General features: G+C 69.3%; 48 protein-coding genes and 1 pseudogene (1 of these 49 running past the window's edge). 16 read left to right on the top strand and 33 right to left on the bottom strand.

The genetic code is table 11. From position 1 onward, the window contains the following. Nucleotides 1–1094 (top strand): AMP-binding protein (locus IT779_RS28110; protein ID WP_196152428.1); only part of this gene is annotated, 1094 nt, incomplete at its 5' end. Nucleotides 1095–1220: 126 nt separating this feature from the next. Then, nucleotides 1221–2819: a serine hydrolase gene (locus tag IT779_RS28105; RefSeq protein WP_196152427.1), complete on the top strand. Its 1599-nt coding sequence runs from the start codon at nucleotides 1221–1223 to the stop codon at nucleotides 2817–2819. A 20-nt stretch (nucleotides 2820–2839) separates the two neighbouring features. Here the strand turns inward: IT779_RS28105 and IT779_RS28100 are convergent, their stop codons facing one another. Continuing rightward, on the bottom strand, nucleotides 2840–4381 hold the full coding sequence (locus tag IT779_RS28100) for an AAA family ATPase (protein WP_198428992.1): 1542 nt from the start codon (nucleotides 4379–4381) through the stop codon (nucleotides 2840–2842). A gap of 363 nt (nucleotides 4382–4744) precedes the next feature. Here IT779_RS28100 and IT779_RS38130 point away from each other — a divergent pair, with 363 nt between their 5' ends. Together IT779_RS38130 and IT779_RS28085 are read left to right on the top strand one after the other, a co-directional pair. Next, nucleotides 4745–7105 carry a CocE/NonD family hydrolase gene (locus IT779_RS38130; protein WP_332839005.1) on the top strand — a complete coding sequence of 787 codons (2361 nt, stop codon included), beginning with the start codon at nucleotides 4745–4747 and terminating at the stop codon, nucleotides 7103–7105. Next, entirely contained in the window at nucleotides 7105–7281 is a 177-nt protein-coding gene (locus IT779_RS28085; protein WP_196152426.1) for a hypothetical protein, read from the top strand. The genes IT779_RS38130 and IT779_RS28085 overlap by 1 nt, the downstream gene beginning before the upstream one ends. Nucleotides 7282–7323: 42 nt before the next feature. Here IT779_RS28085 and IT779_RS28080 read toward each other — a convergent pair whose 3' ends face one another. Further along, nucleotides 7324–8091 (bottom strand): maleylpyruvate isomerase family mycothiol-dependent enzyme, encoded by a 768-nt coding sequence (locus IT779_RS28080; protein WP_196152425.1) that lies wholly within the window; start codon nucleotides 8089–8091, stop codon nucleotides 7324–7326. Between the two features lie 271 nt (nucleotides 8092–8362). Between IT779_RS28080 and IT779_RS28075 the strand changes: the two genes are divergently transcribed. From IT779_RS28075 to IT779_RS28065, 3 genes are read left to right on the top strand one after another with little or no spacing between them, the layout of a single operon-like run. Further along, a complete protein-coding gene (locus tag IT779_RS28075; protein WP_196152424.1) occupies nucleotides 8363–9034 on the top strand; it encodes a hypothetical protein in 672 nt (223 codons plus the stop codon). Next, nucleotides 9024–9587, top strand: a complete 564-nt coding sequence (locus IT779_RS28070) for a DUF6529 family protein (RefSeq protein ID WP_196152423.1) — start codon at nucleotides 9024–9026, stop codon at nucleotides 9585–9587. The genes IT779_RS28075 and IT779_RS28070 overlap by 11 nt, the downstream gene beginning before the upstream one ends. Nucleotides 9588–9600: 13 nt before the next feature. Beyond that, a complete protein-coding gene (locus IT779_RS28065) occupies nucleotides 9601–10041 on the top strand; it encodes a QcrA and Rieske domain-containing protein (protein ID WP_196152422.1) in 441 nt (146 codons plus the stop codon). 57 nt (nucleotides 10042–10098) lie between these two features. Here IT779_RS28065 and IT779_RS28060 read toward each other — a convergent pair whose 3' ends face one another. The 3 genes from IT779_RS28060 to IT779_RS28050 form a co-directional block, all read right to left on the bottom strand. Then, nucleotides 10099–10566, bottom strand: coding sequence for a VOC family protein (locus tag IT779_RS28060; RefSeq protein ID WP_196152421.1), 468 nt, complete (start codon nucleotides 10564–10566; stop codon nucleotides 10099–10101). 116 nt (nucleotides 10567–10682) lie between these two features. Then, nucleotides 10683–11384, bottom strand: coding sequence for a hypothetical protein (locus tag IT779_RS28055; RefSeq protein ID WP_198428991.1), 702 nt, complete (start codon nucleotides 11382–11384; stop codon nucleotides 10683–10685). Continuing rightward, nucleotides 11381–12268 carry a hypothetical protein gene (locus IT779_RS28050; RefSeq protein ID WP_196152463.1) on the bottom strand — a complete coding sequence of 296 codons (888 nt, stop codon included), beginning with the start codon at nucleotides 12266–12268 and terminating at the stop codon, nucleotides 11381–11383. Before IT779_RS28050 ends, IT779_RS28055 begins: the two co-directional genes overlap by 4 nt. 190 nt (nucleotides 12269–12458) lie before the next feature. Between IT779_RS28050 and lspA the strand changes: the two are divergent. The 5 genes and pseudogenes from lspA to IT779_RS28025 all read left to right on the top strand — a co-directional run. Then, a pseudogene (gene lspA, locus IT779_RS28045) lies at nucleotides 12459–13070 on the top strand (signal peptidase II); the annotation flags it as partial. 443 nt (nucleotides 13071–13513) lie between these two features. Then, the gene (locus IT779_RS28040) at nucleotides 13514–14440 is read left to right on the top strand and encodes an RluA family pseudouridine synthase (protein WP_196152419.1); all 927 of its coding nucleotides are present in this window, start codon (nucleotides 13514–13516) and stop codon (nucleotides 14438–14440) included. After that, complete coding sequence (locus IT779_RS28035) at nucleotides 14433–15212, top strand: hypothetical protein (RefSeq protein WP_232542159.1); 780 nt, start codon at nucleotides 14433–14435, stop codon at nucleotides 15210–15212. Before IT779_RS28040 ends, IT779_RS28035 begins: the two co-directional genes overlap by 8 nt. A 45-nt stretch (nucleotides 15213–15257) precedes the next feature. Next, the gene (locus IT779_RS28030; RefSeq protein ID WP_196152418.1) at nucleotides 15258–15683 is read left to right on the top strand and encodes a hypothetical protein; all 426 of its coding nucleotides are present in this window, start codon (nucleotides 15258–15260) and stop codon (nucleotides 15681–15683) included. A gap of 199 nt (nucleotides 15684–15882) precedes the next feature. After that, complete coding sequence (locus IT779_RS28025; RefSeq protein ID WP_332839004.1) at nucleotides 15883–16656, top strand: PaaI family thioesterase; 774 nt, start codon at nucleotides 15883–15885, stop codon at nucleotides 16654–16656. A gap of 8 nt (nucleotides 16657–16664) precedes the next feature. Here the strand turns inward: IT779_RS28025 and IT779_RS28020 are convergent, their stop codons facing one another. Beyond that, nucleotides 16665–16808, bottom strand: a complete 144-nt coding sequence (locus tag IT779_RS28020; RefSeq protein WP_196152417.1) for a hypothetical protein — start codon at nucleotides 16806–16808, stop codon at nucleotides 16665–16667. Nucleotides 16809–17112: 304 nt separating this feature from the next. Between IT779_RS28020 and IT779_RS28015 the strand changes: the two genes are divergently transcribed. Next, nucleotides 17113–17826, top strand: coding sequence for a CPBP family intramembrane glutamic endopeptidase (locus tag IT779_RS28015; RefSeq protein ID WP_196152416.1), 714 nt, complete (start codon nucleotides 17113–17115; stop codon nucleotides 17824–17826). Nucleotides 17827–17892: 66 nt separating this feature from the next. Here IT779_RS28015 and IT779_RS28010 read toward each other — a convergent pair whose 3' ends face one another. After that, complete coding sequence (locus tag IT779_RS28010; RefSeq protein ID WP_196152415.1) at nucleotides 17893–20316, bottom strand: HAD-IC family P-type ATPase; 2424 nt, start codon at nucleotides 20314–20316, stop codon at nucleotides 17893–17895. Nucleotides 20317–20416: 100 nt separating this feature from the next. Here IT779_RS28010 and rarD point away from each other — a divergent pair, with 100 nt between their 5' ends. Then, the gene (rarD, locus tag IT779_RS28005; protein WP_196152414.1) at nucleotides 20417–21337 is read left to right on the top strand and encodes an EamA family transporter RarD; all 921 of its coding nucleotides are present in this window, start codon (nucleotides 20417–20419) and stop codon (nucleotides 21335–21337) included. Between the two features lie 173 nt (nucleotides 21338–21510). Here the strand turns inward: rarD and IT779_RS28000 are convergent, their stop codons facing one another. The 3 genes from IT779_RS28000 to IT779_RS27990 form a co-directional block, all read right to left on the bottom strand. Further along, nucleotides 21511–24717 carry an arabinosyltransferase domain-containing protein gene (locus IT779_RS28000; RefSeq protein ID WP_196152460.1) on the bottom strand — a complete coding sequence of 1069 codons (3207 nt, stop codon included), beginning with the start codon at nucleotides 24715–24717 and terminating at the stop codon, nucleotides 21511–21513. 174 nt (nucleotides 24718–24891) lie between these two features. Then, the gene (locus IT779_RS27995) at nucleotides 24892–25386 is read right to left on the bottom strand and encodes a hypothetical protein (protein ID WP_196152413.1); all 495 of its coding nucleotides are present in this window, start codon (nucleotides 25384–25386) and stop codon (nucleotides 24892–24894) included. Nucleotides 25387–25489: 103 nt separating this feature from the next. Then, nucleotides 25490–26803: a DNA polymerase IV gene (locus IT779_RS27990; RefSeq protein WP_196152459.1), complete on the bottom strand. Its 1314-nt coding sequence runs from the start codon at nucleotides 26801–26803 to the stop codon at nucleotides 25490–25492. A 532-nt stretch (nucleotides 26804–27335) separates the two neighbouring features. Between IT779_RS27990 and IT779_RS27985 the strand changes: the two genes are divergently transcribed. Continuing rightward, nucleotides 27336–28217, top strand: a complete 882-nt coding sequence (locus IT779_RS27985; protein ID WP_196152412.1) for a UTP--glucose-1-phosphate uridylyltransferase — start codon at nucleotides 27336–27338, stop codon at nucleotides 28215–28217. A 186-nt stretch (nucleotides 28218–28403) separates the two neighbouring features. On the opposite strand, the gene IT779_RS27980 is transcribed toward IT779_RS27985, so the two are convergent. The 23 genes from IT779_RS27980 to IT779_RS27870 all read right to left on the bottom strand — a co-directional run bounded on the left by IT779_RS27980 (nucleotide 28404) and on the right by IT779_RS27870 (nucleotide 55898). Beyond that, nucleotides 28404–28910, bottom strand: coding sequence for an NlpC/P60 family protein (locus tag IT779_RS27980; RefSeq protein ID WP_232542188.1), 507 nt, complete (start codon nucleotides 28908–28910; stop codon nucleotides 28404–28406). Between the two features lie 482 nt (nucleotides 28911–29392). After that, the gene (ileS, locus tag IT779_RS27975; protein ID WP_196152410.1) at nucleotides 29393–32599 is read right to left on the bottom strand and encodes an isoleucine--tRNA ligase; all 3207 of its coding nucleotides are present in this window, start codon (nucleotides 32597–32599) and stop codon (nucleotides 29393–29395) included. Nucleotides 32600–32912: 313 nt separating this feature from the next. Continuing rightward, complete coding sequence (locus IT779_RS27970; RefSeq protein ID WP_196152409.1) at nucleotides 32913–33113, bottom strand: hypothetical protein; 201 nt, start codon at nucleotides 33111–33113, stop codon at nucleotides 32913–32915. A gap of 69 nt (nucleotides 33114–33182) precedes the next feature. Beyond that, on the bottom strand, nucleotides 33183–34040 hold the full coding sequence (gene wag31, locus IT779_RS27965; RefSeq protein WP_196152408.1) for a DivIVA-like cell division protein Wag31: 858 nt from the start codon (nucleotides 34038–34040) through the stop codon (nucleotides 33183–33185). 66 nt (nucleotides 34041–34106) lie between these two features. Next, nucleotides 34107–34409 (bottom strand): YggT family protein, encoded by a 303-nt coding sequence (locus IT779_RS27960; RefSeq protein WP_040705884.1) that lies wholly within the window; start codon nucleotides 34407–34409, stop codon nucleotides 34107–34109. 90 nt (nucleotides 34410–34499) lie between these two features. Then, nucleotides 34500–35306: a cell division protein SepF gene (locus IT779_RS27955; RefSeq protein WP_196152407.1), complete on the bottom strand. Its 807-nt coding sequence runs from the start codon at nucleotides 35304–35306 to the stop codon at nucleotides 34500–34502. A 107-nt stretch (nucleotides 35307–35413) separates the two neighbouring features. After that, complete coding sequence (locus tag IT779_RS27950) at nucleotides 35414–36163, bottom strand: YggS family pyridoxal phosphate-dependent enzyme (protein ID WP_408637801.1); 750 nt, start codon at nucleotides 36161–36163, stop codon at nucleotides 35414–35416. Nucleotides 36164–36244: 81 nt separating this feature from the next. Then, nucleotides 36245–36973, bottom strand: a complete 729-nt coding sequence (gene pgeF, locus IT779_RS27945) for a peptidoglycan editing factor PgeF (RefSeq protein WP_196152406.1) — start codon at nucleotides 36971–36973, stop codon at nucleotides 36245–36247. Nucleotides 36974–37161: 188 nt separating this feature from the next. After that, entirely contained in the window at nucleotides 37162–38400 is a 1239-nt protein-coding gene (ftsZ, locus tag IT779_RS27940; RefSeq protein WP_196152405.1) for a cell division protein FtsZ, read from the bottom strand. A 344-nt stretch (nucleotides 38401–38744) separates the two neighbouring features. Continuing rightward, nucleotides 38745–39473: a cell division protein FtsQ/DivIB gene (locus IT779_RS27935; protein WP_332839001.1), complete on the bottom strand. Its 729-nt coding sequence runs from the start codon at nucleotides 39471–39473 to the stop codon at nucleotides 38745–38747. Nucleotides 39474–39754: 281 nt separating this feature from the next. Beyond that, nucleotides 39755–41194 carry a UDP-N-acetylmuramate--L-alanine ligase gene (gene murC, locus IT779_RS27930; protein ID WP_232542186.1) on the bottom strand — a complete coding sequence of 480 codons (1440 nt, stop codon included), beginning with the start codon at nucleotides 41192–41194 and terminating at the stop codon, nucleotides 39755–39757. A 37-nt stretch (nucleotides 41195–41231) separates the two neighbouring features. Next, nucleotides 41232–42356 carry an undecaprenyldiphospho-muramoylpentapeptide beta-N-acetylglucosaminyltransferase gene (murG, locus tag IT779_RS27925; RefSeq protein WP_196152402.1) on the bottom strand — a complete coding sequence of 375 codons (1125 nt, stop codon included), beginning with the start codon at nucleotides 42354–42356 and terminating at the stop codon, nucleotides 41232–41234. Beyond that, nucleotides 42353–43852, bottom strand: coding sequence for a putative lipid II flippase FtsW (gene ftsW / locus IT779_RS27920; RefSeq protein ID WP_196152401.1), 1500 nt, complete (start codon nucleotides 43850–43852; stop codon nucleotides 42353–42355). Before ftsW ends, murG begins: the two co-directional genes overlap by 4 nt. Further along, entirely contained in the window at nucleotides 43849–45309 is a 1461-nt protein-coding gene (gene murD / locus IT779_RS27915; RefSeq protein WP_196152400.1) for a UDP-N-acetylmuramoyl-L-alanine--D-glutamate ligase, read from the bottom strand. Before murD ends, ftsW begins: the two co-directional genes overlap by 4 nt. Before the next feature lie 53 nt (nucleotides 45310–45362). Then, a complete protein-coding gene (gene mraY / locus IT779_RS27910; RefSeq protein ID WP_196152399.1) occupies nucleotides 45363–46439 on the bottom strand; it encodes a phospho-N-acetylmuramoyl-pentapeptide-transferase in 1077 nt (358 codons plus the stop codon). Next, nucleotides 46436–47965, bottom strand: coding sequence for a UDP-N-acetylmuramoyl-tripeptide--D-alanyl-D-alanine ligase (locus IT779_RS27905; RefSeq protein ID WP_196152398.1), 1530 nt, complete (start codon nucleotides 47963–47965; stop codon nucleotides 46436–46438). The genes mraY and IT779_RS27905 overlap by 4 nt, the downstream gene beginning before the upstream one ends. A 187-nt stretch (nucleotides 47966–48152) precedes the next feature. Continuing rightward, nucleotides 48153–49766: a UDP-N-acetylmuramoyl-L-alanyl-D-glutamate--2,6-diaminopimelate ligase gene (locus IT779_RS27900; protein ID WP_196152397.1), complete on the bottom strand. Its 1614-nt coding sequence runs from the start codon at nucleotides 49764–49766 to the stop codon at nucleotides 48153–48155. Between the two features lie 135 nt (nucleotides 49767–49901). Beyond that, entirely contained in the window at nucleotides 49902–51863 is a 1962-nt protein-coding gene (locus tag IT779_RS27895) for a peptidoglycan D,D-transpeptidase FtsI family protein (protein ID WP_196152396.1), read from the bottom strand. Next, nucleotides 51847–52635, bottom strand: a complete 789-nt coding sequence (locus IT779_RS27890; protein ID WP_198428989.1) for a hypothetical protein — start codon at nucleotides 52633–52635, stop codon at nucleotides 51847–51849. The genes IT779_RS27895 and IT779_RS27890 overlap by 17 nt, the downstream gene beginning before the upstream one ends. 91 nt (nucleotides 52636–52726) lie before the next feature. Then, nucleotides 52727–53701, bottom strand: a complete 975-nt coding sequence (gene rsmH, locus IT779_RS27885; protein ID WP_196152395.1) for a 16S rRNA (cytosine(1402)-N(4))-methyltransferase RsmH — start codon at nucleotides 53699–53701, stop codon at nucleotides 52727–52729. Between the two features lie 244 nt (nucleotides 53702–53945). Further along, nucleotides 53946–54377, bottom strand: a complete 432-nt coding sequence (gene mraZ, locus IT779_RS27880; RefSeq protein WP_054813217.1) for a division/cell wall cluster transcriptional repressor MraZ — start codon at nucleotides 54375–54377, stop codon at nucleotides 53946–53948. Nucleotides 54378–54907: 530 nt separating this feature from the next. Beyond that, on the bottom strand, nucleotides 54908–55333 hold the full coding sequence (locus IT779_RS27875; protein ID WP_196152394.1) for a DUF3040 domain-containing protein: 426 nt from the start codon (nucleotides 55331–55333) through the stop codon (nucleotides 54908–54910). Nucleotides 55334–55457: 124 nt separating this feature from the next. Next, nucleotides 55458–55898: an SAV_6107 family HEPN domain-containing protein gene (locus IT779_RS27870; RefSeq protein WP_232542158.1), complete on the bottom strand. Its 441-nt coding sequence runs from the start codon at nucleotides 55896–55898 to the stop codon at nucleotides 55458–55460. 146 nt (nucleotides 55899–56044) lie between these two features. Here IT779_RS27870 and IT779_RS27865 point away from each other — a divergent pair, with 146 nt between their 5' ends. Next, on the top strand, nucleotides 56045–56131 hold the 5' end (the start) of the coding sequence (locus IT779_RS27865; RefSeq protein WP_196152393.1) for a GNAT family N-acetyltransferase. The gene runs 531 nt beyond the window's last position; only the first 87 of its 618 coding nucleotides appear in the window; the start codon lies at nucleotides 56045–56047; its stop codon lies beyond the right edge, outside the window.

Raw genomic sequence — 56131 nt, 5'->3', positions numbered from 1 at the left:
CCTACACCCACCACACCGTCTTCGACCACAAACCCGGAAAAGACATCTACTGGTGCACCGCCGACATCGGCTGGGTCACCGGACACTCCTACATCGTCTACGGACCACTGGCCAACCGCGCCACCCAGATCGTCTACGAAGGCACCCCCAACTTCCCCGACGAGCACCGCCACTGGCAGATCATCGAAAAATACGGCGTCACCCTCTACTACACCGCCCCCACCCTCATCCGCACCTTCATGAAATGGGGACGCCAGATCCCCGACGCCCACGACCTGACCAGCCTGCGCCTACTCGGCAGCGTCGGCGAACCCATCAACCCCGAAGCCTGGCGCTGGTACCGCCACGTCATCGGCGCCGACACCGCACCCATCGTCGACACCTGGTGGCAAACCGAAACCGGGGCGATCATGATCTCCCCGCTGCCGGGCGTCACCACCACCAAACCCGGCGCCGCCATGACACCACTGCCCGGCATCAGCGCCCGCGTGGTGGACGAAGACGGCAAAGACGTCGGCCTCGGCGAAACCGAAGCCAACGGCTACCTGGTCCTGGACAAGCCGTGGCCGTCGATGCTGCGCGGCATCTGGGGCGACATGGACCGCTTCCGCGAAACCTACTGGGCACGCTTCGCCGCCGACGGCTGGTACTTCGCAGGCGACGGCGCCAAACTCGACACCGACGGCGACCTCTGGGTCCTCGGACGCGTCGACGACGTCATGAACGTCTCAGGACACCGCATCTCCACCGCCGAAGTCGAATCCGCCCTCGTCGGACACTCCGGAGTCGCCGAAGCCGCCGTCGTGGCCGCCGCCGACGAGACGACCGGTCAAGCGATCGTGGCCTTCGTCATCCTCACCGCCGAAACCACCGACACCGGCGACACCCTGGTGGCCGCGTTGAAGACGGCGGTGTCGCGCGAGATCAGCCCCATCGCCCGACCACGCGAAATCCACATCGTCCCCGAACTCCCCAAGACCCGCAGCGGCAAGATCATGCGCCGACTCCTGCGCGACGTCGCCGAGGGACGCGAACTCGGCGACACCTCCACCCTGGTCGACCCCTCGGTCTTCGAGGCCATCGCCCGAAGCTGAGCGGGGTCGCCCGCGGATCCGACCCGCAACGGCGCGGTTCGGGTCCGCGGGCCGCATTCGTAACGGAAAGATTGCCAACTACCCGGGCGTGGGCCGAATACCACCCGGCAGTACTACCGTTGCCCCATGACGCGACGTCGGTTCTACGCGGCCGCGATACCGGTCGCCGCACTCGTACTCGTCACCACCCCGAGCTGCTCCTCATCCCATCCCGACACGCCGGCGACAGGCACGGCGACGTCCTCGACCCAGCCGCCCGCGCCGCCCAACGAGGTATCCGGGCTGGCACTTCCCGACCGCGCCGTCGAAGTAGCTGTCGGTGAACTGGATGGGCTCGTCGACTCGCTGATGCGGGAATCCGGTATACCGGGAATGGCGGTGGCGGTGGTGCACGGCGGAAAGACCGTCTACAGCAAGGGTTTCGGTGTTCGCGAAGCCGGACGTGCGGAACGCGTGGACGCCGACACGGTGTTCCAGCTGGCCTCGGTATCGAAATCGCTGGCCGCGACGGTGGTCGCGCATCAGGTGGGCGCAGGCGCCGTGACCTGGGAGACACCGGTCGTGTCGAAGCTGCCCTGGTTCGCGCTGAAGGACCCGAATGTGAGCGCGACCGTCACCGTCGGCGACCTGTTCTCGCATCGCAGCGGTCTGCCCGACCACGCGGGCGACCGGCTCGAGGATCTCGGCTACGACCGCCGCCAGGTGCTCGAGCGGTTGCGCATGGAACCGCTCGACCCGTTCCGAATCACCTACCACTACACCAATTTCGGACTGACCGCCGCCGCCGAGGCGGTCGCGACCGGCGCGGGCGTCGAGTGGGCGCAGCTGTCGCGGGACACCGTCTACGCGCCGCTCGGTATGAACTCGACCAGCTCCCGTTACGAGGACTACCGGAACCGGCCGAACCGCGCGGTAGGACACACATCGGTCGACGGGCGGTGGGTGTCAGGCGCGGTCCGCGACGCCGACGCGCAAGCGCCCGCCGGTGGCGCGAGTTCTTCGGTGAACGACATGGCGCGCTGGCTGCGGATGCTGCTCGCCGACGGCACGGTCGACGGCGCGACCATCGCGCCACCGCAAGCGCTGCTCCCGGCGCTGACCCCGCAGATCGTCTCCGCACCGCCCGCAGCACCTCAGGCGCGCGCAGGCTTCTACGGGTACGGCTACAACGTCTCCTCGACCTCGGCCGCCCGCGTGACCTACAGCCATTCCGGCGCGTTCGCCCTCGGCGCGGCGACGAACTTCCTGGTGATCCCATCCGCCGATGTCGCGATCGTCGCCCTCACCAATGCCGCGCCCATCGGTGTTCCGGAAACACTGACCGCGGAATTCGCCGACCTCGTGCAATACGGCAAGGTCCGCGAGGACTGGCGCGCACTCTACCGAGCGGCGTTCGCGAGCATGGACGACCCGGAAGGCGCACTCGTCGCAGTCACGCCGCCCACCGCACCCGCACCCCCGAAACCACTCGCCGCCTACGCCGGAACCTACGGCAACGACTACTGGGGACCGGCCACCGTCACCGAGACCGACGGCGCACTCACCCTGACCCTCGGCCCGACAGCTCGCACCTATCCGCTGCGACACTGGGACGGCGACACCTTCACCTTCACCCTCAGCGGTGAGAACGCCCCGCCCGGCACCATCTCACAGGCCCGTTTCACCGACGACACGGTCACCCTCGAATATTTCGACGAGGAAGGCCTCGGCACCTTCCGCCGCTGAGTCGAATCCGACACTCGCGGTTATTCCAATGCGTAGATCGCATCCAGGTCGACCAGCATCGGCGCGTCCGTTTCACCTGCTCTTTCTCCGGGAGCCGCCCCCGCAGCCCGCAGATTCTCGTCGAAGCCCGCGCCGCTGTAGCAGGACAGAACCGTGTTACGGGTGTCATATCCTTTGGCCGACAGAAGTTCTCGTGCCCGCTCGAGCCGTTCCAGGTGCCCGAGCGTCATGGTGCGATCCCATTTCACCTCCCCCAGGCTGAGAATGCGGCGCGGATGCCCGGTCTCCTCGGGCGCGAGAACCGCCACATCGACCTGAATCTGTTTCTTGTCTCGTGGATCGTTGACGGTCGCCGCCGCCACCTGCCCGGGCAGCTCCCCGAATACCTCCGCATCGACCGCCATCGCCCATTCGCGACAGATCCCTTCGAAGTGCGGACCGACGACCTGCGAACGAAACGTCGCCTGCGAATTGCGCCACGCGGCTTCGGTATTGCCGCGTTCGAGCCTGGTCCATTCGCGACGCATGATCGCCTCGTAGAACACGATGAGCGGCTCGGCGATCCGGTAGGTGGACTTACCCCGGTTGAACGGATCGGCTTCGCGGGTGATCAACTGCGCGTCGTCGAGTACCGACAGCGGATGACCGATATCGGTCGAGGAACGACCGATCGCATTGGCGATGCCGCCGCGTGTCGTGTGACCACCGGCAATCGCCCCCAACACCGCGTGATACAACGCGACATCGCGAATCTCGGTTTCCTCGGCGAGCAGATACCGCGCCTCCCGGAACAGCGGAACCTGCGGGTCGAGCACCGTACGCAATACCCAGGAGTCGAAGTCCGCCAGGGACTCCGGCGCGTCACCGGCGACGAATTCACGCCGATAGGCCGGGGTGCCACCGACGATCGAATGCACGAGTACAGCGAGACGGGGATCATCGATATCCCAGAACCGCGCGGCATCCAGATATCCGAGCGGCCTGACGATCAACTCCATACTGGCCCGCCCACGCAACGGCGCATTGCCCGACAGCAGATTCCCCATCACCGACATCGCCGAACCGCACAACAGTATCCGCGCACCCGATTTCCTGGCCGAGCCGCGCGGGTCGAGCGCACGCTGCAACACCGAAGGCAGCGAAGGACTCGCCTTACTCAAGTAAGGGAATTCGTCGATGACCACCAGCCCGTCACCGACTACCGCGAACAGACGCTCCAACGCCTCGTCCCAATCCCGGAACGCGTAACGCCCGCCGCCCGCGTACGAGGCCACCGCCTCCCCGAACCCGCGCAACGCCTCGGCTTCGGTCGAATCGGTAGCCGTGAAGAAGAACCCTCCGACGGCCTCGGCCAACGCGTCCAACAAGAACGTCTTCCCCTGGCGCCGCCGCCCACTGACGATGCCCAAGCGCACATCGGAGCTGGGCGAACTCGCGAACCTGGCCAGACCCTCCCATTCCCGAACACGATCGAACACCCGATCCGGCTTCATCAGCGCTGCCATATGTATAACTATACTTCTTAGAACTATACTTCTACGAGATAGCAGCAGTTCAGCCATACAATCGGCAACCTGTCCACACCATCGATAGCGCCGGCGAAGATGATCGCCGGACCGATTCGAGCCGCCGTCACCCGCGCTGTGAGTCATGCCGGTAGGACTTGCCGTACTGCTCCCCGGCCCGTTCCCGACGCCGAAGTCCGACACGCACAGTGCGCTGCGGGAAGGGTTCACCACCTACGACCGCCCGGTCGAATCCGACACGCACAGTGCGCCATCGGAATCCATGGTTGCCGAGAATTCGTGTGCTCGCCGCGGGCGGACGGGAGTATTGCCGGGGACCCAGGGGTCGCGGACATGTCGGTAGCCGATTGCTATCGTGGCCGGTGTCCGTGACGTGGTGACCGAGTCGGAGGAGCTCGAGTGGTGCCGAGGCGTGGGTCGGGCAAGTCGTTGCGGGTGGTGCTGGCGGCGGCGGTCGCCCTCGTCGTTGTCGCGGGTGTTTCCGTCGGCGCGGTGGTCGAGGACGGGCCGGATCTGGCGGTGGCCTCGGTCGAGGAGTGGACGGCGCTGCACGACGGGGCGCAGCCGTACGCGGATATCCGCATCGAGTCCGGCGTGCCGATCACCATGAGCGACGGCGTGGTGCTGAAGGCCGATGTGTACCGGCCGGTCGACGCGTCGGGGGCGGTGGCGACCACGCCGATGCCCGCGATCGTCACCATGACCCCGTACAGCAAGATGATGACCAACCTCATCGATTCGGCGATGACCTCGCCGCCATTGCAGCGGCTCGCCGTGGAACTCACCCAACAGATGAACTTCACCGGCACACCGATCAGCGGATTCGGCGATCTGGTGCACGCGCTCGACGGTGGCACCGTGCAGACCGTGCTCGGCGTGGACCGCGCGCTGGTTCGCAGCGGATACACGCTGGTCGTGGCGGATGTGCGCGGCACCGGCCACTCCCAGGGCAGGTGGCAGACGCTCGGCGCGCGCGAACAACTCGACACCCGCGAGGTGATCGAATGGGCCGCGCGCCAACCCTGGTCCGACGGGGTCGTCGGGATGAGCGGCGGATCGTACGCGGGCATCAACCAACTCCGTGCCGCCGAGGACGCGCCCGCGCCGTTGAAGGCCATATTCCCGGTGGTGCCAGGCAGCGACCTGATGCGCGATGTCGTTGCGCCCGGCGGCGGTATCGGGATGACCTTCCTTCCGCTGTGGCTCACTTCGGTGAACCGCTCGAAGCTGATCCCCGACGTGGGATCCATGCTGCGCGGCGAATTCGACTGGAAATGGCTGGAAGACCGCCTCGCCGATCCGCTGACCAACTACGACCTGCTCGCCCAAGCGCTCACCACGCACTCCCTCGACGACATGCCGCCCGCGCTGGCCGAGGCACTCGACGAGACCAGCGATTTCCGACAGGGCATCCTCGGGCATCCGGAACGCATCACCGTCCCGACCTTCGTCTACGGCGGCTGGCACGACATCTTCGCCAACAGCGCGACCACGATCTACAACAAGATCCCGCTCTCCGCCGACATCGCACCGGCGCCGAGCGCACCCGCCGCGCCCGCCCCCGGTCCACCCGACACAGGCGCCGCCGAAGGCGCGGCACAAGCCGATACACCCGCACCGGCGCCACCCGTCACCACACACCCGCCTGCTGCCTCCGAAGTCGCGGCGCCCGGACCGGTCGCACCCGCGCCCCCGCCCGCTCTCTCCGAAATCGCGCCCTCCGAGCCCACACGTGCGCCTGCCGTCGCCCAGATCGCGGAACCCGGTCCGGCGATCGCGCGGACACCCGAGGCCACCGTCGCGGCCACGGGTCCGCGGATCCCGGCGGGACGGGCCATGAAGAAGTTGGTGGTCGGCGACACATATCACGCCAATCCCGGTGCGGGACAGGGTGTTCCCGGCGCACCACCGCGGCTGGACGTGCTGCAACGGGTGTGGTTCGACTACTGGCTCAAGGGCATCGACAACGGCATCGACGAATTCGGGCCGGTCGTGTTGCACGAACAGGGCGGCGGCTGGGTGACGCTGCCCGCCTTCCCGCAACCCGGTGTGACGCATCGCCGCGTCTACCTGAGCGACGCGGCGAGCGCGAGCACCGATGACAGCGTGCACGACGGGTCGCTCGGCGCGGGTCCGCCCACCGCCGCGGGCGAACTCACTATCGCCCCCGGACTGACCACCGTCTGTTCGCGCGACGCCGCGCAAGGCTCGGCAGGCCTGCTCTCGGTCCTCGACATCTGCGCCAAGGATTCCCGGATCGCCGAACGCAACGCGCTGACCTTCACCAGCGCACCGGTCGGCGCGGCGACGACGGTATCCGGGCCGATCAACGTCCACCTTCTGACGAAATACGATGCCACCGACGGGTATTGGAGCGTCACGATCAACGACGTCGCCCCCGACGGCAGGTCGACAGTACTGAGCACCGGACAGCTGACGGCGTCGCTGCGCGCGATAGACGAAGCCGCGAGCACCCGTTCGCCGAACGGGGATCTCACCGCGCCGTACATCCCGATCTCGGTGGCCAACCACCGGCCGGTGGTCCCCGGCGAACCCGTCGCCCTCGATATCGCGGTCATCCCGACCCAGGCGGTACTCCAGCCGGGGCACCGGCTGCGCCTCGACGTGTTCGCGAGCAACGCACCCAAGGCCGTCGCCTTCCGTCCCATGCTCGACGCGAGCGAACTGCGTCCACAGCACCTGCTCATCGACCCCGCCGCACCGAGTTTCGTCAACCTGCCGACCGATCGGCCGCTGTGATGCGCGCGCATTCGGGCCTCAAACGGGCCATCGCCTACCTCTTCGTGATCGCGCTGCTGGTGGCGGCCGTCATGTACGGCCGCACCGGCGACCGCTCGAGCGCGGCCGTGGTGATCACGATCGCGGTGGCCGTCGTCGTGCTCGAACTGACGGTGCGGTCCGGATCGCGCGGGTGACGACCGGCCGTCGCCGTGCTCTACGTTGCGCAGACGCGGAGCTCAGAAGGGCGTCTCGGCGAGCCAATGGGTGAGTACCGCGCCGTCGCCGTGGATCTCGACGGCGGGATCGTCGGAACCGACGCGACGCATCAGGAGCAGTAGCAACGCCGTCGCCGAACCACGCACCGCAACGGTCCCTTTCGCATGCCCGTGCTCGAACGCGATCGAGGACCCCGACGGCCGGATCATCCATTCGCCCCGGTCGCCGAGACCGGGATCGACGGCATGCAGGTGCATGGTCGCCGCGCCGGGCAGCGCGGCGACACCACGACCGGACAGTCCGATCGCCAGCAGTTCGAGCCACTCGTCGATCCCGTCGGCGGCTACGGCCGGGTCCACCGTCACCGGCCGGTCGAGCGCGAGCAGCGCGTCCGCGCGATGCACGACGGCCTCGTGCAGAAGACGGCGAATCCACCGCTCCGCCGGACACGGCGCCCCGAACGAAACCCACACCGGCACCTCGGGTCCGGTCGCGTCGACGGCGTCGATGACGATCCGCGCCCCCTCGGACAGCCAGCGCGCCGCGGCCTCCGGCTGCTTGGGCATGGCGCCGTCCGGCACGGCGCGGGTGTCCATCGCCTCGGTGGCACGAGCGGCGATCATCGCGGCGGCCCACCGCTGCGCGCGCCCGACATGGGTGCCGATCTGCGCCAGCGACCACCCGGGGCAGGTCGGCACCGGTGTCGCCGGATCGGCCGCACGCAGCAGCTCGGCCAACGCATCGGTCTCGGCGATCAACGCGCCCCGGTATCCGGTGAATGCGGTCACGTTTCGAGACTAGTTCCGCGAACATCCTCGGCGCTACGGCGAACCGCGACCAGCAGGAGCGCAACGGTGGAGTAGTGACTTTCCGTGTGGCGAATCGGCGGTCGGGTCCGCCCATCTCGGACGACACGGCGCGACACGCCGTTGGAAAAGTGCTCGCAACCTCGATTGAACCGGCGGTTTCGCTATCCCGTTGACACTCCTGAAGTGCGACCCCGCCGGAACGGGGAGCGCACGGCCGTCCGGGAGGACGGCCGACTAGCGAGGAGTTCACATGAAACGTCTGGGGCCATGGATAACCCTGGCTGCGGTGGCGGTGCTCGGCATCGTGCTGCTGATCGTCAACATGTCCAAGGAGACCGAGCCGACCGCGACGACCACAGCCACTACAGCGGTCACCACCACGGCGGTCACCACCACGGCGGCGCCCGCGCCGTCGAGCGCGCCCGCCGCGCCGCCCGCTCCCGGGTTCCCGGCGCAGGCCGACTATGTCGGCAAGATCGCCGAGCGCGCGGCGGGTGCGCTCACCCTGGAGATCACCGTCGAGGGCGGTAAGGCCGTGGCTTATGCCTGCGACGGTCGGTCCGTCGAATCCTGGCTCCAAGGCGATGTCAGCAACGGCACGCTGCGGCTCACCGGGAAGAACGGCGCGACGCTCGACGGTGCGTCGACCGGCGCGGGCGTGCGCGGCACGCTGGCGGTCGGCGACGGACGGTGGGAATTCACCGCCGCGCCGGTGAGTCCGCCCGCGGGGCTCTACGTCTACACCGACAACGGCGTGCGGCAGAGTTGGATCATCGATGCGAGCGGCGGGGTCACCGGGGTGCAGCGCGCCGCCGACGGCGCCACCTCGCCCGCGCCCGCGCTCGCGCCGAATGCCACGGCCACCGTCGGCGGACGCACCGTCACGGCGAACAAGGTGAGCGGTGACGACAATGTCGGCTGAGACCTCGACCACGCGCCCCGGCACGCCCGCCCTCGCCATCGTCGTCGCCGTCCTGGTCGGCGCGGCGGTCTCGATCCTGCTCGGCGTATACGGGAAGACGCACGACCCGAGGTTCTTCTCGATCAATGTGGCGGGCTTCTCCAGCCCGACCGCGGTGAAGACCTGGCTGGCGACCGTGGCCACCGCCCTCGCGCTGTTCCAACTCGGTTCGGCCCTCGCCATGTACGGCAAGATCCCCGGCCTGCGCGCACCCGGCTGGGTCGGGCCTGCGCACGTGTGGTCGGGACGGCTTGCCGTGCTGGTCAGCGTGCCGGTCGCGGTGCACTGCCTCTACGCGCTCGGCTATCAGGACTACGAGCCGAGGGTGCTGTGGCATTCGCTGTTCGGCTGCTTCTTCTACGGCGTCTTCGTCACGAAGATGCTGTTGCTCACCCGCAAGGGACTGCCAGGCTGGACGCTTCCGGTCGCGGGCGGGCTGGTACTCACCGGACTCGTCGGCATCTGGCTCACCTCGGCGCTGTGGTTCTTCCAGAACAACGGCCTCACCTTCTGAACGGAGATATCCCATGACCAGCGACATCGACCGCCGCACCGTCGTCGTGAGCGCGGCGGGCATGGTGGCCGCGGCCGCCGCCCTCACCGCGTGCTCGACCTACGGCGAGACCGGTTCCGAACCCGCGCCCGCCACGCAGGCGGCGCCCGCGGCGGGCGGCGGCGCACCCGCACCCGCCGACGCACTGGCCAAGACCGCCGACGTTCCGGTCGGCGGCGGCGTGATCGTCGGAACGACAGTGGTCACCCAGCCGACCGCGGGTACCTTCGTCGGGCTGGACAGCACCTGCACGCACGCGGGCTGCAAGGTGTCCTCGGTCGCCGACGGCGCGATCCTCTGCCGCTGCCACAACAGCAAGTTCGGCCTGGACGGCGCGGTGCTCAGCGGCCCCGCGCCCCGCCCGCTCGCCGCCAAGAGCGTTCGCGTCCAGGGCGATTCGATAGTCAGCGGCTGACCGGCTGACCGCGTCCCGGCCCGCGAGTATCGGACTCGCGGGCCGCGACGCCGGGACTCAGGCGTCGCCGAACAGTTCGGCCATCCGGCGGTCCATCTCCTCCGGCGACACGTCCTCGACGTGGGTCGCCACCGTCCAACGGTGTCCCCACGGGTCCTCGAAGGAACCGCTGCGGTCGCCGTAGAACTGCTTGGTGACCGGGGTCAGCTCGCGGCTGCCGCCCGCCAGCGCCGCCGCGAAGGCCGCGTCCGCGTCGGTGACGTAGACGTGCAGGTTGACGGGACTGCCGCCGACCGTTCTCGGATCGAGGAAATCCATCTCCGGCGCGGTATCGCCGAGCATGATCACCGATTCGCCGAGCAGCAGTTCGCAGTGCGCGATCTTGCCGTCGGGGCGCGGCATGCGCATGCGCTCGGTCGCGCCGAGCACGGTCTTGTAGAAATCGATCGCGGCGGCGGCGCCGTCCACCGCCAAACCCGGTGACACCACCGGATATCCGTCGGGAATCGGTTTGACATCGGACATCGGTATTCCTCCGATCGAGGCGATTGTCGACTATCGACCTGGTCCGAGCCTATTCCCGCGCGGCGCCGAACAGCGGGAATTCGAATGATCGCGTCGAATTCCGTGCGCCGTTCCGATCACGGGGCGGTCAGCGCGCGGACCTGCGCCGCGGCGACATCGGAGAGCAGACCGGGATCGACCGACTCGGGAGCCGTCACCGAGATCTGGACCAGCGTATTGCCCACCTGGATCAGGCCGACCAGCGAAACCAGCGTGAATCCCTCGCTGGTCAGCCGCAATTGGAACGCCGTCGACGCGTCGCCCGCCTTCGGCTGCGGCAGCGCGCCGAGCCGATAGTCGATCACGGTCTTGTCGGCGTCGGTTCCGGAATACCGCTCGCATCCGCGCAGGACCCGCTGGAACGATTCGAAGGCCGAGCCGAGTTTGTCGTTCGAATAGGTCGCGGCGTCGATATCGATACTCGAGAAGTTCGGCCCGTTGAATCCGACCGCGTTCCGGGTGAGCGCGTCGGGACGCTGGCGCGCCAACGGCTGCAATATCGCGGCGCATGCGGCGGGATCGGTATGGGCGCCGCCCACCGTGGCGGTCCCCTCGAGATCCGAGCGCGGCGCCTGCTCCATGCCCGGCGGCATATCGCCGTCGCCGAGCAGGCGGTCGAGCAATATCGACGCGTCGGTGATCGGTCGCCCCGTGGCCGGGGCGGCGGCCACCACCGGGCCGAGTTCGGGCAGACCCGAGCCCTCGTCCTTCCCGTTGTCGGAGCCGCACCCCGCCAGCATCGCGGCGCTGACGGCGGTCAGCAGAACGCCCTGCCTCATTCGGTCCACGTGACCCGCGTGGTGATGGTCTGCTGGAGGTTGCTCGCGCTGCGCGGATCCCGGTACGCCTGATGCCCGCCGACCGTGATCGCGCCCGACACCGGTAGCGGCAGACCGAGATCGACGGTGATCGTCCCGGTGCCCTCCATGGTGTAGTCCTCGATGTCGAGGGCGCCCGCGCCGTTGGGCAGCGTCCACACCGCGGCCTTCGGCTTCTGCACCACGTGCAGGTCGATGGTCAGGCGGTCGCCGTCGACGCCGGTGAGGGTGGCGGTGGTCACCTGGTCGAGGGCGACGCCGCCGTCCACCTCCTGGTGCACCGTCCAGATCGCGCCCGCGCCGATCGGCTCGTCGGGGAACATGATCGAGCGGTAGACCGCTTGGTAGAAGGCCTGTTCGAGCGCCGCGCGCGCGTCGTTGGAGGTGTCGGGGGCGGGTGCGATCCGCATGGCGGTGATGGCGCCGTCGTCGCTGAAGTCGAAGCCCGCGTGCGATCCGCCCGCGGCGGTGAGCGCCTTGTTCAGCGACGGATCGGGTGTGGTGACCCGGCCGAGAGTCAGATCGACGCCGTCGACGCCCGCGCTCGCGGTCATCGGAATGGTCAGCGATGGCGTGGAGAAATCGCGCACCGGCTGATCGTTGATCTGCTGTTCGATCTTGTGATCGGTCCGTAGCGTCACCTGCTGGCGGGTGCCCGCACTGTAGCGGGGCCGCAACTGGGCGCGCGGCTCCGTGCCTGGCTGCACGACGGAGGCGACCGCGGCCGAAATCGGCACCGTCACTTCCTTGCCGATGCCGAGCGGCTCGGCGCCGTCGACCGAGACCGCCGCGTCGGAGTCGTCACCGCAGCCGACACCGAATGCCGAAAGTCCGACCGCGAGCATCACCAGCAATGCGCCCGAGCGCGCGATGCGCGGTATGTGGGGGGAAGACAACACCGTCACACGGCACAGCGTACGACCGCTTCCTGAGTGCAAGCTGGGACATACCGGTCACCGGCGGCGCAAGCCGCCATGACACCCCGCACCGCCAGGCGCGGTGAGCGGCCCGATTCGCTCGAGAGATGATGATCGGGTGAGTGACGACCCGCCGAGCGAGGACAACACAGCCGACAGCGCCAACACCGATGCGACCGAGGGCGCCGCGAGCGCCCGAAGCGCCGACTCGCCGACCGCGGACGCCGCGGCATCGGATCCGAGTCGACCTTCGCCGTCGCGCTTGCCGACGCTGCTCGCCGTCGCGGCCGTGCTCTACGCGCTCGACCTGCTCACCAAGACCATCGCCGTCGCGAAACTCACACCGGGCGACCCGGTGTCGATCATCGGCGACTTCGCGCGACTGAGCCTGGTGCGCAATCCCGGCGCCGCCTTCTCCATGGCCACCGGCATGACCTGGCTGCTCACCCTGGTCGCGGCCGCGGTGGTGATCGGCGTCATCCGCATCGGCCGCACCCTGCGCTCGCTGTGGTGGGCCATCGGACTCGGGATGGTGCTCGGCGGCGCGCTCGGCAACCTCACCGACCGCCTCTTCCGCTCGCCCGGCCCGCTGCAGGGCCATGTCGTCGACTTCGTCGCGATCGGCTGGTGGCCGGTGTTCAACGTGGCCGACTCCGCCATCGTGTGCGGCGCGATCCTGCTGGTCGCGCTGACCGTCTTCGGATTCGAACCCGACGGGACGCGCGCGGGTCGGCCGTCGGGAGGCAGGAAGCCCACCAACGAGAACGCCGCCGCCGCGACGGGCGCGACGGCGACCGGAATCGACACCTCGCCGAGCGTGACCGGAACCGCGGGCAAGGACACGACCGACGAGGAGGCAGGCACCGACGGCAAGGGCGGGGCCGACGACAAAGCCGCGACCAACAAGGCGGCCGGAACCGACGGCGACTCCGGAACCGACGGCAACAACGGACCCAGCAGCAGCAACACTGAAGGCGAGACTGCCGAAGGCGGCGAGACCGAAATCAACGGCGAGACCGAAACCGAAGCCAACGCCAGGACGGGCGGCGAGACCGAAACCAACGGCGAGACCAGAGCCGAAGGCAACGCCGGGACGGGCGGCGAGAAGAAGCCCGACGACAGGGTCGGAACCGGAAGCGAGGCCGTGACGCGCGGCGGGCGGGAGCACGCGGCGTGAGGGAGACCAGGACCATGCCCGTACCGGACGGGCTCGACGGTATGCGGGTGGACGCGGGGCTTTCGCGGCTGCTCGGTCTGTCGCGCACGGCGGTCGCGCAACTCGCGTCCGAGGGGTCGGTGCAACTCGACGGCATCGCGGCGGGCAAATCCGACCGGCTGGTGGCGGGCGCGTGGCTCGAGGTCGAATTCCCGGAGCCCGCGCGCGAATTGACGATCGACGCGCAGCCGGTGGAGGGGATGACGATCCTCTACGCCGACGACGACATCGTCGCGGTGGACAAGCCGGTCGGCGTCGCGGCGCACACCGGGGTCGGCTGGTCGGGTCCGACCGTGGTCGGCGGGCTCGCGGCGGCGGGCTATCGCATCTCGACCTCCGGCGCCCACGAACGGCAGGGCATCGTGCACCGCCTCGACGTCGGCACCTCGGGGGTCATGGTGGTCGCCCAGTCCGAGCACGCCTACACCGTGTTGAAACGGGCGTTCAAGCAGCGCACCGTCGACAAGCGCTATCACGCGCTGGTGCAGGGCCATCCCGACCCGAGCAGCGGCACCATCGACGCCCCCATCGGACGCGCGCGCGGCAACGACTGGAAGTTCGCGGTCACCGCCGACGGCAGGCCGAGCATCACCCACTACGACACCGTCGAGGCGTTCCAGGCCGCGAGCCTGCTCGACATCCACCTCGAAACCGGCCGCACCCACCAGATCCGCGTACATTTCTCGGCGATCCGACACCCGTGCTGCGGCGACCTCACCTACGGCGCCGACCCACGCCTGGCCGAACGCCTCGGACTGCAACGCCAATGGCTGCACGCCAGGTCCCTGGGATTCCACCATCCAGCCGACGGCCGCTACCTCGAGATCACCAGCGCCTACCCCGCCGACCTGGAACACGCAATCGGCGTCCTACGCGATGCCTGACGAGCACGCCCCCGAACCCGACCCGACCACCTCGGGCACCCCGGCGATCGGGCGTGACCAGCACACCGCGGCGGTTGCGCAGATGCGTGCCGAATCCGGCGCGCGCGGTGTCGCTCGACCGATCCGCTACGGTGCCGCGGCACTGACCATCGTGACGCTGATGGCTGTGCTCGGCGCGCTCGATCCGCCCGTGCCCTCGGGTATCTCGACCGATCGACTCGGCCCGGAATACGGTCAGCCGGTTGCCGATTACCTTGCGGAAGCGGCGAATTCGCTGACCGGTGCGGCGGCAGGCGATTCCGACGAGCACTGGGCACTGGTGTCGTTCACCGAGGAGGCGCGCCCGCAGCGCCTTCCTGATCTGGCAGGCGGGGTGCGCATCGCGCAGGCGCTGTATCGGGTGCCCGTCCCGGATGTGCAGACTCCCGTAGTCGCGGTTCAGGTGCCGGAGGGTGCGCAGGTCGCGGTGCGTTCCGCCGAGGCAGCGGCTTGGCAGCTGACGTCCCAGCTCGACGGAGCCGACGACCGCTACCGCCGGGTGCTGACGCTGTCCATCGACCGGCTACGCGCCTATTGCGCCTGCGCGGTCGGACTCGTGGTGCGCGCCCGGCTGTCGCGACTGGCGTCCCTCACCGCGAATCCGGATGTCCGCGCGGTCCAGGCGCTGCCCGCGGACGCCGTCGCGGGCGGTTTCGCGGTGGTTCCGCTGCTCCCGTCCTACCGGGATCGAGCGCTGCCCGGCCCCGACACCGGCCCGATTCCCGAATCCTGAATTCACGACCCCGCTCGCACCCCGATCCGCGGGCAAGATGGATACGTGACCACAGACGATTCCGGTGCGCCGGAAGCGAACACCTCGACCGTGCTTTCGATCGGATTGCATCCGAGCGCGGTGGACTACAGCAAGCATCCCGGCATCGACGAAGCGACCTTGACCGCGCGCATCGCGGCGGGTACGGCGTTGCTGCGCGAGGCGGGATTCGATGTCAGCACGTGTCAGGTATCCGCCGATCCCGATGCGGCCGAGGCGGTCGTGCGCGAACATCTCGGCGCGGGGACCTTCCGGGTGGCGATGATCGGCGCGGGCGTCCGCACGGCCGTCGAGCACACCCTGCTCTTCGAGCGCCTGGTGAACGTGCTGCTCGAGGCCACTCCCGGTATCCGCCTGTGCTTCAACTCCTCTCCCGAGACCACCGTGGACGCGCTGCGTCGCTGGGTACGCCCGACCGCGGCTCGAGCCTGAGTCGCCTGCTCGGCCCAGCCGGTTCCGCCCGCCGCATCGCCGCTGGTCGGCTGTGTCCGTCATCACCGACGGGCGGCGTCCGCGACCGGATCGGTGCCGCTATGGTCGAAATTGCGTTCTCGATTTCGAGAACGTGAGCTATAAGGCTGCTCGCGGTCGGTCGAAGTCCGATCGCGGGTGGTGAGCAGGAGGAACGACCGTGACGATCTCGTCGAGCGGATTGAACGAACGCGCGCGTATCGTGCAGGAACTGGGATTCGCCACCCGGCGGGTCGGCGACGAACTGCACGGCCGCGCCGAGATCACCCCCGAGATGCACGTCCCCGGCACCGCCGTCCTGCGCGCCTCCGTCATCGCGACCTGGGCCGATATGGTCGCCGGTCTGCTGGCTTCGCTGGTGATGGGTCCTCGGGTGCCGGTCACCCTCGAACTCGACGTCAACCTGTACCGGCCCGCGCCGAGTTCGGGGACGGTGCACGCGGTTGGCCGCACGGTGAAGGTCGGCCGGTCGGTCTTCGCCGCCGAATTCGACTTCACCGTCGACGGCGAACCGATCGCCTTCGGCGCCGCCTCCTTCATGGTCGCCCCGAATCCGGATCTCCAACTGCCGCCGCAGCTCAGCATCGAGATGCCGCACTCCGGCTACCACCTGCCACTGCCGCTGGCCGAACGCGCGTGCTGCGAGCGCGTATCCCCCGGCACGGTGCTGATGCCGCGCACGGCCGAAGGGCTCAACGCCTCGAACACCATCAACGGCGGACTCATCGCACTCGCCGCCGAGGAGGCCGTGCTTTCGCTCGCCCCCGGCGACACGCTCAGCTCGCTGGCGCTGCGCTACCTGCTCGCCGCGCGCGTCGGGCCGGTGATCGCGCGGGCGAACCTACAGTCGGGTCTGGCTCGGGTGGAAGTGCGCGACACCGGCAACGAGGACCGCATCACCACCCTCGCCACCGCGCGCACCTTCGGCCGCTGAAACTCCGTCTACCCCATGACGTGCCGGATCAGCATGAACGCCGCGATGATGCCTGCAAGCACGACGAATCCGTTGAAATCGTCGGAACGGGCGTAGTCGAGCACCGAGAACGTGAGAACGAGCGCCACGATCGCGATCAGAAAACGTTTCATCGGACTCACTCCCCCAAACCCGCGCCTGCCTCTCCAGGGTACGAGATTCGTATCCAGTTGTGCCACAGCTGTGTTCATGGCGGCGCCTTCGGCGCCGCGGGTTCGCGGCCCTTTGGGTCTCGCGTCCCAGCGGTCGATACTTGCTCCTTCGTCGCATTGTCTCGACCGCTGGGACGCGAGACGGCCGCGAACCTTCGAGTGGACCGTGGTGTGGTGGTCCACCGGGCTGAAACCGGTGGGACAGTGCGTTTTTTCGGTTTTGGCGGCCTGGCACCGCGACTGGTGCCCGGCTAAGGTGGGCGTCATGACGGTTCGACCGTGGCGCGCCGTGCGGAATCCATCGTGGCGGAATCCATCGTGGCGGCGGGCGTACTTGGCCGCCGAATACGCGGCGCTGTTCTACGGCGGGACAACGGTGTACCGCACGGTGGCGCGCGGGCGCTCACCGATTCCGGCGCTGCTGGTGCTGGCCTCGGCCGCCACGGTATATCTGCGCCGCGCACCCGATTTCGACCGCGAAACCCTGTGGCGCAGGAAGACTTTGTCGTCGGAGGCGCCGTCGATGGCCGTCGCGGCGGGCGCCACAGCGCTCGCCCTCACCACCGCCGTCGCGGTCACCCGCCGCGAGGACCTGTTCGACCTGCCGCGCCGCGACGCGCGACTGTGGGCGGCGGTGATGGTGTTCTACCCCCTGTTCAGCGTGTACCCGCAGGAAGTGGTGTTCCGGTCCTTCCTGTTCCACCGCTACGCACCGGTATTCGGCACAGGCAGGGGGATGATCGCGGCCAGCGCCGCGGCCTTCGGCTACGTCCACATCATCTTCGGCAACTGGTTCTCGGTGGCCGCCAGCGGTGTCGGCGGCTGGATCTTCGCCACCCGCTATCTGCGGACCCGCTCGCTGTTCACCGCCTCGGCCGAACACGCGCTGTACGGGATGCTGGTGTTCACCGTCGGACTCGGGCGCTACTTCTACCACGGCGCCGAGCAACTCGCCCGGCCCGCCGCGCTTCCCGCCTGAACGTTTCGCCCTTCCCGCCTGAACGAGCCCTTCCCGCCTGAGCGTGCGGCCCATCCCGCCTGAACGTCAGGCGCTGCCGCCCGGCGATGCCGGGACCAGTCCGCGTTTGTCGCCCCGCAGGTAAGCGCTGACCCACCAGGCGATTTCGACCAGCACGATCCCCACACCGCCGCAGATGAAAGCGGCGGTGGTGTAGCCGGCGTTCGACGGGTCGAGTTTGAAGAACTCGCGGGTGAACGGCACCGTGAACAACAGGATGTAGGCCGCGACGGACGCGCCGACGAGTACGACCTTCCACCACACGTACGGCCGCGCCACGATCGCGAGCACCCACACCGCGATCATGATCAGGGTGATGAGCGCGGTGGTGCCCGCCTGCACCTTCTGCTCTTCGGTGGCGTCGGGTCCCTGGTAGGCGATCAGGTAGGCGACGAAGGTCGCCACGCCGATGACGACGCCCGACGGTATGGCCAGACGCATGACGCGGCCGACGAATCCGGTGCGGGCGCGCTCGTTGTTCGGAGCCAGCGACAGGATGAAGGCCGGGATACCGATGGTGAACCAGGCCGCGATCGTGACGTGGCGGGGCAGGAACGGATAGCCGATCGGTTCGTAGTCGAAGATCTGCGAGCCGACGCCGGCCACCCCGATCAGGAAGGCGAGCAGCACCGAGTACACCGTCTTGGTGAGGAACAGGTTCGAGACCCGCTCGATATTGCCGATCACCCGGCGACCCTCGCCGACCACGTAGGGCAGGGTCGCGAACTTGTTGTCCAGCAACACGATCTGCGCCACCGCGCGGGTGGCCGGGCTGCCCGACCCCATCGCCACGCCGATATCGGAATCCTTCAGCGCCAGCACGTCGTTCACGCCGTCGCCGGTCATGGCCACGGTGTGGCCGCGTGATTGCAGCGCCGCCACCATGGCGCGCTTCTGATCGGGGCGCACCCGGCCGAAGGTCGTCTCGCGCTCCAGCACATCGGCCAATTCCGCTTGGTCCGACGGCAATTCGCGGGCATCGACGGCGTGTTCGCCGCCGGGCAGGCGCAGTGAACTGGCGACCGCGCCCACCGAGACGGCGTTGTCGCCGGAGATCACCTTGATGGAGACGTTCTGCTCGGCGAAGTAGTCGAGCGTCTGCCCGGCGTCGGGGCGGATCTTCTGTTCGAGCACCACCAGCGCGGCCGGCCGAACGACGCCGGGCGCGTCGGCCGCGTCGACCGGGCGGTCGCCGCGGGCGAGCAGCAGGATGCGCAGCCCCGACGAGCCGAGTTCCTCGGCCAGGCGCGCGTCCGTGGAGTCGGGGTCGAGCAGCACGTCGGGGGCGCCGAGCAACCAGTCGCCGTGCTCGCCGTAGGAGATGCCGCTCCACTTCTTCGCCGAGGAGAACGGCGCGACCGCCGTACTCGCCCAACCGGGTCCGGCGCCGAGTCCTTCGCCGATGGCCTGCACGCTGGCGTTCGGGCGCGGATCGTCGGCAGCCAGCGCGGCCGCGGCGGTGCGCACCTCGGTCTCGTCGAACTCACCGAGCGCCCTGATCTCCGACAGGCGCATGCCGTTCTCGGTGAGCGTGCCGGTCTTGTCGGCGCAGACCACGTCGACCCTGGCCAGCCCTTCGATGGCGGGCAGTTCCTGCACCAGGCATTTGCGCTGCCCGAGCCGAACCACGCCGACGGCGAAGGCCACCGAAGTCATCAGCACCAACCCCTCGGGCACCATCGGCACCAATGCGGCGACCATGCCGGTGACCGCGGGTCGCCAGCTCTCCCCGCTGGAGACGAGCTGGTTGTAGATGCTGAGCGCGCCCGCCGGGATCAACAGGTAGGTGATGACCTTGAGGATGGTGTCGATACCGCTGCGCAGTTCCGATTTCACGAGGGTGAACTTGCTGGCCTCATCGGCCAGCCGCGCCGCGTAGGCGTCCTTGCCGACCTTGGTGGCTCGGTAGGCGCCGCTGCCGGAGACCACGTAGCTGCCCGACATCACCTGTGCGCCGATCGGCTTGTCGACCGGATCGGCCTCGCCGGTGAGCAGCGATTCGTCCACCTCGAGCAGCGCGGATTCCTCGACGACGCCGTCCACGACGATCTGATCGCCCGGTCCGAGTTCGATCAGATCGTCGAGCACCACCTCGCGCGGGGCGATCTGGGCGGACGCGCCGTCCCTGCGCACGGTGGGTTTGGCCTGGCCGACGATGGCGAGCCGGTCCAGGGTGCGCTTGGCCCTGATCTCCTGGATGATGCCGACCGCGCTGTTGGCGACGATGAGCAGGCCGAACATGCCGTCGATGATCGATCCGGTGGCGAGCACGAGCACGAAGAGCACGCCGAGGATGGCGTTGATCCTGGTGAAGACGTTGGCGCGGACGATATCTCGCACCGAGCGGCTCGCGCGGTCCGGCACGTCGTTGGTGCGGCCGTCGGCGCGGCGCTGCTCGACCTGCTCGGCGGTGAGTCCGCTGGCGCTCGACGCCTGCACGGTTATCGACATGGCTGCCAGCCTAGATCGTGTCGCGCGGGGTCGCGCTCGAGTATCCCCAGACCGACCGGACGGTCTGTGATAAGTCTCGGAGCGAAGTAATCTGAGACCGGTGCGGCGAATCACGGCGGTCCCCGGTGTTGTATTCGGTACGAGCGCTTTCCTGATCTGGGGGCTGTTTCCGGCGTTCTTCGGCCTGCTCCATTTCGCGGATCCCGCCGAGATCGTCGCCCAGCGCATCGTCTGGACGCTGCTCCTGGTCCTGATCGTGCTCACCATCGGCGGTCGCCTGCGCGAACTGCGCGGCATCGCGAAACGTACCTGGTGGCTGGCGGCCGCGGCGTCGGCCGCGATCTCGGTGAACTGGGGAACCTACGTCTACGGGGTGAGCTCGGGCCACGTCGTGGAATGCGCCCTCGGCTATTTCGTGAACCCGCTGGTGACGGTCACCTTCGCGGTCGCCATCTTCCGGGAACGACTGCGCCGCGCGCAATGGGGCGCCCTCGGACTCGGCGCGCTCGCGGTCGCCGTGCTGACCGTCGACTACGGCCGCCCGCCGATCATCGCGCTCGCGCTGGCCTGCTCCTTCGCGCTCTACGGCCTGGTGAAGAAGATCATCCCGCTCGACGCGCTGCGCGGCATCGCCGCCGAAGGGCTCGTCGCCGCGCCGTTCGCCCTCGCCTTCCTCGCCGTCACCGCCGCGCTCGGCACCGGCACATTCGGCGCCACACCCGCGCACACCGCGCTGATGGCCGCCACCGGCCCGGTGACGCTGGTGCCGCTGCTGCTGTTCGCCATCGCCTCCCAGCGCGTCGCACTGTCCACCATGGGCATCCTGCAATACCTGACCCCCGCGCTCCAGATGGCCTGGGGCGTAGCCGTCGTCCACGAACCGATGCCCGCCTCGCGCTGGATCGGATTCGCCCTGATCTGGGCGGCGCTCGCGGTCTTCACCGCCGACGCCCTACTGCGCGGCCGCCCCGCTCGCCCCGACCCGGACCTCCACACCGACGAACAAGCCCGCCTCCCCTGAACCGACCGCCGAACGACATCGGCCGGGCCTGCCGGGTAATCGCAACGCGCAGCGGGGATACCCCGCCTGCGGCCCGGCATCGCCTCGGCTGTGGAAGGCGGGCGCCGCACAACCATCGCGCGCCGGTCCGAACTCACTCGGCGGCGTCCACACCGAGGTCCGAGCGACGTCCACTACCAGGCCGCGTTGATGTGCCCCGGAGTCCACCAGCCGTTGCGGGCGCGTTCCACGACCTCGGGTCGGGCGGGTACGGCGTCCGGCGCGCGGCGGGTGAAGCGCTGGAGTTCGCCCCAGTCGCGGCGCCAGTCGTCGTTCAGGTAGGTCGCCATGGTGGTCGACTCGAGCAGCAGCGGGGTCCAGCCGAGCGGACCGCCGCCGTCGTGGTTCTGCCACAGCGTGGTGTCGTGTGCGCCGACCCGGTCGGGCAGGATGCGGTATTTCGGCACCTCGGCGATGCCGATGCGGTGGTCGAAGGGGCGCTGGCACGGGAATTGCAGCCCGACGGCCCAGTCCAGCAGTACCGGATCGGAGTCGCCGACCACCTGTTGCAGAGTGCTCGTGCGCGGCACGCGCGGCGGGGTGATGGCGAGCCACTGTTTGGGATCGCGGTCGCGGTCGGAGGCGACGATACGGATCAGCGACACATTCGAGGGAATCTCGTCGATCGGCAGCCGCAGATTGCGCCACGAGGGCGCGGGCCCGATGTCGATGGGCGTGACCCGTCCCGCGGGCGTGGCGACGCCGCCGTCGAAGGTGCCGTACTCGATCTCGAGCGGCTGCCCCGGCGTCTGGACGCCGTCGGCGTCGACGGATCTGATCCGGCCCGCCGCGCTGATCGCGACAAGGCCTGCGCGGTCGGCGCCCTCGGGCAGTCGATACCAGCCGGTGGTGAGCGAGGCGGGTTCGGTGGTCCCGTCGGTGCCGAGCACCGGCGTCGCCGGGTCGAGCCCGAAAGGCAATGCCGCGCCGGAGGTTCCGGTCTCGGTCTCGGCGCCGGGCTCGGCGTCCACCGAACTGGCGATCGCCGCGTCCGCCCCCTCCTGCGCGTCGGCGCTCAGGTCGCCCGCGACACCGTTCGGGGTGAATCCGGCGCCGGTGCCCGCGAGCGTGGCGGCCGCGGCACCGGACAGCGGCGCCAGCATCCCGGCATTCGGATCGGTCTCGACGAGCACGTGCCGCGACAGGCCGCACTCGTGCCCGGCCATCGCGTCGATATTGGATCTGGCCAGCGAGAACGCCGGATACTGCGTGACCGCGCCCTTCGCGAAGGACAGCACCTCGAAGGCGACCAGCGCCGCGGCCGCGATGGTCAGCGGATGCAGCGCGGTGAACCACCGGCCCGGCCCGGTCACCCGGTGCGTGATGCCGGGGCCTGGCGCGCGTACATGCCACCACGCGGCCAATGCCGCCAACGCCAGCGCGGCGAGCAGGAACACCTGGTTGACGCCGATCCCGGCCACCGAAGGCCGCTTGTCCCACCACGGGATGCTGTACGCGGACACGTACCACCAGCCGTTCGGCCCGGAGAACACCAGCGCCAACAGGAACGCGACACCCGAGGCGAACAGGGCGCGGTTGCGCGGAGCGCGCATCACCTTCGGTCCGACCGCTACCGCGGTCAGCACCGCGACCACACCCGCGAGACCGGCGAAGACGCCGAGATGATGGGTCCACTTCGTCGGCGTGGTCATCATGAACAGCAGCGCGCCCACCGTGACGCCGATGATGCGCCGCGACGGCCCGAGCGAGGCCGACGGGATACGGCCGCCCTTGTGCAGCAATGTCACCAGGCACACGAGGAGTCCGGCCAGCATCACGAAGATGCCGAAGCGTCGCGCCACCGAACCGTCCACCGTGCTCATGAACAGGTACTGATAGCGCAGATATTCGTCATACCACTTCACGTTCGGGCCCGCGATCTCGTGCACCCGACGCATCTCGAACATCGCCGACAGCGGCTGATCGGCGAAGGCCACCGTGAGCACCACCGTGCCCGCCGCGCCCAACGGCGCCACCAGCGGCAACCACCCGACGGTGCGCGCCCGCGCCGCGATCGCGCGCGCCAGCGGCCGCAATCCGGCCAGCAGCGCCGCCACGCAGATCACCCCGTGCGGACCCGCCGTGCAACTGAACGCCGCGATCAGGATCGCCACCGCGAACGGCAGCAGCCGCCGGGTCGCGATACCGCGCTCCACCGAACACCAGGTGAGCAGAACACCCAGCGCCACATAAGGTTCCGGGCGCAGGCCGTTGTTGTAGGGCAGCCACACCGCGAGGAACACCAGCGCGCCGGTCCACAGCGCGACCCGGTCGCGGCGCACCGCGACGCCGAGCCGAGGCACCACCTCGCGGCTGATGATCAGCCAGGTCAACACCGCCGCGCTCAACGCGGGCAGTCGCATCCACGGACTCGCGACACTGACCTGCGACATCCAGCCGATCACGTCGTAATACGGTGTGCCGATGGGGGTTTCGGGCACACCGAAGTAGCGGAAGTAGTTCGCCATGTACCCCGACGCGCGCGCCGCGCGACCCATGCCGAACTGGTAGCCGTCATCGGAGGTGGTCGAGCCGATCACGTGCCAGATCGCGAGCGTGCCGAACACCACCGCGTCGACCAGCGAGAAACTCCACCAGCGCCGCGGCAGGAATCGCCGCGCGCCGCGCCCGTCGAGCCGGTCGAGGCGGAACAGCGCGACGAGGGCGATCAGGGTCGCCGCCACCGCGACCCACAGCGCGATCCGCTTGACCGGGGTGGGGGTCGAGGAGAAGCGGGTGTCGAGTTCGGCGACGACCCGCGTGCCGTCGGCGGCGGCGAGATCGCTGAAGACGCCGACCAGTTGCGGGCGCAGGTCACCGGTCAGACGCACCGGCTCGGCGCCGGTCAGCGTCGCGGTGGATGAGGTCGCCTCGGCGTGGACGGTGAACACGCAGTTCGGGGCGAGCGCGTCGACGGGCAGGTCGAACAGCGCGCGGTCACGCAGTACCGCGTCGAAGCGGGCCGTGGCCGTATCCGTGGCCGGGATCACGCGGGCGACGAATCCGTATCGGTCCAGATCGGGTGCGCCGTCGGGCGCGGTCGCGGTCAGCAGGCCGCCGCGCGGGGCGAGTCCGGTGATCGCCGCGCACGGAATCGTCGCGTCGTAGGTCAGCGGGGCGTAGGCGACCAGCGGCGCCTCGACGGCGCGCGCCGAACCGGCCTGCGGCCACGACAGGGTCGCCGCGTCCACCCGGACCGGCAGCAAGGGCACCGCTATCGCGCAGAGCGCGCCGACGAGGGCGGCGATCAGCGCCACCGGCCGAGCCCAGCCCCCGCGCGCATCGCGCCGCACCGTACCGGGTCCGGATTCCACCGCGGACGGCTCGCCCGTCCGCACCATCGTGTCAGCCACGGACGGTGATGGTAGCCGCACTTGCTGAGAACGAAACTCGTTGCCGAGGTCGGACTGTCGCGCACCTCACCCGAATACCCGTCCTGTCCTGCGGATTTCGCCGCGGCGCGCGGACGGGACCGGAACCGGGAGCCCCGCGCGGGCGGACTCCCGGAACACCGATCAGGCGCAGGCCGTCGACTGCTGGCCGAGCGCGGTCAGCATGGAGCAGGCCCACGCCTTCTGGACCTTCCACTTCCCGTTCTCGGCGACGAACGGGACGTCGGCGAGGTTCTCCTGGCCGTTGAGCACGACCTTGGCCTTGGCGTTGATGGTGTCGCCGAAGGCCGTGACCTCGGTGACCGTCACCGAGGCATTGGTCTGCTTGTACGCCTCGGCCAGGCGGTTCGGCAGTTCGGGATCGGCCTCGACACCCTGCACCATGTCGATCTTCTCGCTGTTGGGCACCGACGGGTCGAGTGCCTTCTGCAGCTGCGCGTTCAGCTCCGCCACGGACGGGACCGCGGGCAGGTTCGCCGCCGCGGTGGCCTTGGCGCTGGTCGACGTCTTGGTCGGCTTGGCATCACTGCTGTCGTCGCCACCGCAGGCGGTCATGCTCAGCGTGGCGGCGATGGCGAGCCCTGCGATCGCGATGCGTCCAGTCTTACGAAGCTTCAACTGCTCGTCCTTTGCGTTCGAGTAGGCGGGTGCGGGATGCCCCGATGCGGTCGTGCGAGGCCCACCCGGCCGGGCGGCGTCGCGCGGACACCCAGGCTACCGGTCAGCCGAGACTGCCGAGCGGGTCGGCTCGGGACAGACCGTTGTCGTCGGCGCTGAAGGTACGCGCCGGACCGGGCCCTGTCGAGCTCGTCTCGAACCGCACGGTGACCACCCCGTGGCCCGCGCCCTGCACCCATCCGTGTCCGAATTCCGGGTGGCTGACATCCATTCCGGGAAACCACCGCGCCCCGCCGTCGTCGGCGCGATCGCGGCCGCGCACCGTCGACGGCGGCACCGGCTCGGGCTCCTGGTCGCCCGCGTCGACGGTCGGCGTCCGATCCAGTTCCGGGAACAGCGATTCCTGGCGCACCGTGGACAGGCCGCCGTAGCCGACCCCGACCAGGCGGACCGGGCCGAGTTCGACCGGATCGATGGCCGAGCGCTGCGCGGCGGCGGTGAGGGTGGCGAGATCGACGGTGGCGTAGGGCAGCGTGAACGACCTCGTCACGATGCCCATATCGGCCTTGCGCAGTTTGAGCACGACGGTGCGCGCGGCGCGGCCGTCGGCGGCCAGTCGCCGGTGCGCGGCCGCGGCCATCGCCTCGATGGCCGGACGCAGCTGCCCGAGGGTGACGATGTCGTTCTCGTAGGTGGTCTCCGCGCTGATCTGTTTGGCCTCGGCCCGTTCCGCCACCGGCCGGTCGTCGATGCCGCGCGCGAGCCGGTGCAGCGCGGCGCCGACGCTGCCGCCGAGAATCGACACCGCCTCGGCCTCGGGCAGCGCGGCGAAGGCGCCGACGGTCTCGATGCCGAGCGAGCGCAGCCTGCTCTCCGCCACCGGACCTATCCCCCACAGCTTGCGCACCGGCAGCGCCGCGAGCAGAGCACCCTGTTCGGCGGGGGATACGACCCGGACGCCATCCGGCTTGGCCAGGCCGGACGCGATCTTCGCCAACTGTTTGCCGGTACCCGCGCCGACCGAGGCGACCAGACCGGTGCTCGCACGCACGGCGGCGCGCAGCCGCGCGCAGAACTCGTGCACCGCCGCCGTCGTCGCGCCCGCGAGTTCGGCCGGTTCGCCGAATGCCTCGTCGAAGGACAAGGTCTCCAGGACCGGGATATCGGCGCGCAAGGTGTCGAAGACCCGCCCGCTCAGCACGCCGTAGACCACGCCGCGCGGCGGGACGACCACGGCCGCGCCACCGACCAGCCGTTTGGCCTGGTGCATCGGCATGGCCGAGCGCGCGCCGAACACCCGTGCCTCGTAGCTGGCGCCCGCGACGACGCCCCTGGCTCCGGTGCCGCCGACCAGAACCGGCCTGCCGCGCAGCGTCGGGCGGGTCAACTGCTCCACCGAGGCGAAGAACGCGTCCATATCGATGTGCAGCACCCAACGCCGCGCCGCCGTGGCGCCGTGCTCGGGCGGGTAGGGCTCCTTGACAGCCGAATTCACGGCGCACCCCGACCGTTCACCGCTCGACACCGCTGTTCACTGTGTCTTCGCTGAGAATTTCCCCGACACCCGCCGCGCGCCGGTGTACGCGGTGGCACGCGCCGTGCCCGGGCCTCCGCCCGCCCCCTGTGCCGCTGACCATGACCGGGAATCTACGCCGCCCCACCGACAGGTCCGCACACCCCGCGAACAGCGGATCAGCCACCAGCGCGGCCCGCGCGACCCCCGTACCCACCGGTGCCGCGCGACCGTGTCGAGCACCATCGGAACTCGCGGGCGACGCACCGCCGAACGGTCCGAGGAAACGGAGACGGTCCCGCCGGTTGCTGTCGAGCAGCCCGGAGTATGCGCGTCCCGAAACCCACCTGACCTGGACCGATATCGACCGCGGCGGCACGGCGCGCGAGAGCGGGGATCGGGCATGACACGCGGTGTCGTATGTGATGATCGAACGATGAAGATCCGCAAGGCCGTCATCCCGGCCGCCGGAATCGGCTCCCGGCTCCTCCCCCTGACCAAGGCCATCCCGAAGGAGATGCTGCCGGTCGGCGACAAGCCGGTCATCGAACACACCGTGCGCGAACTGGTCGCCTCGGGCATCACCGACATCACCATCGTCGTCAGCGGCGGCAAGTCGTTGATCCAGGACCACTTCCGCCCCAATCCCGCGCTGGTCGCGCAGCTGCGCGCGGACGGCAAGACCGCCTTCGCCGACGCCGTCGAAGAGGTCGGCGAACTGTCCAGGCTCGGCCACATCACCTACCTCGACCAGCACGGCCCCTACGGCAACGGCACGCCGGTGCTCAACGCCGCGCGCAATCTCGGCGACGAACCGATGCTCGTGCTCTGGCCCGACGACGTCTTCGTCGCCGCCGTGCCGAGGGCACAGCAGCTGATCGACGCCTACGAGGCCACCGAAGCGCCGGTCTTGGCGCTGATGCCGATGGACCCCGCCGAATCCCACCGCTACGGCGTTCCGGTCGTCGCCGACGACCGCGGCGACGGCCTGCTGCGCATCACCGGCCTGCGCGAGAAGCCCAAACCCGAGGACGCGCCGTCGAATTTCGCCGCGATCGGCGGTTATGTGGTGACGCCGGGGATCATCGAGGAACTGCGTCGCCAGACCGAGCGCTGGTACGAGCATCGTGAGGGCGAGGTCTACCTCACCGACGCCATCAACGTGCACGCCTCGGAGCATCCGGTGTTCGGGCAGGTCATCCGCGGCCGCTGGTACGACACCGGCAATCCGGCCGACTACTTGGTCGCCCAGTTCGCCTCGGCGCTCGCCCATCCCGACTACGGGCCGCGCCTGCGCCAACTGGTCGAACCGGGCTGACCGGTGCCCCCGGGTGCGGAGCCGAGGACGCTCCGCACCGGGGTCGCGGCGGTCGTGACGACATCGTTCGAAACCGTATTGCGGCCCGTGCGACGGCCGTCCGAACCATGGCGATCGATACCGCGCCGATCAGACCGCGCCGATCGGAAGAACGCCGATCGAGACGGCGGAATCGGAGCGCGCCGATCAGAAACGGCGGATGGTGTAGATGTCGAAGTAGCTCAGCGGTGTCAATCCGACCGGGACGCCCCAGTCGAAGGCGTTGAGCACCTGTCCGAGGCCCGCGTAGATGCCGACGTGCGAGCCGTCGCTGTTGAGCACGACCACGTCGCCGGGCGAGAGCGCCGCGAACGGCACCCTGGCGCCGACCGTGGCCTGCTGCCAGGTGGTGCGCGGCAGACTCACCCCGACCTGGCGGAACGCCCACTGCACGAGCCCGGAGCAGTCCCACGAATTCGGCCCGACACCGCCCCATTCGTAGGGCTTGCCGACCTGTGTCGTCGCGGCGGCCAACGCGCCGAGTCCGGCGACGCTCGGTATCGGGAGTACGGCCGAGCCGCTGGAACTTCCGCCGCTCAACCCTCCCGAACCCGAGCCGGAGCCGACGCTGCCCGCGACGTTTCCGTTGTCCGACCAAGCGGGCCCGGCCAATGCCAGGGTGGCCGCGGTGGAGATGACGATGCCGAAGAGCATCCGACGTAACGGTTTCCTGTTCACGTGCTCGCCCCTCACTGTGCCCAGCTGATGGCCGCCCACGGACGGCCCGCCAACGCGCGGCATCCCTCCGAGTTCATCGGGGGTCGAGCCGCAAGACCACAGCGCGTCGGGCACCGGCGGATCCGGCGTCTGACGCGGTTCACACAGGACAATCTCGCCGATCACGAACTGGTCGGACGGTATACGCGCCTGACAACAGTCATAGAAAGTGTGACGGGAGACGAAGCGGAACGGTACGTTTTCAGCAAATTTCCAGCATGTGACCCTGATCACAGAGAAGTGCGGCCCCGCCTACCCCAGCCCGTCGGAACCGAGCCCGACGAGCGACGGTTCGCGGCCGTCTCGCGTCCCAGCGTTCGAGACGATGCGCAACTGGGCCTGCCTGCGGCAACCACCCGACGCACGGCCGCGCCAACGTGCGATGCCGGGACGGGCCACCACCCGTCCCGACGCCCCACTCACACCTTCGCGACCGAAACCTTCACACCCCCGACGATTTCGGCGGCCTCGCCCCCCGGATCACCGAAAGTCAGCTCGGTGGCCAGGATCTCGCCCGCGATCAGATCCCGATGCGTACGCGCCCACGCCGCGCGATCCTCCGGCACCCCGAGCACCACCGAAACACGGTCGGAGACATCGAGACCCAGCGACTTGCGCGTCTCCTGGAGATCACGGATCAGGTCGCGCGCCCATCCCTCGGCCGCCAACTCTTCGGTGACCTCCGAATTCAGCACCACCAACCCGGCATTGCCGGGCAGCGCCGCGGTGGAATCGGGTTCGGCGGCCACCAACCGCTGGGTGTACTCCTCGGGCAGCAGGGTGATGCCCGCTGCGCTGACCACACCGTCGGCGTCCTCGGACCACTGCCCCGCCTTGACCGCCTTGATGACCGTCTGCACATCCTTGCCGAGCCGAGGACCGGCCGCCCTGGCGTTCACCGCGAGCTCGAAGCGCCCGTGCACCGCGACATCGGTGGTCAGGTCCACCTTCTTCACGTTCACCTCGTCGGCGATGATGTCGGCGTAGGGCGTCAACCGCCGCGCGTCGGCCGCCGCGATGGTGACCTCCGACAGCGGCAGCCGCACCCGCAGATTCTGTGCCTTGCGCAGGCTCAGCACCGTCGAGCACACCGTGCGCACTTCGTCCATGGCGGCGACGAGTTCCTCGTCCACCGGCAGTTCGCCCTTCTCCGGCCAGTCGGCCAGGTGCACCGAGCGCTCACCGGTGAGCCCGCGCCAGATCACCTCCGAGATCAGCGGCAGCAGCGGCGCCGACAACCGGGTGACCACCTCGAGCACCGTGTGCAGGGTGTCCACCGCGTCGCGGTCCTCGGACCAGAAGCGCGAACGCGACCGGCGCACATACCAGTTGGTCAGCGCGTCGGCGAACGAGCGCAACTCCTCACAGGCGCCCGCGATGTCGTAGGACTCCAGCGCGTCGGTCATGACGTCCCTGGTCGCCGCGAGTTTCGCCAGGATGTAGCGGTCGAGGACATTCGGCGAGTCCGTGCGCCACGTGCCCGGCGTCGACGCGTAGAGCTGCAGGAAGGTCCACGCGTTCCACAGCGGGCGCAGCGCGTGGCCGATCCCCTCGCGGATGCCGCGCTCGGTCACGATGAGATTGCCGCCGCGCAGGATCGGCGAACTCATCAGGAACCAGCGCATCGCGTCGGAACCGTCGCGGTCGAACACCTCGTTCACATCCGGGTAGTTGCCCTTGGACTTCGACATCTTCAGCCCGTCGTCGCCGAGCACGATGCCGTGCGCGGCGACGGTCTTGAACGCCGGACTGTCGAACAGCGCGGTCGAGAGCACGTGCAGGGTGTAGAACCAGCCGCGGGTCTGCCCGTTGTACTCGACGATGAAATCGCCGGGGAAGTGCGAGTCGAACCACTGCTTGTTCTCGAACGGGTAGTGCACCTGGGCATACGGCATCGAACCCGACTCGAACCAGCAGTCGAGCACCTCGGGAACCCGGCGCATGGTCGCCGCGCCCGTCGGATCGTCCGGGTTCGGGCGGGTGAGTTCGTCGATCATCGGCCGGTGCAGGTCGGTCGGCCGCACCCCGAAATCGCGTTCGAGTTCGTCGAGCGACCCGTACACGTCCACCCTCGGATAGGCCGGATCGTCGGACACCCACACCGGGATCGGGCTGCCCCAGTAGCGGTTGCGGCTGATATTCCAGTCCCGCGCGCCCTCGAGCCACTTGCCGAACTGACCGTCGCGGATGTGCTCGGGCACCCAGGTGATGTGCTTGTTCAGCTCGACCATCCGGTCGCGGAACTTCGTCACCGCCACGAACCAGGACGGCACCGCCATGTAGATCAGCGGCTGCCCGGACCGCCAGCTGTGCGGGTACGAGTGCTCGATCGTCTCGTGGCGCAACAGCTTTCCGGCGGCCTTGAGGTCCTTGATGATCACCGGATTCGCGTCGAAGACCATCAGCCCCTCGTAGGGCGGCACCATCGAGGTGAACTTGCCGCCGGGATCGAGCGGCTGCACGATCTCGATGCCGTTGGCCGAGGCCACCTCCATGTCCTCCTCGCCGAAGGCGGGCGCGAGGTGCACGATTCCGGTGCCGGAGTCGGTGGTCACGTAGTCGGCGGTCAGCACCCGGTGCGCGTTCGGATGCCCGAGGAAGAAGTCGAACGGCGGCGCGTAGGACAGCCCGGCCAGCGCCGCGCCGTCGTATTCGCCGAGCACTTCCGGTGCCTCGCCGAATTCCCGCGCGTAGTGCCCGACCCGCTCGGCGGCGAGCACGTACCGCTTGCCGTCGGCGCCGCGCAACTGCACGTAGCGCACATCCGGGTGGACCGCGATCGCCAAGTTGGACGGCAGCGTCCACGGCGTGGTGGTCCAGATCAGGGCGTTCGCGCCGTCGAGGTCGCGCAGCGGATGGTCTTCGGGCACCGAGAGCGCCATGTCGACGGTGACCGCCGGATCCTGGCGCATCTTGTAGGCGTCGTCGAGGCGGGTCTCCTGATTCGACAGCGGCGTCTGCTCGTACCAGCTGTAGGGCAGCACCCGGAAGCCCTGGTAGATCAGGCCCTTGTCGTGCAGCGACTTGAACGCCCACATGACCGACTCCATGAAGTCGCGGTCGAGGGTCTTGTAGTCGTTGTCGAAGTCGACCCAGCGCGCCTGCCTGGTGACGTAGTCGCGCCATTCACCGGTGTACCGCAGTACCGAGGATTTACAGGCGGCATTGAATTCCGCCAGCCCCATCGCCTCGATCTGTGATTTGTCCGTGATACCGAGCTGCTTTTCCGCTTCGATTTCCGCGGGCAATCCGTGACAGTCCCAGCCGAAACGCCGATCGACACGCTTACCGCGCATCGTCTGGAATCGCGGAACCAGATCCTTGACATATCCGGTGAGCAGATGACCGTAATGCGGCAGACCATTGGCAAACGGCGGTCCGTCGTAGAACACGAACTCGTCGGCAGGTGTCACGCCGGCGCTGTCGGCGCTCAGGCCGGTGCTGTCATCGGCGCTCAGGCCGGTGTCGTCGGCGGCGCTCACGCCGGAACGGATCTCGATGCTCGCGCGGAAGGTGTCGTCGGCGGCCCAGGCTTCGAGCACACGCCGTTCCATGCCGGGGAAGGACCCGTCACCGCCCGCGGCGAGATCGACGCGGGGGTATGCGCTGCTACTGTCGTCCGCCATCGCGGATTCGTCTCCTCGTGCCATCGCGCCGTGTGGCGCGTTCGTCGGCACGGGGACGATGACGGCGACCGGTGCGCCGAAACCGCGGTACCACCCCGCTTGACCGGCGCATACGCGTGCCGGACCACTTCGTTGCGAGCTGTGACGGGCTCGACCCGTTCGGTTCTACTGAGCGCGCGATACGCGCCGTTCTTCCGAAGACTCCCCGGTGATGGCCGGATCGACGCCGTGTTCTTCGATTCTAGCCGTCACCGTCAACACGATTTCGGCGCGCGGCCCGCAGCTCGGGAGTACCCGAGCACGGGCGGCCCGGTCAACGCTTCGCGTGCCGACCGGGCGGTGGCGGTACATCGCCGTCGGGCCTGCGCATGGCAAGCGCGCTGACCAGCAACAGCACCGCACCGAGCACGCAGACGACGATGCAGCCCCAGGCCCACAGCACCGACCCGGTGGTCAGCGCGGTGACGAGCAGGGCGAATCCGATGGCGGCCAGGACCAGCGTCAGTACGAGCATGAGAACCCCCTACAGGGTATCCCAGACGGTTCGGTACCTGCTGCTATTCCAACAGCGACCCGGCGGTGGCTACTTGCCGCCCTTGGCGAACGAGGCGGGTGCGAGGTTGTTGGCGGTGTTGACGTCGGCGAACGCCTCGCCGCCGTCCACCGGCACCGCCGATCCACGGTTCTCCAACTCCTCGAGCTGCGATTCCAGGTACGACTTCAGACGCACGCGGTACTCGCGCTCGAAGGTCTTGAGCTGCTCGATCCGGCTCTCCAGCACGCTGCGCTGCTGGGTGATGGTCGCCATGATCTCGGAGTGCTTGCGCTCGGCGTCGGCCTGCAGGGCGTCGGCCTTCTCCTTGGCCTGGCGCAACTGGCTGTCGGAGCGGTTCTGCGCGTCCGAGAGCATCGCGTCGGACTTCTGGCGCGCGTCGGCGATCATCGCCTCGGAGCGGGTGCGGGCATCGCCGACCAGGCGCTCGGAATTCGCGCGGGCATTCGACAGCAAATTCTCGGATTCGGTTTTCGCGTCGCTGGTGAGCCGGTCCGCCATCTCCTGGGCGAGGCTCAACACCTTGGCGGCCTGCAAATTCGCGTCCGCGCCAGGAGCGTCCTTCGGGGCCGGGGGCGCCACCGGCATCGGGGCGGGCGGCGCCTGCTGGACCGGGGGTTTGATCGGTTCCGGAGGAGGCGGAGGGGCCTGTGGCACCGGCACTTTGACGGTGGCGGGGGCGACGGAGCGATTCTTCTTCGCATCGGCCAGTTCCGCGTCGAGCTCGGCGACCCGCTGGCGCAGGTCCGCGTTCTCCTCGATCAGACGCGAGAGCTCCTGCTCCACGAGATCCAGGAAGGCGTCTACCTCATCCTCGTTGTAGCCGCGCTTCCCGATCGGCGGTTTGCTGAACGCGACGTTGTGCACATCGGCTGGAGTCAGCGGCATGGAAGGATCCCTTCACGCGTCTTTTGGAGATCTAGCAGATCTGGCACGGTATCTAGGCCCATTCTGTCACACCGGAGCTACCGGTTGCCCGAGCCTGCTCACGATCGACATCAGGATGAAGACGATGAAAAGCAGGACCATTATCGACAGGTCAAGGCGAATTCCCCCCAGAGACACCGGTGGTATCAGCCGTCTCAGCAGTTTCACCGGCGGATCCGTGATCGTGAAGATCACCTCCAGGACGACGACCACGACCCCCGTCGGCCGCCAGTCGCGGGCGAAGCTACGCACGAACTCGACGATCACCCGGCTGATCAGCAACAGCCAGAAGATGAACAGTACGAAGTACAGCACCGCGAACAAGGCCACGGAGTTCACTCTGCCCGAAAATCCGCGCCGCGCAAAATGACCGCGCCGCCCCGGCCGAGCCCGGCGCGGCGAACCCCCCGGCCCACCCGCTTATTTCTGGTTGTAGAAGCCGGTTTCCACCATCCGGCGACGCTCCTCCGCCGATACGTCCACGTCGGCCGGTGAGAGCAGGAACACCTTGGTGGCGACCTTGTCGAACGAGCCGCGTAGGGCGAAGGCCAGGCCCGCCGCGAAGTCGACGAGCCGCTTGGCGTCGGCATTGCTCAGATCGACCAGATCCATGATCACCGGGTTGCCCTCGCGAAACCGCTCGCCGATGATGCGCGCCTCGCTGTAGTCGCGCGGACGCAGTGTGGTGATCTTGGACAAGGGACCTCCGTCCTCGAAGATCCCGGGCCGACGGGTGACGACGGGCTCTTGGCGCATGCGCTCCTCGAGTCGCCGCTCCTCGGCATCGGGATCCACGGCGAGCGCACCCCTGGTGGCGCCGCGCAGCATCGGCGCACCGCCACCGGCGCGGAAGCGGGCGCCAGAGGACGGCGCGGCGTCGATGCGCGTCGGGCGCCGCGGCGCCTCGTAGCGATCCTCGCCGTACGACTCGTCGCCGTAGCGGTCGGAACCGTAACCCGCCTTGTAGGGCGACTTGTACGCGGGCTCGGGATATTCGGACTCGTCCTCGAACCGGTCGGGGCCGTATCGCTCGGCGGGGTACCGCTCGGGACCGTAGCGGTCCTCGGGGTAGCGGTCGGCGCCGTAGCCCGCCCGGTCGGAGTAACCACGGGGCCGGGCACCGCCGCGTTCGACACCGCGAGGGGCGCGATCGTCGACGTAGTCGTCTTCGTAATCCTCGAGAGGAACCATGCCGAAGTACGCCTTGAACTTGTGCAGCGTGCTCATCTGGTCGACCTTCCTTCGGCCCCGGTGGCGGCCGGGTGTTGAAGTCTTGCTCAGCCCCTCGTCCGTCCCAAGCATATGTGTCGAATGTGACTGGTGAGGTTTCTTTGCTACGCCGAGGTTATCGGTCGCGCGCCCATCAGGTCGGTACCGACACGCACACAGGTCGAACCATGTTCGACCGCCGACTCCAGATCCCCCGACATTCCTGCGGAAAGCTCGGTCGCGGCGGGGTGTCGCGCGCGCAACGACGTGTGCAAGATCGCAAGTCGGTCGAAGGCGCTATCGGGTTCGACGCCGAGTGGCGCGATGGCCATCAGGCCGCCCAGCACGAGTCCCGGCAAACCCGCGATCCGGTCGGCGAGCCGGTCCAGATCGACCGCGGCCACCCCGCCGCGCGCCGGATCGTCGTCGAGGCTGACCTGGACCAGCACTCGAAGCGCGGACGAGCGCTGCCCCGCGTCGAGAGCGGCGCGCGCGCCCGTGTCGAGGGCCGTTGCCAGGCGCTCGCTGTCCACCGAGTGCACGGTGTGCGCCCATCGCGCTACAACCCTCGCCTTGTTACGTTGCAGCCTGCCGATCATGTGCCAGCGGACCTCGCCATCGAGTCGGTCGCGCAGCGCCTCGACCTTGGCCGTTGCCTCCTGCTCGCGCGACTCGCCGAACTCCCGCCTGCCGAGTCCGTACAGCAGTTCCACATCCGAGGCCGGGAAGAATTTGGTCACCGGCAGCAACCGCACCGAATCCGGCGCTCGGCCCGCGGCAAGGCAGGCCGCTTCCACGCGCGCCAGCAGATGCCCGAGCCGCAGCGAGAGTTCCGCCCCGCGCGACCGCACCGCCGACTCCGCGGTTCCGCTCACATCGACCCCACCTTTCCCGTCACCACCGAGGGCGGGCGCATCGCCGACCCCGTCGTGCCCGCACTGGGACACACCCGTACTTCACATACCCGTCTGCATCCAGATCACACCCGCGAGCCGCCCGGTGGGCGCGCCGCGACGGTGACTGAACAATGTCTTGTCCTCGATGGTGCATCGCGGGTCAACCGCGACGCCACCGATGCCCGCCGCGACCAGCTGGGCGCGGATGCCCGCACGCAGATCCAGCGACGGCGTGCCGCGCACCGTGGTGGCGGCGCTGCCGGGCAAGTGCGCTTCCACGTCGGCGCGCATGGCGGCGGGCACCTCGTACTGCCGACCGGAGGCCGCGGGCCCGAGGAACGCGCCGATGCGCTCGACGCGCGCGCCGACCGACACCATCGCCTCCAGCACGATCGGGACGATGCCGATGCGGGCGCCGATGCGGCCCGCGTGCACCGCCGCGATCACCCCGGCCTCGTCGTCGGACAGCAGCACCGGCACGCAGTCCGCCGACAGGGTGACCAGCGCCAGATTCGGCACGGTGGTCACCAGCGCGTCGGTGGCGGGCACCGGCTCGGCGCGCGGGCCGTCCACGATCTCGACGGCGCGGCCGTGGATCTGCTCCATCCAGACCAGCCGGTCCGGCGTCAGGCCGATGCCATCGGCCAGCCGTCGTCGATTACGCCGCACCGCCTCCGGATCGTCGCCGACGTGATCGCCGAGATTGAACGAGTCGTACGGCGGCGCGGAGAAGCCGCCCGTCCGCGTCGTGGTCACCCGTCGAACGGTCAGCGTCGCAGCGGCAGTCATGACTGCGAGGGTAGTGGCGACTCCAGCGACCGGCCGAACACCGCTGGTCACGCGACTTCCGCACGGCGAATCCCGCACGGCGCGAATGCCCGCCTCCGTGAACACGGCACAACCTCGACCCGACAGGAGAGAAAACACGGCAAGAGGCTGATCCGAGTTCGGATCAGCCTCACGGTGTGCGGTGCGACCTAGCGGCGCATGAACGACGGCACGTCGACGTCGTCGTCGTCATCCGGGTCCTGGGACGAGAAGGACGGCCTCGTACCCGACAGCGAGGAGTCGGGGCGGGTCGTCGAACTGTCGGAGTAACTGGAGCGGGGCGTGAAGCTGTCGGACACCCTGGACGGGGTCGGTGGGCGCGACGTGGGTTCGACGGGCGGCCGCGAGGTGACCGGACTCGGCCGCGAACCGCTGCCGATCTCACCGGCGACGCCAGGGCCGATGGAACCGGACCGAGGTATCTCGAATCGTCGTGGCGGACCGCTGCCGTCGAATCCGGCCGCGATCACGGTGACGCGCACCTCGTCGCCGAGCGAATCGTCGATCACCGTTCCGAAGATGATGTTGGCCTCGATGTGCGCGGCCTCCTGCACCAGCGAAGCGGCCTCGTTGATCTCGAACAGGCCGAGATCGGAGCCGCCCGCGATCGAGAGCAGCACGCCGTGCGCGCCGTCCATGGACGCTTCCAGCAGCGGCGAATTGATGGCCGCCTCGGCCGCCTTCACCGATCGCCCCTCACCGCGCGCCGAGCCGATGCCCATGAGGGCGCTGCCCGCGCCCGACATGACGCTCTTGACGTCGGCGAAGTCGACGTTGATCAGGCCGGGGGTGGTGATCAGGTCGGTGATGCCCTGGACACCGTTGAGCAGCACCTCGTCGGCGGAGCGGAACGCGTCCATCAGGCTCACCGCCGCGTCGCCGAGCTGGAGCAGCCGGTCGTTCGGGATGACGATGAGGGTGTCGCAGGATTCGCGCAGCAGGTTGATGCCGGTCTCGGCCTGGCCGCCGCGCCGCTTGCCCTCGAAGGAGAACGGGCGGGTGACCACACCGATGGTGAGCGCGCCGAGTTTGCGCGCGATGCTCGCCACGACCGGTGCGCCGCCGGTGCCGGTGCCACCGCCCTCGCCCGCGGTGACGAAGACCATGTCGGCGCCCTTGAGCACCTCTTCGATCTCGTCCTTGTGGTCCTCGGCGGCACGGCGCCCGACCTCGGGATCGGCGCCCGCGCCGAGACCTCGGGTCAGTTCACGGCCGACGTCGAGTTTGACGTCGGCATCGCTCATCAGCAGGGCTTGGGCATCGGTGTTGACCGCGATGAACTCGACACCTTTGAGTCCCTGTTCGATCATCCGGTTGACGGCATTCACACCGCCGCCGCCGATACCGACGACCTTGATCACTGCAAGGTAGTTGTGCGGGGGCGTCATGGGCTCTCGCCTTCCTTCGATCTAAAGCCTGTCGTTTTCGGATTCAGGACATTTCGCCATGGCCGCCCGGTCGCTGCCCTCACGTCCCGCCGTACGGGCAAACCCTAAACCTGAACCATAGGGTTAGCGTAATGTCAAGTATCCGACTGGTGCGGAACGCTATTCGCAGCCGCCGCGATACGCGCGCAGGCGCGCCGAGACGAGTGACAGAATCTTCTGTGATCCCTCTCGTCTCGCCGCGCGATACGTCGTATCGTGAACGGTTGCCCCCGGCCCCCGCGCATCTCCGCGACGCCGAAAAGACTCGGCGGTATCGAAAGATCCGTAGGCGCAATAGGTGTCGATCACTTTACCGTGACCAGATTAGGACTCGAAACGTCGAACACTGTTCCTTCGCGTGTCAGCAGGGGTAACACCACTTGCGCCTTGCGCTCGGCGTCGTTCGCGCCGCCCCACAGCACCGACCGGCCGTCGGTGAGCTGCAGCGAGATGTCCGACACCGTGCGCGCCAGAACCTGCGCCACCTGGATCGTCAACGCGGGCGGCAACACCGCGAGCACCGCGACCGCGGCCACGGTGACCGGATCGGCCGCGCCGGGCCGATCGGCGACCAGTTTCGGCACCCCGATCGGCGCGGCCTCGATGGCGTACTCGACACCGTCCACATCCATCAGGTGCGCGCCCTGCGGGCTGTCGAAATACAGCAGCGGCGCACGCTCGACCACGGTCACCCGCACCGTCGAGGGAAACACTCGCTGCACCCGCGCGGTGCGCACCTTCGGGAGTGTCGCGACCCGGCGCGCCATCTCGACGGTGTCGATCCGCAACATCGAACGACCCGACTCGACCCGCAACTGCTCACGCACCTGATCCTGCGACACCGCCACCGCACCGTCGATCTCGACCGTGCGCACCGACAGCATCGGGGTGAACCACGCCGAAACCAGCGCAACGGTGAGCAACGCGACGGCGAGCAAACCCCACAGCCGCAGCTGCCGCAACCCGCCGACCCGTTCGGATCGCAAGCGCCGCACCAGCTCCGCGCCGACGCGCCGCGAGGCCTCGAAACGCACGCCGCCCGGCTCCTCGGCGCGCCCTGAAGTCTCCGTGTGCTCCGTGGTCTCAGCGCGAACACGATCCCGCGCCCCGGGACGAGGCTGTCCCACCGTCCCGGCGCTGACGCGTCCCGACGCCACGGATCCGCTGCGTTCGCGTGTCCCGGAACGGGTGCGAGCCGCTGCCCCGGCGCCCGCCCGCTCCGACGTCCCGCCGATTCCGCGACCCCGTGCCCCGGAACGAAGGCGGCGCGACATCTCCGCGCGCCACTGCGATCGTCCCTCGCCGGACGGCACCCTCACCGCCCGTACTGCGGCCGCGCCCGGAGCCCGTCGAGAATCTGGCTGCCCAGCATGGTGACATCGCCCGCACCCATGGTGATCACCACGTCACCGGGCATGGTGAGCCCAGCGACCTGGCGACCGACCCGCGACATGTCCGGCTGGTAGTGCACCGGCGCGGTGACGTTCTGGGCGACCAGCGCGCCGTTCACGCCGGGCAGCGGCTTCTCGCGCGCACCGAAGACGTCGAGGACGACGACCTCGTCGGCCAGGCTCAGCGCCTCGCCGAATTCGGCCGCGAAAGTCGCGGTGCGACTGTAGAGATGCGGCTGGAACACCACGATCACCCGGCCCTGCCGCGACCGCGCGCCGTCGCGCGCCTCCTGCTGCACCAGTTCGACCGCGGCGCCGAGCACCGCGCGCACCTCGGTCGGGTGGTGGGCGTAGTCGTCGAACACCCGGACGCCGTTCTCGCGGCCGACGAACTGGAATCGGCGGTGCACGCCGCCGAAACCCTCCAGCCCCTGCACGATCTCGTCGAGGTCGGCGCCCGCGGCGCGGGCGGCGAGCAGCGCGGCCAGCGCGTTGAGGGCCATATGCCTGCCCGGCACCGAAAGCCGCAGCGTCCGAGGGCCGGATTCGTCGCTCAGCTGGAACTGCGCGACACCGCCGACGTCACGCGGCTCCCAGCTGTGCAGCCGCACCCCGACCGGGACCGGTGCGTCGGCGAGTTCGCCGGAGCCGTAACCGAGTACGCGCACCCCGCGCTCGGCCAGCCGCGGCCCGACCCGTTCGGCCAGCGCGCGCGAACCGGGGTCGTCCAGGCAGACCACGAGCAGCCCGCCGTCGACCAGCCGGTCGGCGAAATCGTCGAAGACCTGGACGTACGCCTCGTCGGTGCCGAAGAAATCCAGGTGGTCGGATTCGATATTGGTGACGACGGCGACATCGGGGTCGTACTGCAGCAGCGAGCCGTCGCTCTCGTCGGCCTCGGCCACGAAGATCCCGCCGGTGCCGTGGTGGGCGTTGGTGCCAGCCTCGTTGAGTTCGCCGCCGACCGCGAAGGACGGATCGAATCCGCAGTGCTGCAACGACACGATCAGCATCGAGGTGGTCGAGGTCTTGCCGTGCGTGCCCGACACGAGCAGGCTGCGGTGCCCGCGCATGAGCGAGGCGAGCACGGTCGGGCGCAGCAGCACCGGGATGTCGCGCCGTGCGGCCTCGACCAGTTCGGGATTGTCCTTCGGGATGGCCGCGAAGGTGGTCACCACCACCGTCGGGCCGCCCGGTAGCAGATCCAGCGCGCTCGCGTCGTGGCCGATGCGGACCTGCGCGCCGCGTGCGCGCAGGGCGAGCACGCCGCGGCTCTCCTTGGCGTCGGACCCGGAGACCGCGCCGCCGCGGGAGAGCAGGATGCGCGCGATCCCGGACATACCAGCGCCGCCGATGCCGACCATGTGCACGCGCTCCAGGTCGGGGGGCAGCGCCGAACGATCATCGGGCACGGCGAGCTACCTCCACCGCGATCCGCGCCACCGTGTCCGCGGCGTCGCGATGTCCGGCGCCTGCCGCGGCGCGGGACATCTCGCTCAGCCGGGTCGGGTCCATGAGTAGCGGGATCACCTCGTCGATCACGTATTTCGGGGTCAGTTCCGAATCGGGGACGATTCTGCCACCACCCTTGCCGACCACCGGTCTCGCATTCAGTTCCTGTTCGCCGTTGCCGTGCGGCAGCGGCACGTAGAAGGCGGGCAGGCCGACCGCGGACACCTCGGCCACCGTCATCGCCCCCGAGCGGCACACCACGGCGTCGGCGGCGGCGTAGGCCAGATCCATCCTGGACAGGTACGGCACCGCGACGTAGCGACCGCCGTCGCCGGTCTCGGGCAGCGAAAGCGTGTTCTTCGGGCCGTGCGCGTGCAGCACCGAGATGCCCGCCGCCGCCAACTGCGGCGCGGCCCCCGACACCGCCTCGTTCAAGGTGCGCGCGCCCTGGGACCCGCCGAACACCAGCAGCACGGTGCCAACGGCCGGGAGGCCGAAATGCGCGCGCGCCTCGGAGCGCAACGCGACCCGGTCGAGGTCGGTGATGGCCGCGCGCACCGGGATGCCGACCACCTCGGCGCGCGCGAGTCCGGAATCCGGCACGGCGGCGAGCACGCGGGCCGCGCGGCGCGCGCCGACCTTGTTCGCGATACCGGCTTTGGCGTTGGCCTCGTGCACGATCAACGGCACCGCCCGTCCACGCCGCAGCACGCCGCGGCCTGCGGCCAGATAGGCGGGCAGCGCGACGTAACCGCCGAATCCGATGATCAGATCCGCGCGTTCGGCCTCGATGATCTCGCGGGTGCGCGCCACCGAGGCGCGGACCCGGCCCGGCAGGCGCAGCAGGTCGGCGCTCGGCTTGCGCGGCAACGGCACCGGGGGAATCAGTTTCAGCGGATAGCCGCGCTCGGGAATCAGCGTCGTCTCCAGTCCGCGTTCGGTGCCGAGCGCGGTCACCCGGATCGAGTCGTCGAGTCGGCGCAGCGCGTCCGCGACGGCGAGGGCGGGCTCGATATGTCCCGCGGTACCACCGCCCGCGACGATCACCGAAAGCCCGGACCGCACGTCACTCACCTGGATCTACCCCGTTCTCTCGCATGTGGCATCGGATATGTCGGCTCCCAGGCGCGGGTGGCGCGCAGGGAGCTGGTGCCTCGGCTCTCGGCGGAGCGGCGGCGTTGCCGTTCGGTCGTGCGGCGCGGCTCCGACGGCTTGCGCCCCTGCCCGCCCTGGCGCGGCGCGCCGCCACGCGAACCTTGCGCGGCCGCGCGCCTCGCCCTCGCCGACTCCGCCTTCGCGGGCGAATACACCTCGGGCTTGGGCAGTCTCAGCAGCCTGCTGACCCGGCCGTCCTGTCCCGCGTGCAACGCCGCCACCGCCTCGGGTTCGTGCCTGGCCGCGTTGGCGATGATGCCGAACATGAACAGGGTGATCGCCAGCGACGAACCGCCCGCGGACACCAGCGGCAACTGTAGTCCGGTGACCGGAAGCAAGCCGACCACGTAGCCGATGTTGATCAGCGCCTGCGCGGTGATCCAGGTGGTCGCGGTCGCGGTGAGCAGGCGCAGGAACGGGTCGACCGAGCGGGCCGCGATGCGCAGCCCGGTGTAGACGAACAGCGCGAAGAGGCCGAGTACCAGCGCGCAGCCGAGGAAGCCGAGTTCCTCGCCGATGATGGCGAAGATGAAGTCGTTGTGCGAGTTGGGCAGATAGCTCCACTTGGCCCGGCTCTGGCCGAGTCCGCGACCCCAGATGCCGCCGTCGGCCAGCGAGTACAGCGCCTGGCGGGCCTGGTATCCGATGCCCTGCGGGTCGTCGCCCGGACTGAAGAACGCCCGCATGCGATCGGAGCGGTAACCGGCCGACAGCGCGAGCACCGCCGCGGCGATCACACCCGAGATCGCGATCGTGACGAAAAGGCGCACCGGCAGCCCGCCGAACCACAGCAGCGCCGCGAGCACGATACCGAGCGCGATGGTGGTGGACAGATTCGGTTGCAGCACCACGAGCAGGCACACCAGCAGACCCGATGGCACCAGCGGAACCAGGATGTCCTTGAGGCTCGCGTGTTCCGAGCGCCGCGAGGCCAGCAGATGCGCACCCCACACCACCAGCGTGACCTTCACGATCTCCGACGGCTGGATGGAGATCGGCCCGAGTACGAACCAGCGTCGCGCGCCCTGCACCTCGGCGCCGATACCGGGGATGAGCACGAGCAGCAGCAACAGCACCGAGGCCGCGAACAGCGGGAACGACCACTGCCGCAGCCGTTTCATCGGAATCCGCAGCGCCAGGTAGAACAGCACGCAGCCGATGCCCGCGAACATGGCCTGCTGGATGAACAGCGAATAGGCCGAACCGTCGGAGGCATAGGACTCGACGCTGGAAGCCGAGAGCACCATCACCAATCCGAGCACGGTGAGCAGGATCGCGATGGTGACCACCAGGTGGAACGACGCGAGCGGGCGGGCCAGCCAGGCGCCGAAGCGCGCGGCCCCCGTAACCCCTGCGGCCTTGTCGGGCGTGGGCTTACCGCCCGCCGCCCGGCCCCGTCGCGTCGTCTCCGTCATAGGTGCCGCCCGATGTCACCGTCTTCCAGCGCGTGCACCGCGTCGGCGAAACTGCGTCCGCGGTGGGTGTAATCGGTGAACATGTCAAGGGATGCGGCGGCGGGCGCAAGCAGCACGGTGTCGCCGCGGCTCGCCAACGCGGCCGCCGTACGCACCGCCTGCGCCATCACCGCGTCGGCCTTCTCCGCACTCGCCGGGTCATCGCGCACCAGAGCATCGTCCCCCGAGCGCACCTCGACGACCGGGACTTCGGGCGCGTGTCGCGCCAACGCGGCCGCGATCACCGGTGCGTCGGCCCCGATGAGGACCGCGCCGACGAGCCGCTCGGCGACCTCCTCCACCAGATCCTCGACGCTCGCGCCCTTGAGCTGGCCGCCCGCGATCCAGACCACCTGCGGGTGCGCCAGGATCGAGGAGCGCGCCGCGTGCGGGTTGGTCGCCTTGGAATCGTCGACGAATTCGACGCCGCCGACCTCGCCGACGAAGGCCGACCGGTGCGGCCCGACCTTGTGCTCCATCAGACCTTCACGCACGAACTGCGGCGCCACGTCGATGGCCCTGGTCAGCGCGGACGCGGCGAGCGCGTCCGCGACACCGGCCGGTCCCGGCGGGCTGATGTCGCCGACCTCGGCCAGGATCGCGGCCTTGGTGAAGGCACGGTCGAGCAGTTTGCCGTCGACCACGCCGAGTTCACCGTCGGCGGGCACCCCGACGCGGAATCCGATGACCCGACGCGCCTTGGCCCGGCGCGCCAGCGAGGCCGCCACCGGATCGTCGAGTCCGACCACGCCGACGCGCCCGAACAGCGCGCGCGCCTTCGCGGCGGCGTAGGCGTCGAGTCCGCCGTGCCAGTCCAGGTGGTCCTCGGCGACATTGAGCACGACGCCCGCCTCGGGGCGCACCGACGGCGCCCAGTGCAGCTGGAACGAGGACAGTTCGACCGCGAGCACCTGCGGGCCGGGATTGCGGCGCAGCGCGTCCAGGATCGGCAGGCCGATATTGCCGCAGGCCACGCTGGCGATGCCCGCGGCGCGCAGGATCGCGTGGGTCATCTGGGTGGTTGTGGTCTTGCCGTTGGTCCCGGTCACCACCAGCCATTTGCGCACGGGTCCGTAGATCCTGGCCTGGTCGACCCACCAGGCGAATTCGACATCGCCCCAGACCGGGATGCCCTCGGTCACCGCGGCGGCCAGCACCGGGGAGTCGGGTCGCCAACCGGGACTGGTGATGACCAGCGCGAATCGCCCGAGCCCGGCCGGATCGTCGGAGGCGCCCACCTCCAACTGCGCGCAGGTGGCGACCTCGAGCCCCAATTCGGCGGCCTCGGCCAGCGCCTTCGCGCCCGCGTCGGTGACCACCGGATTGGCGCCGATATCGCGCAGCGGCTCGATCAGCGAGCGCCCTGAGACGCCCCAGCCCGCGACGAGAACGTCACGGCCACGCAGGAATTCGAGCATGGGGCCCGGAGATCGCAGGGCCCGCGGAGTATGTTCGACCATCGCTTCTTCTGTCACCCGACCGCGGAGAGATATTCGCTGTAGAACAAACCGAGCCCGACCGCCGATGCCATGCCCGCCAGCAGCCAGAACCTGATGATGACCGTCGTCTCCGCCCACTTGCTGAGTTCGAAGTGATGGTGGAACGGCGCCATCTTGAACAATCGATTCCTGGTGGTGCGGTAGACCGCGACCTGCAGGATCACCGACAGCGTCTCGGCGACGAACAGCGCCGCGAGCACGACCATCAGCAGTTCGGTGCGGGTGGTGATGGCCATGCCCGCGAGCAGACCGCCGAGCGCCAGCGATCCGGTGTCGCCCATGAAGATCTTGGCGGGCGCGGCATTCCACCACAGGAAGCCGATACACGCGGCGGCGCCCGCGGCGGCGACCAGCGCCAGGTCGAGCGGATCGCGCACGTTGTAGCAACCGGCCTCGGGTTTGGTGGCGCAGGCGTGGTAATACTGCCAGAACGTGATGATGACGTAGCCGCCCATCACCAGGCTCATCGAGCCTGCGGCCAGACCGTCCAGACCGTCGGTGAGGTTCACCGCGTTCGAGGTGCCGACCACGATCAGGCTCACGAACAGCAGGAAGAAGATCACGCCCATCGACACCGTCGTGATGTCGCGGACATAGGAGATGTGCTTGCTGGCCGGGGTCAGTCCGTAGTCGTTGCGGAACTGCAGCGCCAGCACGCCGAAGACGACGGCTGCGGTGAGCTGTCCGATGTACTTGCCCGCCGCGGTCAGCCCGAGGTTGCGGCCCTTGCGGATCTTGATGAAGTCGTCGATGAAGCCGACCACGCCGAGCGCGGTAGTGAGCCCGAGCACGAGCAGCCCGGACGCCGTCGGTCCCTCCGCGTCGTAGCCGACGCCGATCAGGTGCGAGCCGAGATATCCGGCCCACATGCCGATCAGGATGGCGACGCCACCCATCGTCGGGGTGCCGCGTTTGGCCTGGTGGCTGGCCGGGCCGTCGACCCGGATCTCCTGCCCGAAACCCTGCCTGGCGAAGAAGCGGATCAATAGCGGGGTCAGCAGGATGGACACCGCCAAGGCGATGGCCGCCGAGAATAGGATCTGTCTCACTGCGCTGCCTCCGTGCTGCCCCGGCGATCGTCCGCACGTTCCCGGCTCGTCAGATGCTCGGCGACCGCCCACAGGCCGACCGACTGCGATGCCTTGACCAGCACCACGTCACCGGCCTCGACGTCGGCGTCGAGCAGCGCGATGGCCGCGCCGATATCCGGGACGAGGATCGACTCCTCGCCCCATGAGCCTTCCATCACCGCGCCCTGGTGCATCGCGCGGGACGGTCTCCCGTCGCCGACCACGACCAGGCGGTCGACATCGAGACGCACCGCGAGCCTGCCGATGCGATCGTGTTCGAGCACCGATTCCGCGCCGAGTTCGGCCATCTCACCCAGCACCGCCCAGCTGCGGCGCGCCGCGTCGCCCGACTTCGACATGGTCACCAGCGCCTTGAGGGCGGCGCGCACCGAATCGGGATTGGCGTTGTAGGAGTCGTTGACGACGGTGACGCCGTCGTCGGTGGTTCGCACGTCCATCCGGCGCGCGGAGGCAGCCGTCGCGCCCGACAGCGACGCGGCGACCGAGTCGAGTTCGGCGCCGCAGGCCAGCGCGACCGCCGCCGCCGACAGCGCGTTGCCGACCTGGTGTTCCCCGTGCACGGCGAGCCGCACCTCGACCGATCCGCTCGTGGTGTGCATGGTGAACGCGGCGCGCGCGCGATCGTCGAGGGTGATATCGGTGGCGCGGATCTCCGCGCTCGCGGCGCAGCCGACGGTGACCACCCGCGCCGCGGTGCGCGAAGCCATCGCGGCGACCTGGGGGTCGTCGGCGTTCAGGACGGCGACGCCCGCGGTGGGCAGCGCTTCCACCAGTTCGCCCTTGGTCTTCGCGATGGCCTCGCGACTGCCGAATTCGCCGAGATGCGCGGTGCCGACGTTGAGAACGACGCCGATCGCGGGCGGGGCGATCTCGGCCAGCGCGGCGATATGCCCCGGCCCGCGCGCGGACAGCTCGAGCACGAGGAAGCGGGTCGCTTCGTCGGCGCGCAACGCCGTCCACGGGTGGCCGAGTTCGTTGTTGAAGGAACCGGGCGGCGCCACCACCGGGCCGAGCGGCTCGAGCACCGCGGCCAGCAGATCCTTGGTCGAGGTCTTCCCGGACGAGCCGGTGACCCCGACGACGGTCAGTCCGGGACCACCGTCGGCGCGCGGGCGCGAGAGCCGTTCCACGCTCACCCGTGCGAGTGCGGCCAGCGCGGCGAGCACCGCCGCGCCGGAACCGTCCGAATCACCGGCCAGCGCCACCGAACTCGCGGGCACCGTGCCCGGTTTCGGAGCCACCACGACGGCGGGAACACCAACCGGTCGCGCGGCGAGCACCGCGACCGCGCCCGAGGCGATCGCGCCATCGGCGAAATCGTGACCGTCCGCGCGTTCGCCGGGCAGCGCGAGAAACAAGCCACCGGGACCGACGCGCCGCGAATCGAATTCGACCGAACCGGTCACCCGTACCTCCGGGTCGGGTACGTCGTGCAGCGTGCCGCCGACGACGTCCGCGATCTCCCGCAGTGTCATCTCGATCATGAAATCGTCATGTCCTTCGCGTCCGTACCCCGCGAACTCCGCCGTACCGGACGGTCGTTCCGCGCCGTACGCATATTCCACACCGACACGGTGGCATCGGCGGATCGAGCGTGCGCGGTCCGCGCCACCGCGACCGACGGTATATTGTGCGCTACTCCGAAAGCATTGCGGCGCTGGGGTATCCCGTTCATCGCAGCGCCTCCGCCACACTCGCGCCGTTGTCCTGGTCGCCACCGGCGAGCTGGTGTTCGACGGCCCGCGCCAGTACGTCGCGATCGTCGAAGGGATGCTTCACGCCCGCGATCTCCTGTCCGGCCTCGTGGCCTTTGCCCGCGATCAGCACCGCGTCGCCGCGCCGAGCCCAGGCCACGGCCGCCGCGATGGCCGCCGCGCGGTCGCCGATCTCGCGGACCTCGCCGCGCTCGGCTTCCGGCACGTCGAGCGCGCCCGCGCACAACGCGGCGCGGATCACCGCGGGGTCCTCGGAACGGGGATTGTCGTCGGTGACGATCAGCAGGTCAGCGCCGCGCGCACCCGCCGCGCCCATGAGCGGGCGCTTGCCCGCGTCGCGGTCGCCGCCCGCGCCGACCACGACGGCCAGCCGTCCCGGCGGATCGGACGCCTCGTCGCGCAGATGCGCGCGCAAGGTGGCGATCACCGACTCGACCGCCGCCGGTTTGTGCGCGTAGTCGACCACGGCGAGGAAATCCTGGCCGCGCTCGATCCGCTGCATCCGGCCCGGCACGTCGACGCCTGCCAGCGCGGCGGCGGCCGTCGCGGCATCCGCACCGGCGGCCGCGCAGACCGCGATCGCCAGCAGTCCGTTGGCGACGTTGTAGCGCCCGGGCAGTCGCAGGCGCACCTCGAGCGCGCCCGCCGGACCGCCCGCGGTGAACCGCTGCGCACCGCCGCGCGCCTCGACCGCGCCCTGTACCGTCCAGGTGGCCGCGGCGGGACCGGTGGACACGGTGATCGGATCGGACAGATCCGCGGCCAGCCGCGCACCCCAGGCGTCGTCGACACAGACGACCGGGGTGCGCGCCGCCACCGGCGACCCGGCGTCGAACAGCCTGCGCTTGGCGGCGAAGTAGTCCTCGAGGTCGCGATGGAAATCCAGGTGATCCTGCGAGAGATTCGTGAACGCGCCGACCGCGAAACGCACGCCGTCGACCCGGCCGAGCGCGAGCGCGTGGCTGGAAACCTCCATCACCACCGCGTCGACGCCCTGCTCGACCATCAGCGCGAACATCGCGTGCAGCTGCGGCGCCTCGGGCGTGGTGAGCGCGCTCGGCACCCGACGCCCGCCGATCCTGGTCTCGATGGTGCCGATGAGCGCGGTGGCCGCGCCGCTCGCCGCGAGCCCGGCCTCGACCAGATACGAGGTGGTGGTCTTACCGGAGGTTCCGGTGATGCCGACGATGCGCAGCCGCCGGGACGGATGGCCGTAGAGCGCGGCCGACAATTCGCCGAGCACCTCGCGCGGCCTGTCGCGCACCAGCACCGGTACGTCGAGCGCGCCCGCGAGTTCGGCGCCGTCGGCGTCGGTGAACACCGCGACCGCGCCGCGCGCCACCGCGTCGGCCGCGAAACGCGCGCCGTGCGCCTTCGCGCCGGGCAGCGCGGCGAACAGGTCGCCGGGTAGCACCTTGTCCGAGCGTTGTTCGATACCGGTCACCGTCACCTCGCCCGCGCCGGGGACGGACCCCGTCGGGCGGGCGCCGGTCAGCTCCAGCACGGTGGACAGCGGCGTAGACGGCGGGGCGGCCGGCCGCAGCGCGTGCGGGCTGGACTGCGCGGGCACCTTGCTCCTCTCCGATCGGGACTTGGGGATACTGCGACGACGAGTCAGGTTACCGACGCGCTGTCGACGGGGCTCAACGCGCCTCGGTGTTGCGCGGCGAGCGTGTCACGACCGGTGGTTCGAACTGCTCCGATCTCACACACCGGCCTGGAGGACGAACTGCCGGGCGGGCCCCGGCGACGGCGGAATACGGTCGCGCTGCAAGGCCCACGAGGCGATGCTGTGGAACAGCGGCGCGGCCGACTGACCACCGCTGCCGTCGGAACTGCGCACCGGATTGTCGAGCATCAGCCCGACCACGTAGCGCGGATTGTCGGCGGGCGCGATCCCCGCGAAGGTGATCCAATAACTGGAACTGGAATAGCATTTGCAGCGCGGATCGATCTTCTGCGCGGTGCCGGTCTTCCCGGCGATCTGATAGCCCTCGACGGCCGCGGGCCAGCCGGTGCCGTTCTGCGCGGAGTCCGTCCGGTCGCGTTGCACCACGGCCTGGAACATGGTCTTGAGGGTCGCCGCCGTGTGCGGGCTCACCACCCGGACCGCGTCGGGTTGCGGTTCCTCGGTGCGGGTTCCGTCGGGTGCGACGATGGCGCGCACGATGCGCGGCGGGATGCGCAGGCCGTCGTTGGCGATGGCCTGGTACATGCCGGTCATCTGCAAGGTCGACATCGAAAGACCCTGTCCGATGGGCAGGTTCGCGAAGGTGCCGCCGGACCACTGGTCGCGCGCGGGCACCTGTCCCGCGGTCTCGCCCGGCAGGCCGACGCCGGTGCGCTGTCCGAGTCCGAAGCGCTGCACCATATCCGCGTAGCGGTCCTCGCCGACCCGCTGGGCCAGCATGAGGGTGCCGACATTCGAGGACTTGCCGAAGATCCCGGTGGTCGTATACGGGGCTACGTCGTGATCCCAGGCGTCGCCGACGGTCACGCCCGCCATTCGGATCGAGCCGGGCACCTGCAGCACCTCGTCGGGATCGGTCAGTCCGTACTCGATCGCGGCGGCGGCGGTGACGATCTTGTTCACCGATCCGGGTTCGAACGGGTCGCTCACCGAGGGATTGTTGGTCTTGAGCGTGCTCCAGTTCTGCGCGCCGAGCGCGGGATTGAAAGTGCTGTCGTTGGCCATGGCGAGCACCTGGCCGGTCTTGGCGTCCAACACCACCGCCGAAGCCCCCTGCGCGCCCGACATCTCGCGCGCCTGCTGCACCTGCTGCTGCACGTAGTACTGGAGATCGGAGTCGAGGGTGAGTTCGACGCCGTTGCCGTTCACCGCGGGCTGCTTGTCGCGCCAACTGCCCGGGATCACCGCGCCGTCGGAGCCGCGGTCGTAGGTCACCGAGCCGTCGGTGCCCGCGAGCACCGAATCCAGCGAGGACTCCAAGCCGATCAGTCCGTGCCCGTCCCAGCCGGTGGCGCCGATGATGTTGGCGGCCAACGACCCTCCGGGATATTCGCGCAGCGGCTGCGCCTCGGCGCCGACCTCGCGGAACTGCGTCCTGATGTCGGCGGCGACCCGCGCGTCGACATTGCGCACCAGGTACACGAACGGTTCGTCGCTGTGCAGCATGGCGAGCAGCTCCGCCTCCGACGGCGACTGCTTGCCGATCTTGTCGTGAATCGTCTTCGCGATGGCCTGCAGCCGCTGCTCCGGCTCCGGCGCCTTGGCGCTCTTCTCGCGCGCCTCGGCGAGTTCCGCGCGCACCCGAACCGGCTGGAAGGTCAACGCCTTCGCGACGGTGGTGAACGTCAGCGACTTGCCGTTGCGATCGGTGATCGGGCCGCGAATAGCCATCTCCGGCTCACGCGTGGTCCGCTGCCCCGCCGCCTGCTCCGACAGCGCGGGCGCCGAAATGCTCTGGATCCACAGCAATTGCAGCGCCACGACGGCGAGCGCGACCAACATCACGATCCGCCCGACCCCGAGGCGCAACCGTAGCGGCCGATCCGCCGCCGCCCCCCGCGACGGACGCGGCCCGCGCTGCCTACGCGGCGCGGACCTGGTCTGCGTCACCGAACGCCCCCGTCCGGAGTCGAGTTCGGCCGCGCGGGCACGATCACGCCCGGCGGCGTCCGGCTCTGCGTCACCGGACGCCTCCATCCGGGGTGGACGACTCCTGCGCCTGCGGTGCCGCTGCCTGCGGCGTCGTGGGATCGGGAACCACCTGCGGCGCCGAGCCAGTGGCGCCCGCGGACGAGGCCGCCGTGTTCGGCTGGGTCGGGGCGGGGCTCGGGGGCGGGGTGTGGGCCTGGGCGCCGTTGGCGTATTCGGAGTGGGACTGCGTCGTGGTCGGCTGGCGCACCGAACTCACCGGGACGACCCGTTCGCCCTGGCCCTGCGCTTGACCGGGCTGACCGCTCGGGGTCGGGGTGCCATCGAGCGGGGGTGCGGGTGCGCCCTGCGCCGGGGTGGGATCGCCGATAACGGTGACGGTGCCGTCGGGGGCGACCACGAGGCGCGCCGGATCCTTGGCCGGGATCATGCCGAGTTCACGAGCCCGCGCGGCAAGTTCCGGCGCGGAATCGGCGGCCTCGACCTGTCGCTGCAACGCCGCACGCTCCTCGGCCAAGGTGCTGTTGAGCCTGCGCGCGTCGCCGAGCTGGTAGCTGTCCTCGGCGGCGCGGGTGGTGAGCAGCAATGTGAGCGCGAGACCGCAGCCGAGCAGCGCGATGATCGCGACCACGAACGGTACGCGCGCGGCCGTCACCGACCGGCGCGCCTTCGGCAACGCGGGCGTGTCCGAGCGCTGTTCGGCCCGCGTCCGCCGCTTGGCGTAGGCGCGCTGCGCCGCACCGGACTTCACTCGTTCGGCGGCCTGGACCCGGCGGGCGACCCGACCCGGCGCGGGCACGGCGCGTGTCCGAATACTCATGCTTTCCCTCCCTCGTGTAGCAGGCGCGGTGCGCCTTCGAGTCCCGGCCGCGACATGCCGCCTCCGCCGCTCATCGCGCTTCCGATGCCGTTCACGCCGACACCTCGACACGTTCGACAGCGCGCATCCGCACCGGATTCGCCCGCGGGTTCTCCTCGATCTCCCGCTCGGTCGCCTTCTCCGCACCGCGGGTCAGCGTCCTGAACTCCGGCCCCATACCGGGCAGTTCGACCGGCAGGTCCATCGGAGTGCGCGACGTGACCCTCGTCGCGAACTCCTGCTTGACGACACGATCCTCGAGCGACTGATACGACATCACGACGATGCGCCCGCCGACCCGAAGCGCGTCCAGCGCGGCGGGCAGCGCGGCGCGCAGCGAGTCGAGCTCGGCGTTGACCTCGACGCGCAGCGCCTGGAAGGTCCGTTTGGCCGGATGCCCGCCGGTGCGCCGCGCGGCCGCGGGGATGGTGGCGTAGAGCAGTTCCACCAGTTCCGCGCTGGTGGTGAACGGTTGCCGCTGCCTGCGCCGCACGATCTCGGAGGCGATCTTGCCCGCGAACCGTTCCTCGCCGTAGGTCTTGAGCACCCTGGCGAGATCGCCGTGGCTGTAGGTGTTGAGCACGTCGGCGGCGGTGGGTCCGGTGGTCGGATCCATGCGCATGTCCAACGGCGCGTCGATCGAGTACGCGAAGCCGCGGTCGGCCTCGTCCAATTGCATCGAGGAGACCCCGAGATCCATGAGGATCGCGCTCACCGAACCCGCCGGATCGAGTCCCGCCTGCTTCAATGCCGCGGCGATCCCGTCATAGCGGGTGTGCACCAATGTGATTCGGTCCTCGAAGGGACGCAATCGCCGCGCCGCGAGTTCGAGCGCCGCGGTATCGCGATCGAGTCCGACCAGCCGCAGCCCCGGATACGTGGTGAGGAAATGTTCGGCGTGCCCGCCCAATCCGAGGGTGGCGTCGAGGTAGACGGCGCCGGATTCGGTCAGCGCGGGCCCGAGTAGTTCGTCGGCTCGCCGCAACAGCACCGGAACATGACGGGGACCGGGCTGTGCACGGTTCACCTCGACCTCCCGGATCCTGCCTCGCTCGTCGCCCGCACGGCTCGCCTTGTTCCACAGCGCTTTCGTGTTCCCACAGCGCAATCGAATGCCGCGTCCGCGAACTCCGTTTCCGGAACTCCGACGACGCGAACCCCCGAGAAGACGAATGCCGCGGGGTCTCTGACCGAATTCGACACCTGGCGTCGGGGAAGTACGTCAGGGTTCGCCTCCGGGCAGAGGCCGCGTGGCACTCGTTCCGTTCGGGCTAGAAGATTCCGCCCAGCGACTCGTCTCTCGCTTCCGCGTAATCCTCCTCGTGCTCGGCGAGGTACGACTCCCACGCCTGCTTGTCCCATATCTCCAGGAAGTCCACCGAACCGATCACCACGCAATCCCGATCGAGATTCGCGTAGCGGCGGTGCTCGGCCGACAACACGATCCGGCCCTGGCCGTCCAGACGTTGTTCGTCCGTACCGGCGGCGAGTGCCCGGACGAACGCGCGCGCCCGCGGGTTGCTTCGAGAAGCCGCCGCGGCTCGCCTGGCGAGTGCGGTGAACTCTTCCTTCGGATAGACGGCAAGGCTGTGGTCCTGACCTTTCGTGACCATCAACCCTCCCGCCAGATCGTCTCGAAACTTCGCGGGCAGCGTGAGCCGCCCTTTGTCGTCCAGCCGAGGAGTGTAGGTACCGAGAAACATCCCGATACCTCCTGTGAGTCACCCCGCGGTTGCGGGGAGAACGATCACCTCGGATGTACGACTCTCCAGTAGTGCGCGCTCCACATTACCCCACTTTCCCCCACTTTCAATCGAAACAACCGGCGATCTCCCCCACGGTGCCGATGATTCCGCAGGTCATGCCAGCTATCACGCAGTGGAGAACTTTTTCGGTGTTCCGCCGACACGCCCCCCTCGAAAGGACAATCCCCCGAAAACACCCAGCAAACCCTGAGAGTGGCCTGAAACCGCCGATCAATGACGTGTCCAGTGACGCATGGCCTCGCTACGCACTGCTTTTGTCTCGCCGAAGGTTAGCCACGCCGGTCTCCGGGCGTGTCGCGCGGGCGTCGACGCGGGTGCCGGGGGCGACGGGTGGGGTGATGTGGGGAACGGCGGTGGAGCGATGTGGGGAGTACGGGCGACACATGCGACGGCGACGCCGCACCGGATCCGGTGCGGCGTCGCCGTCGATCTGAGATTGTCCCGCGGGGGCAGTCGGTGCGCGCCGACTACTCCTGCTCGAACCGTCTGCGGAAACGGTCTTCCATGCGTTCGGAGAAGCCGCCCGACTTGCGCTGGCGTCCCGATCCGCTCGATCCGCCACCGCTCGGCCCACCGGAGGACGCGTCGGTGGGGCGTGTGCCCTTGCCGACACCCTTCGAGCCGCCGAGCAACAGCAGTACGCCCGCGCCGAACATGACGATGAATCCGATCAAACTGATGATCGGGAAGCCGCCGGGCTTCACCGGAGCGGCGATCCCTGCGACGAGTAGAAACAGACCGAGGACGAACAAGGCAGCGGCCTGGAGTCTGCGACGACTCGAGGTCGAGCGAAGGCGTCCGCCGCGGACAGACGAGGCGAACTTCGGATCCTCAGCATAGAGCGCGCTCTCGATCTGTTCGAGCATGCGCTGCTCGTGCTCGGAGAGTGGCACGGTACCTCCCCCGGCACTAGACGTGGCTGTCGCCTCCGGGTAGGCGACAGACAGCCGACCTTGGCGGCTATCTGTCACCAATGATACGAGTTCGATGGGGGCCGTACCACCTACTCGCCGATAACTAAGCGGTCATGCCGTTCGACAAGCCGCGCGGCGGGCGCAACCGAGCCGTCGTGGCCAGCAGATCCTCCACGTCGTGCAGGAATGCGGCCACCCGCGAAGAGAACTCGTCGGCGGTGTGATCGTCGACATCGCGGTCGAGTCCGGCCTCCAACGCGGCGCGCAATTCCGAACGGGCGCTGAAGTAATCGGCCCACATGACGAATTCGGGCATCGCGCGCTGCAACAGCACCCATGCGCTGCGCGAACGGGCGCGCGGGGCGGCATCGGCGCCGGTGAACGCGAGCACCGCGCCCGCCCCGCGCAACGCGGCCAGGTAGGCGGTGCGGAATCGCTCACGCGGATCCGACTCCCCCGCGGCCTGCATGAGCAGTCCGTCGGCCTTCTTCAGTAGTGAGCCTGCCCTGCCGGGCTGTCCGGGCTGTTCGATCCGACCAGGCATCAGCGTCCCTCCGGTGTCGTATACCCGGGGATCCGGGCGCTCTGTGGTGACCGCGCGGACCGAACAGGCATTCGAACGTTTGAATTGAGCTTGAATATAGGGACACCCACCGACAACTTTCCGCGTCCGCGCGGCCGACGAGAGCCATGACAGCCGTCAAGCCGAAACACATCCCAGCCCAAGCACCCGTCGTCGTCGACCTGTCGGTCACCGACCTGCGCTACCGACTGCAC

Origin of the sequence: Nocardia bovistercoris (assembly GCF_015674855.1) — a bacterium.
Classification (GTDB): domain Bacteria; phylum Actinomycetota; class Actinomycetes; order Mycobacteriales; family Mycobacteriaceae; genus Nocardia; species Nocardia bovistercoris.
Note: the sequence above shows the minus strand (reverse complement) of the source record. Positions and strands in the feature narration are given on the sequence as shown.

Bases quoted from the DNA above. Each gene is read 5' to 3' on its own strand.
- IT779_RS28055 (WP_198428991.1), bottom strand. From the start codon at position 11,384: ATGAGGCAGGGCGTTCTGCTGACCGCCGTCAGCGCCGCGATGCTGGCG.
- IT779_RS28100 (WP_198428992.1), bottom strand. From the start codon at position 4,381: ATGGCTGAACTGCTGCTATCTCGTAGAAGTATAGTTCTAAGAAGTATA.
- ftsW (WP_196152401.1), bottom strand. From the start codon at position 43,852: ATGACGGAGACGACGCGACGGGGCCGGGCGGCGGGCGGTAAGCCCACG.
- IT779_RS27870 (WP_232542158.1), bottom strand. From the start codon at position 55,898: ATGCCTGGTCGGATCGAACAGCCCGGACAGCCCGGCAGGGCAGGCTCA.
- IT779_RS28085 (WP_196152426.1), top strand. From the start codon at position 7,105: ATGCGCGCGCATTCGGGCCTCAAACGGGCCATCGCCTACCTCTTCGTG.
- IT779_RS27890 (WP_198428989.1), bottom strand. From the start codon at position 52,635: ATGAGTATTCGGACACGCGCCGTGCCCGCGCCGGGTCGGGTCGCCCGC.
- ftsZ (WP_196152405.1), bottom strand. From the start codon at position 38,400: ATGACGCCCCCGCACAACTACCTTGCAGTGATCAAGGTCGTCGGTATC.
- IT779_RS28070 (WP_196152423.1), top strand. From the start codon at position 9,024: ATGTCGGCTGAGACCTCGACCACGCGCCCCGGCACGCCCGCCCTCGCC.
- IT779_RS27985 (WP_196152412.1), top strand. From the start codon at position 27,336: ATGAAGATCCGCAAGGCCGTCATCCCGGCCGCCGGAATCGGCTCCCGG.
- IT779_RS28060 (WP_196152421.1), bottom strand. From the start codon at position 10,566: ATGTCCGATGTCAAACCGATTCCCGACGGATATCCGGTGGTGTCACCG.
- pgeF (WP_196152406.1), bottom strand. From the start codon at position 36,973: ATGACTGCCGCTGCGACGCTGACCGTTCGACGGGTGACCACGACGCGG.
- IT779_RS28015 (WP_196152416.1), top strand. From the start codon at position 17,113: ATGACGGTTCGACCGTGGCGCGCCGTGCGGAATCCATCGTGGCGGAAT.
- IT779_RS27895 (WP_196152396.1), bottom strand. From the start codon at position 51,863: ATGGAGGCGTCCGGTGACGCAGAGCCGGACGCCGCCGGGCGTGATCGT.
- IT779_RS27970 (WP_196152409.1), bottom strand. From the start codon at position 33,113: ATGCTCGTACTGACGCTGGTCCTGGCCGCCATCGGATTCGCCCTGCTC.
- murC (WP_232542186.1), bottom strand. From the start codon at position 41,194: ATGGTCGGCATCGGCGGCGCTGGTATGTCCGGGATCGCGCGCATCCTG.
- IT779_RS28000 (WP_196152460.1), bottom strand. From the start codon at position 24,717: ATGGTGCGGACGGGCGAGCCGTCCGCGGTGGAATCCGGACCCGGTACG.
- IT779_RS28050 (WP_196152463.1), bottom strand. From the start codon at position 12,268: ATGCTCGCGGTCGGACTTTCGGCATTCGGTGTCGGCTGCGGTGACGAC.
- mraZ (WP_054813217.1), bottom strand. From the start codon at position 54,377: ATGTTTCTCGGTACCTACACTCCTCGGCTGGACGACAAAGGGCGGCTC.
- IT779_RS27955 (WP_196152407.1), bottom strand. From the start codon at position 35,306: ATGAGCACGCTGCACAAGTTCAAGGCGTACTTCGGCATGGTTCCTCTC.
- IT779_RS28075 (WP_196152424.1), top strand. From the start codon at position 8,363: ATGAAACGTCTGGGGCCATGGATAACCCTGGCTGCGGTGGCGGTGCTC.
- ileS (WP_196152410.1), bottom strand. From the start codon at position 32,599: ATGGCGGACGACAGTAGCAGCGCATACCCCCGCGTCGATCTCGCCGCG.
- IT779_RS27980 (WP_232542188.1), bottom strand. From the start codon at position 28,910: ATGCTCTTCGGCATCGTCATCTCCACCGCGGCCACCCTGGCATTGGCC.
- IT779_RS28105 (WP_196152427.1), top strand. From the start codon at position 1,221: ATGACGCGACGTCGGTTCTACGCGGCCGCGATACCGGTCGCCGCACTC.
- wag31 (WP_196152408.1), bottom strand. From the start codon at position 34,040: ATGCCGCTGACTCCAGCCGATGTGCACAACGTCGCGTTCAGCAAACCG.
- IT779_RS28020 (WP_196152417.1), bottom strand. From the start codon at position 16,808: ATGAAACGTTTTCTGATCGCGATCGTGGCGCTCGTTCTCACGTTCTCG.
- IT779_RS27990 (WP_196152459.1), bottom strand. From the start codon at position 26,803: ATGGACGCGTTCTTCGCCTCGGTGGAGCAGTTGACCCGCCCGACGCTG.
- murD (WP_196152400.1), bottom strand. From the start codon at position 45,309: ATGCTCGAATTCCTGCGTGGCCGTGACGTTCTCGTCGCGGGCTGGGGC.
- IT779_RS28010 (WP_196152415.1), bottom strand. From the start codon at position 20,316: ATGTCGATAACCGTGCAGGCGTCGAGCGCCAGCGGACTCACCGCCGAG.
- IT779_RS28035 (WP_232542159.1), top strand. From the start codon at position 14,433: ATGCCTGACGAGCACGCCCCCGAACCCGACCCGACCACCTCGGGCACC.
- IT779_RS27905 (WP_196152398.1), bottom strand. From the start codon at position 47,965: ATGATCGAGATGACACTGCGGGAGATCGCGGACGTCGTCGGCGGCACG.
- IT779_RS28065 (WP_196152422.1), top strand. From the start codon at position 9,601: ATGACCAGCGACATCGACCGCCGCACCGTCGTCGTGAGCGCGGCGGGC.